Here is a 57,671-nt window from a genome sequence, read left to right as displayed (position 1 = left end):
CTCACGGCCAAAAGCCTGATCAGCCGCCGAGTTAAATTAAATGGCAAGAAACTGCGCTTTAAAGGCGGAGCCGTGCTGCTAGAGGATTTCCCCGTGCGCCAATTCAAGGGCAGTGTCGCGGCATACAGCATCAGCTTTTGGCAATGCCAACAAGGCGGTGTTAGCTCAGAGAAGTAATTGCTTTGATTTTAGAATGTATATCGCAACGGCCGAAATACGATAAGTACGAGAAGATAAGCTGAATACAGAAGGGAGAAAACTGTGTAAATGGAGGCGCGGGTCGGAATCGAACCGGCGTACACGGAGTTGCAGTCCGCTGCATGACCACTCTGCCACCGCGCCTAAAATCGTTTTTTTCTACACTTTTACCGTGTACGCCGGTCGATACCGGCCCTCTTTTTTCGCCGCAAGCGCTGGAGTTACCGTCTCAACAAGACCACTCTGCCACCGCGCCTAAAATCGTTTTTTCTACACTTTTTACCGTGTACGCCGGTCGATACCGGCCCTCTTTTTCGCCGCAAGCGCTGGAGTTACTGTCTCAACAAGACCACTCTGCCACCGCGCCTAAAATCGTTTTTTCTACACTTTTTACCGTGTACGCCGGTCGATACCGGCCCTCTTTTTTCGTCACAAGCGCTGGAGTTACTGTCTTAACAAGACCACTCTGCCACTGAGCTAATTTGCAATGCAAACATGTTGCTTTGCGACAATATATTGGAGCGGGAAAGGAGGCTCGAACTCCCGACCTCAACCTTGGCAAGGTTGCGCTCTACCAACTGAGCTATTCCCGCGTCGCACTATATCTAGATTTTTTGCTTGATCCCTCAAGCCCGATTTACAACATTGAGCTGTGCTTCAGGAAGGCGCCTATTCTAGTCAGAGATAATTTTCTGTCAAGGAAAGTCGCTGATTTAACGTGTTTTTTTTCTAATTGCCGGCCGTATCGCGCAAATCTGGCCAAGCGGCATGAAGATAAATCACCATCGACCACAATGTGAGCACAGCGGCTGTATACAAGGTAATTATATTGGCGTAATACAAATAGCCGTCACTGTCAGGTGAGACCAGAAGCCAACCAAATATTGCCACCATCTGCGCTGAGGTTTTTACCTTGCCCAAATACGATACCGCTACACTGGTGCGCTTACCGAGTTCCGCCATCCACTCCCGCAGCGCCGAAATAACTATCTCCCGACCAATAATAATAACCGCGGGAACGGTAAACCAAGCGGCCTCGTAACGCTCTATGAGCAACGCCAAGGCAACCGCGACCATTAGCTTGTCAGCCACAGGATCAAGAAAGGCGCCTAGCGGTGTGCTTTGACCGAGCTTTCTCGCCAAATAGCCATCTAGCCAATCAGTCACCGCCGCCACCGCAAATACCGCTGCGGTTAAAAAGTAGGTATGTGCTTGGGGCCAATAGAACAACGCCACAAGAACCGGAATTAATACAATCCGGAACAAGGTAAGGGAGTTGGGTATATTCATATTGGTCTCATTAGCTGTCGTCGCGCCTATTCTATTCGTTTTCTATGCGCTGCGCAGGCCTTCATGAATTTGCAGCGCAATTTTCTCGCTAATACCGGACACCCGTCGCAAATCTTCGACGCTCGCCTGCCGCACCCCCTGAAGGCCACCAAAATGGCGCAGCAAGTCGCGACGCCGCTTTGCGCCAACACCGGGAATGGATTCTAGCGTCGATTGCCTGCGGGCTTTATCGCGACGTGCCTTATGCCCGGTAATCGCAAAGCGGTGCGACTCGTCGCGAATATGTTGTATGAGGTGCAGTGCCGGGCTGTTATCTGGCAAATTAATCTCGCGGCCATTGTCACCACGGATAAGGACTTCCAGCCCTGCGCGACGATCTGAACCCTTAGCGACGCCAACCATAAACAGGTCATCTATGCCCAGCTCGGCCATGACCTGTTTTGCCTGCGTTAGCTGCCCCTTACCACCGTCAATAAATAAAATATCTGGCCTTACAATCTCGCCGGCTTTTATCCGTCTATAGCGCCGGCTTAAAGCCTGATGCATTGCCGCGTAATCGTCTCCGGCGGCAATACCGTCAATGTTCATTTTGCGGTAGTCCGATTTAAGCGGACCGTTGCCGTCAAACACGACACAGGACGCCACCGTCGCCTCACCGCTGCTGTGACTGATATCGAAACATTCCATGCGCTCGGGCTTATCATCTAACTCCAACACCGCCTGCAGCGCTTTAAAGCGCTTCAAGGTGCTCGCCGACGAGGCGAGGCGATTAACCAGATTTTGCTCTGCGGCGGTCAAGGCTAAACCCAACCACTTGGCGCGATGGCTGCGTACACTATGGCTGATACTGACCTGCCGCCCCGCCTGCTCGCTTAGGCCACCCGCCAACAGCGCTGCATCATCGAGGGCAATATTGGTAATTATCTCGCGCGGCATATCGGCGCCGCCGGTACCAATTAAATAATGTTGTGCGACAAAGGCCTCTAGCTGCGACACCAAGGGTTCTTCCAACTGGCTTTTTGGAAAATAGCTGCGGCTACCCAATACCCGCCCAGCGCGAACGCAAAGCAATTGTATACACACCGTTCCCGCATCCATCACACCGGCAACAATATCGATATCGCCGGTTTCGCCTTCGATACACTGGGTCGCTTGAACCTGTTGCAAGTAGGCAATCCGGTCCCGCAGATCGGCCGCTTTCTCAAACTCTAAAGCACTGGCATGGCGCTCCATGTCATCTGCTAAGGCTCGACTAACCTCACTACTCTTGCCCTGCAAAAACATTTGCGTGTGATTGACATCGATGGCGTATTCTTCGTCGCTTACGGCGTTAACACAGGGGGCTGAGCATCGGCCGATTTGATACTGCAGACAGGGCCTACTCCGGCCGCGATAATAACTGTCTTCGCACTGCCGAACGCGAAATACTTTCTGCAACCAACTTAGGCTTTCACGCACCGCTGAGGCACTAGGATAGGGACCAAAATACATGCCCTTACCTTTCTTGCTGCCACGATGAATACTTAAACGCGGGTGTTTGTGGTCGGTACTCAAATAAATATAGGGGTAGGACTTATCGTCCCGCAGCAGAATATTGTATGGCGGTTTGTACTGCTTGATGAGGTTTTGCTCAAGCAGCAAGGCCTCGCGCTCACTGGCGGTGACCGTCACCTCAATCTCATGAATTCGCGACACCAAGGCCACAGTTTTAGAGGTGAGGCCGCTGGCCCGAAAATAACTACTCAGGCGATTGCGCAGATTTTTGGCTTTGCCCACATAAAGCACGTCCGCCGCTGCATTAAGCATGACGTAAACACCGGCTTTAACGGTGACGTTTTTCAAGAAGGTTTTGGAATCAAACTCGGCGACGACTGGCGCGGCGGAGTCCACTCCCATGCCTGTCTTACTTTCACTACTCATAATAATTGCAAACTGCCCACTACGCGTCTGGTGAGTCGATTAGACCGTGGCGCATGGCCAATAAGGTCAACTCAACATCACCGCTAATATCGAGTTTCTCGAACACTCGGTAACGGTAGCTATTTACGGTTTTAGCGGAGATATGCAAATTATCAGCGATGTCTTGAACCTTATGACAGCTGGCAATCATTAGACTAATCTGCATTTCTCGCTCAGATAAAGATTCAAAGGGCGAGGCGTCGTCACCGTTCAACTGCTTAAATGCCATAGTCTGGGCAACGCCGGGGCTCAAATAACGCTGCCCCCTGGCAACGTGCCGCACCGCCAAGACCATCTCCTCTTCAGAGGCACCCTTGGTCACATACGCAGACGCGCCCGCCTTGAGGAGCAAGCTGGGCATGGGTTCTTGATCATAGGCACTGAGCGCAATGACCCGGGTGTCAGGGCAAATAAGTTTTAATTTGCGCGTTGCTTCCAAACCACCAATGCCTGGCATGCGCACATCCATTAACACAATATCGGGATTCAGGGCGCGGCAGCTACTGATCACTTCTTCTCCACTGGCCGCCTGTGCGATAACCGAAATACCCTCGGCATCATCTAACATACGGACTATTCCGGTGCGCACCATGGCGTGGTCATCGGCGACTAACACTGTGATCATGTACTTCCCCACATAGAATGAGCAAACGATACCATTCTGAACTAGGCCGAACCAGCCTGCCGTGGCTTATTTTAAAAGCTTTCGAAACGTTAAATTAATGCGGCCGTCGCGAACGCCCTTGCGCACCGGCAACGCGTGCTGCCAATGTTGCTGGGTTGGCGGCAACATAAGCAAAAGAGAGCCGTCGGCCAAGCAAAGCTTTTGTACTTTGCTCTGCCCGACCTTGGGCTTTAAACAAAAGTCGCGCTCTGCACCGAGGCTTATTGACGCGATACACGGCGATTCTCCCAGCTCAACTTCGTCATCGCTGTGATAACCCATACTGTCGTTGCCATCGCGATAGTAATTAAGCAGAGCGCAATTGAATTCAAAACCGGTATCAACGCGCAACTGATCGCGCAATATTTTCAATGATGCCGGCCACGGCGACGTCGCATGACTCAGGCCGCTGTATTGATAGCGTAGTTCGGGGTCTCCCACGAAATACACTAATCGCGGGGTCAGGTGTTCTCGTCCATAGACTTTTACGAGGGGCTGCTGCCACGGAATCTGTTCGCACAACTCAAGAAAAAGCCCCTGCGGGTCAGACAGGTAGTTGGCGTAATAATCCAAACCACCGCCCACTAAAGGAATATGTTGTAGGCCTGTGAACATTCCCGCTGCCCCTCAATAAACCCGAGGTTCAATGTCCAGTGTCACACCGTATTTACGCAACACATCGGCTTGAATCTGGGCGGCAAACGCGAGGATATCGCGGCCACTGCAGGCGTCGTAATTGACGACAACAATCGCCTGTTTAGGGTGAATACCCACGCCGCCCTCGCGCCGCCCCTTCCATCCTGACTGATCTACCAACCATGCGGCAGCAAGCTTGACCTGTCCGTTAGGCATGGGCCAGTGCGCCAAACTTGGGTACTGTCCAAGCAGCTCAGTCGCTTTTTCTGCAGAGATAAGCGGGTTTTTAAAAAAACTTCCCGCATTGGGCTCGCGTCGATAATCCGGCAACTTTGCAGCGCGGATCACGGCCACGTGTTCAGCAATTTGCTGAGGAGACGCTTGCTCAGGATCGCTTAACTCAGCGCGAAGCGCGGGGTAAGACACCTCTGGATGCGCTATTGCGCTCAAGCGCAGACACACCGACGTGATAATAAAACGATCTTTAAGCTCGTGTTTAAAAATACTGTCGCGGTAACTGAGCTGGCATTGCTCGGCGCTCAAGGTGCGCAGCTGCGATTGTTCGCAATCCCAGCCCGTGACCGACTCAAGCACCTTGGACAACTCAACGCCGTAGGCGCCGATGTTCTGGATTGGCGCGGCGCCGACAGAACCCGGAATGGCAATCAGATTTTCTAGGCCGTAGCAGCCCTGCGCAATACAATAGCAAACCAATTCATGCCAGTTTTCGCCCGCCGCGGCCGTCACTAGCCGTTCATCACCATGCTCACTGCACTCGACACCGCGCAATGCCAGACGAATAACCAAGCCATCAATGTCGCCGGTCAACACGACATTGCTACCCCCACCCAACACCACCGGTGCCTGATTGCGCTGACGGGAAAACGCCAAGGCCTCCTGCAGCTCATCAAGCGTTGTGACTTCAACAAAGTAAGCTGCTCTCGCCGGCACCGCCAAGGTATTAAAACCAGCGAGGTCGACGTTCTGCATTATATTCACTGACTAAACTCTCCGGTGGCGCGGATTGTCGCAAGCAAGCCTCGCGCGCCATCTTCAACCAGTTCTAACACGGTTTCAAAACCATCTTGCTCGCCGTAATACGGGTCAGGCACTTCCCGCTGCCAAGAGGATTCCGCAAAATCGAGAAACAGCGATACATGACAGTTGGTTTTATCCCCCGCCATTGCGCGCAGATCTTTTAAATTACTTTTATCCATAGCCAAAACGTAGTCAAAATCGCCAAAGTCCGCACTAGTGACCTGCCGCGCTCGCAAACTCGATAAATCATAGCCCCGTGACTGCGCTGCGCGCTGGGTGCGCTCATCCGGTCCGCGACCAATATGCCAGTCGCCGGTGCCCGCGGAATCTATTTGTATTTGCTCTTGCAGGCCCGCGTCTGCCACTAACTTTTGAAAAACACCATGGGCGGTTGGCGAGCGACATATATTGCCAAGGCATACAAATAAAACCTTTACTGTCATGCGCCCTTACCCATTAAAAATGCACGCACCGCATTTAAATCCGCCTCGGTATCGACGCCGCCGGGAATATCTACGCAGGCGAGTTCGATATGAATGCGTACGCCGTTTTCCATAGCCCGCAATTGCTCCAGCTTTTCAACTCGCTCCAAAACTCCCATTGGCCAGGTCACGAATTGATGCAGAAAGCCTACCCGATAGGCGTAAATGCCAATGTGGCGCAGGAACGGCGCACCCGCTGGCAGCTCGCCCTCTTGAGATGAACCGGCACTGGCCCACTCATCGCGACACCAGGGCATGGGTGCACGACTAAAATACAGCGCGAATCCGGCTAAATCGCTAACTGCTTTCACCGCATTGGGATTAAATACTGTGGCTTTATCGTGAATGGCTTCGGCGAGCGTGGCGATACCCGCCTGTGCATTTAGCGCGAGGTTATTCGCCACTTGCGCAATAGCCTCGCAGGGAATTAACGGCTCATCGCCCTGCACATTGACGACAATTTCATCGTCTGCAAGGCCAAGCTTGGCCACCACTTCCTGCAGTCTATCGGTGCCAGATTCATGGCTCGCCAAGGTCATGACCACGTCCGCACCAAAACCCTGGCAGGCATCAAACACGCGCTGATCTTCCGTGGCTACCACTACCCGTGCAGCGTCGCTCTCTCTCGCTCGCTCCCAAACGTGTTGAATCATCGGTTTACCGGCAATATCCATTAAGGGCTTGCCAGGTAAGCGGCTAGATGCAAAGCGAGCAGGAATAATTACGGTGTAGGACATACAAACTCCGAAGGAATCAGGGTGCTAATTATTAAGGGTACAAGGTATTACAGGCAGAATTATAGAGCATTGGCTTTCATTATGAGCGAGGCAGCCGCTCAAGCAAGCTAGAAAACGCCACGTAAAATGCGTCGTCAATATCCGCATCTACCGGCAGCATCCAGGTATTTTCCAGCGTAAACCGCGAGCATTTTACCGCGTCTTTCTCAGTCATGATCACAGCAAAGTCATCGGCGAATTGCAGGTCCGACTCGCTATAAATATGGTGGTCCGCAAAGGGGTGTTCGATAACATCAAAGCCCTTGCTGCGCAGGGCGTCAAAAAAACGCGAGGGGTTGCCAATACCTGCCACCGCGTGAACTCGGCGCGAGGTCTGTGGCCAATCGGTCAAGCAGCGAGATTCACCGCTGTTTTCACCGCTACTTAATTTAACCGCGGTATCACCCGCCAACAACATAGTGTGGCCGGAGAGCGACGAACTGCCGCCATTTATTACCGTCAGATCAACGCTGCTCACTCTACGTATTGGCTCGCGCAACGGGCCAACGGGGAGACAGTGTCCATTACCAAAACCACGTTGGCCATCTACCAGTAGCACTTCAATATCTCGCGCCAATCGATAATGCTGCAAGCCGTCGTCGCTAATAATCAAATTACAGTTGTGCTGCTCAACTAATAATTTTGCCGCCGCGACCCGATCAGGCGCTACCACCACCGGCAAACCACTGCGGCGCGCAATCAAACACGGCTCGTCGCCGGCAATACCGGGCTCGGTATTTGACTCTAATTTAAAAGGGTAATGCGGCGCGCGACCGCCGTAGCCACGACTAACAATACCAACGCGATAAGCACGATCTCGGCAAAAATTCGCCAAGGCCAACACCACCGGTGTTTTACCACTGCCGCCGACGCTGATATTCCCGACCACTATCACCGGCGCGCCGCAGGATTGTGGCGTAATCAGTTTGCGACGCAGTGCCGCAATAAAGCGAAACAAAAACGTCAGGGGTAATAGCAGTAACAGCCAACCTGGGCGCCCATACCAAGCAGCGTTAATCCGCTGTTCTAGGGTCTGCTGACGCTTCATCATTACCACTGCTGGAGGCCATTTTTTCGTCTGGCGAGGCAGAAGGAGTGCGGTTTGCTTATTCCAAATAAATGACTGAGAGCCTGCCCTGCGAGCGCAACGAGTGCTTTGGGTATAACGACGCCGGGCGGAAAAATAGCCCCAGCGGAGCGCCGCCCGGCCCTTCGGGTTGTGCCTGAGAGTGCGCCACTTGTCGTTGCTCCTCGCTCATTTGGAGTAACCAAACCACACTCGTCGCGCCTAAATTGGCGCACTCTCAGGCACAACAGAGGCGATAATGAAACGTCAACAGACCCTAAGGACATTACTGTTCCTCAAAATTCTTATTGTACAGCTGGGCATAGCGTTTATTGAGGGCGATTAACTCTGCGTGACTGCCCTGCTCCATAACTTGTCCCGCTTCCATCACAACAATTTTATCGGCACTTTCAATTGTCGAAAGGCGATGGGCAATCACTATGGTTGTGCGGCCTTTCATAACCTCTTCCATGGCCTGCTGAATATGATTTTCTGCGCGATTATCCAGCGCCGAGGTTGCCTCATCTAAAATCAATATCGGCGCATCTTTCAGAAAGGCTCTGGCAATCGCCAAACGCTGGCGTTGACCGCCAGACAACATCACGCCGTCTTCGCCTATCATGGTATCTAAACCATTGGGCAACTGGTCAATGAACTCTATCGCATGTGCTGCTTCAGCGGCGGCGCGCACTTTTTCCCGCGACGCTCCCGCCATTTTTCCGTAGGCAATATTATTAAATATGGTGTCGTTAAACAGTGTGACCTGCTGGGTAACCAGGGCCATTTTATCGCGCAAATTTTCCAAGGTGTATTCGCGAACGTCCACGCCATCTAATAAAATCTCGCCTTCGCTGTGGTCGTAGAACCGTGAAATAAGGCTAACCAAAGTCGATTTACCCGAACCGGACAAACCAACCAGCGCCAAAGATTGTCCAGCTCCCACATTAAGACTCACATTGCGCAGCACTTTATCGCTGCCCTCCGCGTAAGCAAAACTCAAATCTTTAATTTCAATATTGCCATTTGTGGTATCGGTCACATACGTGCCGGTATCTTTTTCTTGATCGGCATCGATGAATTCAAAAATATCCTGCGCCGCCGCTAAACCTTTTTGAATGGTGCTGCTGACATCCGCCAACTGACGCATGGGTTTTGGTAAGAAAAGTGCCGCAGATAAATAGGCTACAAATGCCCCCGGCGACATCTCGCCTCCGAGCCCCAAGGCAATCCATACCAATACGCCCGTTGCCAGTACCACAGGAAACTGAATCACCGAAGGGCTAATGGCATTGTAGTACGCCATTTTAATATTTTGCGATCGGTTGCGGGAGCTGGCTTCTTCGAACCGCTGCTGTTCGTATTTCACACCATCATATAAACGTATTTCACGGTAGGCACCAATTGACTCATTGGTTACTTGGTTGACGTCACCCATCGCGTTTTGAATACTTTTACTGATCTTGCGAAAACGTTTTCCCACCCAGTAAACAATCACCGCAATGATTGGCATGGCAAGGAAAAACACCATGGTGAGCTTCCAATTGCTGTACAGCAAAAACATGATAAGACCGATGGCAAAGGTCCCTTCGCGCAACACCACCTTGGTCGCATTCACGGCGGCGCCGGTGACCTGCTCGACGTTAAAGGTGATTTTAGAAATCATCATGCCGGTGGAGTTATGGTCGTAATAGGAACTCGGCATATAAAGCATTTTTTGAAAAAGCTCACAGCGCAAATTGTGGACTAAACTGTGCGAAACAATTGAGATAAAGTAGTTCCCGGCAAAATAGCCTAGTCCGCGAACAACCCCGAGCACGACCATCATCATCACGATCCAGAGTCGCGCATCGGTAAGCACAAAATCTTCACCGCCTAGCATCCACATAAATTTGGCAGATAAACCACCTTCGCCAGGTGTCATATTACCGCCGATATAATCGACAATAAGCTGCATCATATCAGCGAGTAATACCTGCACGCCGGAGAAAAGCGAGAAGCCCAATACACTCAATAAAAACATCGCCCACATTGGCAATATATATTTTATTAGGCGGCTGTAAATGACGAGATCTGATTGATCTTTGCTCATAGTGCTAGGCGTTTCCTGATACTAACGATTACTGATCAACAGAATTTGTTTCTGGATCTTGGGTACTGAGACTAAGTTTAGCAAAGCCGAGTCTACCGGCCGCATCCATTGCTGTAATCACTGACTGGTGTGGGCTTTTAGCATCTGCCGTAATGATGACGGGAATATCGCTATTATCCGCTGCGGCATCGCGCATTGCCGCCATCAATGCCTCTACCGTATGCACTGCCAAGCTGCGCGCATTGACGCGGTATTGCCCAGTCGCATCGACCACGACCTCCAAGACTATGTCCTCTTGAATCGCTGGCTCACCCTTGGCACTTGGCAGCTCGAGGTTGAGACGGCTTTCTTTAGTAAACGTCGTCGACACCATAAAAAATATTAACAACAGGAATACGACGTCAATCAGCGGCGTTAAATTTACGCCGCCATCATCCGTACGCTGACGTTTAAATTTCACGACGACTTTCCTGCCGAGCTATCTTTTATTTGCACTTCACCATGCATGGCATTGATCAGCTTAATGGCATCTTGCTCCATGGTGACCACAATCTCATCTATGCGACGCAGGAAATAGCGATGCATCACTAAGGCGGGAATGGCAACACACAAGCCCGACGCGGTCGTAATAAGAGCCTCAGATATACCGCCGGCAAGTACGCCAGCATTGCCGGTACCCTGAACCATGATTTCGGTAAACACCCGAATCATCCCCAATACTGTGCCTAACAAGCCTAGCAGTGGCGCAACAGCGGCGATGGTGCCTAGCGCATTCAAATAGCGCTCCAGGTCATGAATAATATGCGACGCGGTGTCTTCGATACTTTCCTTCATGATTTCGCGGCCGTGCTTGGCATTCGCCAGCCCCGACGCCAAAATCCGCGCCAATGGGGAACCGCGCCGCAACTCTCGCAATTTATCGGCATCCAGCTGCTTATTCTGCAGCCAAGCCCACACCTGATTTAGCAAGGTACGGGGTGCTACTTTGTCTGGATTCAATTTAAGAAAGCGATCTACACAGATTGCCATCGCAATAATGGAGGACACGATAATGGGCAGCATTAGCCAGCCGCCGGCTTTCACCAATTCCAGCACATTCAATCCCTTCAATTTTTATGTCGAGGCATTATACGTAGTGAAGGCCATCGTAAGAAGTGAATCAGCGCTCGGATTGCAAATTGCTGCACATTTCCGCCATTGAAGCAGTTGAATTCGGCGCCGTTTGCCAATAATAGCGACTGCCACCCCAAATCTGGTCAATGGTCGCAGCACTGTTTGCCAATTTGAATCGCATACTGCCGTGATAGGCAGTAGACCAGCAGCGCGCGCCGAATCGCTGATAACGTTGTGTAACCGCCGCGGTTGGATGTCCGTAGTGATTATTACGCCCCGCGGAAAACACCACCTCGGCTGGCACTACTGAGCGGATAAATTCACTGCTAGAGGAGGTATTGCTACCGTGGTGAGGAGCGATAAGTAAATTCGCCGATAGCGTCTGTCCACTGCTAAGCAATTCAATCTCAAGTTCTTTCTCGATATCGCCGGTAAGCAGCATCGACGCTCCATCCGCATCGATACGAAGTACACAGGAGGCATTATTGCCAGTTCGTGTTTTGCCACCACTGTGCTTAACAAATTCAAAATTCACACCATCCCACTGCCAATCCTGCCACGCCCCACAGCGCAACACTGCCTGGGTAAGGCCGTCAATCGGCTCGCCTAGATATATGTCTTTTACGTCCATTTTATCGAGTAACGCCGGGGCCGCACCGGCATGGTCATTATCTGCATGACTCAATACCAATAGATCTACCTCGTCTACGCCAAAACGGTACAGAGCCGGCAATACCACCGCATCTGCAGTATTAAAGCCACTGCTGAAATCAGGCCCCACGTCATACAACATCGTTTTAGATGCCGTCTGCACAAGCACCGACAAGCCCTGCCCCACATCTAATACCGTGACCCATGCCGAGCCAATTGCGGGGCGCGGCGCCGGCGTTAAAAAACTCATAAACAAAGGGAGTATGGCAAGCCATCGCGCCGGCATACCTCGCGGAAGCAATAGCACGAGAATCGCGATGGCTAAAAGCACTCCACTTAAGGGCGTAATCGCAATGTTCACCTGCGGAATAAGCTCCGCTGCCCAGGCGAGGCCGCGCAATAAAACATCGAGTAAATAATCTGCAAGCTGCCAACTCTTATCCGCAAGTGACGGCGACACACTTAATGAAATTAGCCCTAAAAATAGCAGCGGCATAATCAATAGAGTAAGCAGAGGAATGGCGAAAAGATTGACAGGGAAGCTAACCGGATTTACGCCGTAACCCCACATCATCACCAATGGAATTAAGCCGAGTAAAACCACCCACTGCGAGCGCACAAGACTCAATACAAGGTGATGCTTGCGATGACGTCGCCCCTGAAAGGCAAACAATAACACCCCCACCGCAGCAAACGACAAACCAAAGCCAGCGCGATGCGGGGCGAGCGGATCGAGAATTAGCACCAGTAGCATGGCAGTCAAATAGCCCTGCCATAGCGACATATTGCGTCGCCAACACAGCGCCAACAGGGCAACCACAGACATAATCAAGGCGCGCTGCGTGGGTACCGAAAACCCCGCTAAGGCGGCGTAGCTTGCCGCAAAGCACAGGGCAATACCCGCGCCGAATATGAGTGAGTTGCTGCGCGGCAGAAAAACGCCCAGCCCGCGACCTATGAAAAACCCCCACGCCAACACGAGCCCAATATGCATTCCGGAAATAGCCATAAGGTGGCTAGTGCCGGTGCGGGAGAATATCTGCCACTGCTCACGATCAATATCGCTGCGGTCGGCAAATAACAGGGCTTTCATAATATTGCCATGCCGATACTTATCTATATATGCAGCCACTGCGACGAGGAGCCGCTGCCGCAACGTGCTATAGCTGTACTCCCCTCGCTTCGCTATGAACTCCACCGATTCAGGGTTGCGAATATAGCCCGTTGCCGAATAGCCATTGGCAAACATCCACCGCCCATAATCAAAGGCCCCGGGCGATTGATAGCCGTGGGCTTGCCGTAACAGCACATTGGCTTTGATTAGATCGCCAAGCTGCGGTGGTGACTCTGCATACCAATTTAACTGTACTAAAGGCTTGGCAAACGACCCGGTTGCGACACATTTTTTATGTACCTCCAGATCACTGCAAGTCAGGGTAACTAAACGCGCATCAAACCGGTAATAGGGAGCAAATCCAAGACGGCGCTCAGGCATTGAATCAACTTGAATGACCGCGCCAACCTCGCCACTGGCAGGTATTTGAGCGATTCGCCAATGACCATAGCCACTGGCATAAGCCACCGCTAAAGTGAATGCCAGCAGCGCTAAACTAACACCTGATCGCAGCCGTAAATGAAGACCTACAATAAGCGATACGGTGGTCGCAATCACAGCGTAGCTGGGTAGCTCAGGCGCAAAGGCAATTGCTATAAAGCCGACTATCGCTGCTGTCATCCATGACAACATACTGGAGTACCCCGGTAGAACCGTGCATAATGGCGCCGCCCCTATATTACCGGTCTGCGGCTCGGTAGTTTTTATCTGTCACAATCGTAGATTAGAATTGAGCGGATGGCTCGTAAACTTTTTAAACGCTGGCTTCCTACGCCCGAAAAAATGCGCGAGCACCGCTCGGTTCGTGTTTTTGGCAGTCTGCTGCACGACCCCAATCTCTGGCACCTCAATAGACGCTCGGTCACCGTGGCGTTTTTTCTTGGCCTGTTTATCGCTTTTGTGCCAATTCCAACCCAAATGCTACTCGCGGCTTTAGCGGCCATTGTCTTTCGCGCAAATCTACCCATTTCTGTCATGCTGGTTTGGATTACCAATCCAATTACGATGCCGGCCATATTTTACTTCACCTACAAATTAGGTGCAGTTGCCATGGGGATTCCACCCAATACATTCCATTTTGAATTGTCGTGGGCGTGGTTGGCCGAAGAGTTTACCTACCTGTGGCGCCCATTAGTATTGGGCTGCTTTCTCACCGGACTACTTGCCGGCTTGCTAGGCGCCGCCAGCATTCACATTCTTTGGCGCGTAAACGTTGTAAGGCGCTGGCGAAAACGCCAAGAATCCCGTCTCAAAAAGCAGTAAAGCAATCGTTTAACTACTTCGCAAGGCCTCGGCCGGTGCCATTCTCGACGCCCGCCACGCGGGATAAATTGTTGCCAATAAACTCATCACATATGCCGTCGCGCAGACCATAACAACATCGGGTATTCGCACGTCAGACGGCAAATAGTTTATGGGGTATACGTCGCTCTGTAATAATTTCAGGCCAAACAAATTTTCTATTGCAGCGACTAAATCGCTCACCCCCAACGCCATCAACACCCCGACAATACCGCCGGCGGAGGCGCCCACTGCACCGATAACGGCACCATAGGTTAAGAATATCCGTAATATATCGCCTTGGCTGGCACCCTGGCTTCGCAATATACCGATATCTGCTCGCTTGTCATTGACGACCATAACAAGAGTGGAAACCACGTTGAACACCGCCACTGCAACCACTGCCAACAACATAATGACGACTAGCTTGCGAGACATTTGTATCGCGTGATACATATTGCCAAATTGCTGGCTCCAGTCTCGCATCATATAGTCTCGACCGTGCACGGATGCCAACTCCCAGGCGATTTGCGGCGAAGCAAATACGTCGTCTACCGACACCCTAAGTGATATTGGCGGCGCCTTGGCAAATAAGGAACGCGCGACATCAATATGCATCAACATAAGCTGTTGATCTAACTCCGTACCCGTTGCCACTAATGCCGCCACATTCATCTGCACAAAACGTACATTCTGGCGACCATCGGTTTGCGGTACGCCTAATGTGGCGCGGTCGCCGGCACTAAGACCAAGGCGCTCAGCGAGGGCTTTACCGAGAATCAGGTCTTTTGAATCCGCTCTTAAAATATCCAGATCGACGTATTCGTGAATACGGGAAACCGCTTTTTCTGCACTTGGGTCAATCCCAAAAAACAGACTAGGCTCAACCTCTCCGCCCTTAATTAGCATGGCATTGCCCTGCACAAAAGGTGCAGTCGCCACTACCTCAGGATGGCGCTCGACATCCTGCTGTAATTGCTGCCAATCCATTTCTTCGCTAGACCATGGCTGCAAGGTAATATGTGGAACAAGCGCCAAAATACGATTGCGCATCTCGCGGTCAAATCCATTCATGACCGACAGCACCACGACCAGCAAAGCCACACCGAGAATTAAGCCAAACATCGATAGACGAGATAAAAACGAAACTAGCTGATTTCCCGAGCGATCAGCACTGTAGCGAAAGCCAATATATGTCGCCAAAGAACGCATTAGGCAGTCGCCTCGTGCAGATTGCCGTCGTGTAAATTCAGCACTCTGTCCATACGTCCCGCTAAGCTTAAGTCGTGGGTCACGATGACCAAGCTAATCGCCAGTTCTCTATTTAATTCCAGTAACAGTGCCTGAACCGCTTCGGCGTTGTCGCCATCTAAATTGCCGGTTGGTTCATCGAGCAACACACAGGCTGGCTCGTTAACCAGTGCGCGCGCTATCGCCACGCGCTGACGCTCGCCACCGGAAAGTTGCGCTGGGCGGTGTTTCAAACGGTGGCCCAAGCCCACACGATCTAATAAAGCCGCGGCGCGCTCAAAAGCTTTAAGTTTTTTCTCTCCTGCAATCAGCAGTGGCATCGCCGTATTTTCAAGGGCGGAAAACTCATTGAGCAAATGGTGAAATTGGTAGACAAATCCTAATTCACGATTGCGCAGGCGACTGCGATCGCGATCGTTCATCGCCGCAATATCGCGACCGCGTACAAGCACCTGGCCCTGAGACGGCACGTCCAAACCACCCAGCATATGTAACAGGGTCGTTTTCCCCGCACCGGATGGGCCAACAATCGAAATACGCTCACCACTGCCAATATCCAAATTAACATCGTGTAAAATGGTGAGGGTCTCTGAACCTTGGGTATAAAACTTACGCAAATTCCGGCACGCCAGCACCGAGTTTTCCGGAATAGCATCACTGGCAGACAGCTCAGCTGCCGCATCAGCATTAGACATAAAACCACTCTCTTTATTCATATCGCAAAGCCTCGGCCGGTTGCACGCGGGAAGCCTGCCACGCCGGATACAAGGTTGCCAAAAGACTTAATAACAAGGCAAAACCGCTCACAACAGCCACATCGGACCACTGCAAATACGAGGGTAAATGCGTAATAAAATAAACATCTGGATTAAAAATTTGCATGCCACTGAGTCCTTCCAGCCACGCCACGACATCACCGACGCTCATCGCCAAAGGCACCCCAATAATCAAGCCCAAGCACAAACCAATAATACCCGTCGCCATACCATAGACCACAAATGTTGCCATGATCGTCGCCGGTGTCGCACCCATGGTACGAAGCACCGCGATTGAACCGCGCTTGCCAGACACCGCCATGCTCAGAATAGAAACAATATTAAACGCGGCTATCAGGACTATGAATAACAACAGTAAACGCACCATTTGCTTTTCCATCTTTACCGCATGAAAAAGACTGCCCTGACTATCGCCCCAGCTCACCGCCACACTGCCCTCAGGTAGTTTTGCAGCGAGCTTAGGTAATATGGTCGGCGCGGCAAACATATCAGCCAGCTGAATTCGCAAGCCTTCGACGTCATCCCCCAATTGATACAGTCGCTGTGCATCTGCAATGTGAATAAAAGCACTGCTTGCGTCCAGCTGCGCGCCGACGCTGAAGACGCCGCTTACCCGAAACTGCTTTTCGCGGGGAAATAAACCAAACGGGGTCACCGTCACCTTGGGCAAAATAACCGTCAGATCATCACCGACCGTCACCCCGAGCTGGCGAGCCAAAATATCGCCAAGGATAATGTTGTACTCGCCGCTAGCATCGGCGAGGTACTGCCCCACCACCATATGCTCGGCGACCGCCGATACTGCCCGCTCTTGGCTAGGCTCTATGCCATATAAGGCAACACCGCGCAGTCGATTCGACTCCGACAGCATCGCTTTGCCGCCGACATAAGGAGCGACGCCACTCACGCCCTCGCTAGCGCTAATCTCCTGAATATACTGACGCCAGCCTGTGAGACGTTGCTGGGGACCTTCGATATAGCCGTGGGGAACCACAGACAGCACGCGCTGCTGTAACTCGCGCTCAAAACCATTCATGACCGACATCACCACAATCAATGACACCGTACCGATCAACATCCCCAATAGAGAAAACCACGACACCAACGATAAAAATCGATCACTGCCGGAGGCGCGATGAAAATAGCGAAGACCAATGCGTAAAAATAGCGGAACGGCCATAGTAGTAATTACGAAATTCCAAGTTAGCAATCTGCGCCTATACTATCACTAGGTACTAAGGTATTGCGCAGTGCCCATCACAATTATTAAGCTGCAACTGCGCGCCCGAACAGCATCAATTTTTGAGAGGACGGTGACATGCTTTTGATTCTCCACCCTAATACTAAAGATACTGACCCCGCCTACATTAAAACCCTCGCCCATCTCCAGCAATTGTCTGGTGTGACCATAAAACATCATCAAGTTAGCGGTCAGGAGCAGCAACTCCATGAAATCTATCTAATCGGCAATACGCTTGCACTCAGTAGCGAAGAGATTGAAACCCTCCCCGCGGTCGAAAAAGTCATTAGAATCTCTGAAGAGTACCGTATTCTAGGCCGTCACAAAGATTTGCAACGCAAAACCGGCTTCCAATATAAAGGCCTTAATTTTGACCAAGACTCCCTTCATATTTTTGCGGGACTCTGCGCTGTAGACAATCCCAAGCATGTTGAAGAGATGATGATTGCGCTAAAGGCAAACGGCCTGGACTGCACACGGATGGGCGCCTACAAACCTCGCACCAATCCCTATGCCTTCCAAGGACACGGTAAAAATTGCCTGCCCTGGGTGTTCGATTTAGCAGGAAAATACGGCATCAAAGTGATCGCCATGGAAGTCACTCACGAAAGTCATATGGCGGAGATTGATCAGGCCTTGCAGGATGCGGGCAATCCCTGCGGCGTGATTATGCAAATTGGCACCCGAAACACCCAAAATTTCGAGTTGCTTAAAGCCATTGGCAAACAAAGTGAATACCCTGCCCTGCTCAAGCGCGGCTTTGGCATTAGTCTAAGTGAATCATTAAACGCGGCGGAATACCTCGCCAGCGAAGGAAATAGCCAAGTCATTTTTTGCCTGCGCGGCATGAAAAGCGAGTTCGGCGCCCCCCACCGCAATATGGTCGATTTCGCCCAAGTTCCCACGGTGAAACGCCTCACCAGAATGCCGGTTTGTATAGATCCGTCACACTCGGTGGGCAGTCGAGATGTGGCGCCCGATGGCGTACTCGAACTCTGCCACGCCACTGCCCAAGGCGTCATGGCGGGCGCAAATATGGTATTAGTTGATTTTCATCCCGCGCCGGAAAAAGCATTGGTCGATGGACCACAGGCGCTTACGCTCAATGAGCTGGATGTGTTTTTGAAGGATATGGAGATAGCGAGGAAAGCCTACTTGGCGCGAGTGGCAGTGTGGAAAAACGCGTCGGACGTCTGACGTCCGACGTTTAAATCAACTAGCGTCGTAAAATTCTGTTTTCGTCGCAACCTGCTTAGACTTGTCGTTCTCTTCCACACACTTATTTGGATCATTGCCGCAGAGATCGCAAATATAATCAGGGTCGCTAAGCGCTGCGCCAACACCACCGCAGGAACCGGCAATGGGCTTGCGGCCCATCAATACGCCAATCGACATGGCGCCAACAATTAAGAGCATCACCACAATCGCTGCAAAAATAGTGGCCATATTACTTCTCCTGTTCCAAATACGGTGCAAAAGACGAACTATAGCGACTGCTAAAGCCGTTCTCGGTCTTCTCTATTAGGTAAACGGCAATGTCTAATTGTTCCGCCAATTCCATTGTTTTATCGCCGCCAAGCACGGAAAATGCCGTCGCCATTGCATCGGCAAAGGCGCAGGACGGATCGAGAACTGTTACCGACGCCAAATTATGGGTGATCGGCCTACCTGTGCGAGGGTCTATGGTGTGCGAGTAGCGCACCCCATTCTCTTCAAAGTAATTGCGGTAATCACCCGAGGTGGCGACACCAATATTACCGAGCAAAATTGGCGTGGTTTTATCGGCTTCTAAATCAGGGCTTTCAACCCCTATACGCCATTGATCACCGCGCGGGCTTAAACCTGCGGACCGCATTTCTCCGCCGATCTCAACCAAGTAATCTGTGCTTCCCAGAGACTCTAGCCACAGCGCGACCGCATCAACCCCGTAGCCCTTTGCAACAGCCGAAAGGTCTATACGCAGCTCTGCGTTCTTCTTAAGCTTATGCTCGGCCATATCTAATTCAATACGGTCAAAGCCCACCTCTGCAAGTGCTTTTGTAATCGCGGCATCGTCTGGGGTGCCCTCGTGCTTCTCTGGCCCAAATCCCCAAAGATCGACTAAGGGCCCTACCGTCACATCAAACGCACCGTTACTCAACCAACTAACTTCAATCGACACCACGAAAATATCAAATAGCATTGGCGTCAATGTACGCCACTCGCCCGCAGGCATCGCATTTAGGCGACTAAGTTCAGAATCTGGAATGTAGGTAGAGGCAATTTGATTAAATGCCGCTAGGCGCTCATCCAGTGCTTGCTGTAAAGACTTGGCCGTCCAGTCACCGGGGTTGCGCAGGGTGATATGGTAGCTCGTGCCCATGGTCATGCCGCTGAGGCGCATGTATTCAGGCGGTGCCGGAGAACAGGCGCTCAGAATGAATAAAAGCAGCACGAAGGCTGCTTTTATTAGGCGCGGGGTAAAATTAACCACCGAAATCATCGAGCAGAATATTGTCAGCTTCAACACCCAAATCTTCCAGCATCTTAATCACCGCTGAGTTCATCATTGGCGGCCCGCACATATAGAACTCGCAGTCTTCTGGCGCGTCATGATCCTTCAAGTAATTTTCATAAAGTACCTGATGGATGAAGCCCGTTTTACCAGTCCAGTTATCTTCCGGCTGCGGATCAGACAAAGCTAAATGCCATTCAAAATTGTCGTTTTCAGCGGCCAGCTTGTCGTACTCTTCAACGTAAAACGCTTCGCGCATGGAACGTGCACCGTACCAAAAGCTAATTTTACGCTTGGAGCTAAGACGCTTAAGCTGATCAAAAATGTGTGAACGCATTGGTGCCATACCGGCGCCACCGCCAACAAACACCATTTCCGCATCGGTTTCTTTGGCGAAAAACTCACCGAAAGGACCATATACTTTAACTTTATCGCCGGGCTTAAGACTGAACACCCAAGACGACATTTGCCCAGCCGGTAGCGACAAATTATTTGGTGGCGGCGTCGCCGCGCGAATATTGAATTTAACAATACCGCGCTCTTCTGGATAGTTCGCCATGGAATAGGCACGGATTACCGTCTCTTCCACTTTAGACTCTACGTTCAAGAAGCCAAAACGCTCCCAGTCACCTTTGTACTCCGCCGGAATATCAAAGTCAGAATACTTCACGTGATGTGGAGGACACTCTAACTGAACATAACCACCAGCGCGGAAGTTAACATTCTCTCCCTCCGGCAACTTGAGCGTTAATTCTTTGATAAACGTTGCCACATTGGGATTAGACTCAACCGTACACTCCCACTGTTTAACGCCAAATACGTCTTCAGGCACTTCAATCTTCATGTCCTGCTTAACCGGTGTCTGGCAGGACAAGCGCCAGCCTTCTCGGGCTTCACGGGGACTAAAATGCGCTTCTTCAGTGGCGAGCATGGAGCCGCCACCGTCATTAACAATACACTTACACTGCGCGCAGCTGCCGCCACCACCGCAGGCAGAAGCTAAAAATACGCCCTGACCAGACAGGGTATTAAGCAGCTTATCGCCCGCCGGTACGGTAATTGTTTTCTCGCCATTGATCTCAATAGTGACATTGCCGCTGCTTACCAAACGCGAGCGTGCAAATAAGATGATAAATACCAGCGACAACACGATCGCTGTAAACATCCCCACACCGAGAATAACTACTGTATTCATTACAAGGTCTCCAGTTCGTCTCGGTTAAAGATCAATGCCGCCAAAGGACATAAAGCCTAAGGACATCAAACCCACAGTAATAAAAGTAATACCCAGGCCACGCAAGCCTTCAGGTACATCACTGTATTTTAACTTTTCGCGAATACCTGCCAGCGCCATAATCGCCAGCGCCCAGCCAGTACCCGCGCCGGCGCCATACACCACCGACTCAGAGAAATTGTAATCGCGCTCTACCATGAAGAGAGAACCACCCATGATCGCGCAGTTAACGGTAATCAGCGGTAAGAATACGCCCAGCGCGTTGTACAGAGCAGGCACGTATTTATCTAACACCATCTCCATGATCTGAACGATAGCCGCGATAACACCGATATAGCTCAACAAGCCCAGGAAGCTTAAATCCACATCCGGAAAACCTGCCCAAGCCAAGGCACCTTCGCGCAACAAGTGGTTATAAATAAGGCTGTTTACAGGCACAGTCAGCGCCATGACCACAATTACCGCAATACCCAAACCAATAGCGGCTTGGATTTTTTTAGAAATTGCGAGGAATGTACACATGCCTAAAAAGAACGCTAAGGCCATGTTCTCGATAAAAACCGAGCGCACAAACAGGCTGATATAATGTTCCATTAAAAAGCCTCCTTAACGCTGCGAGTATTTTTAGTAATTTTAAATTCTTCTTTTTCAATCTGTTCTTTGTTTACAGACCTAAGTATCCAAATAAAAATACCAATCAAGAAGAATGCACTAGGTGGCAACAACAACAAACCATTCGGCACATACCAGCCACCCTCAGTGATGACCGGAAGAATTTGGTAGCCCAATAATGAACCTGAACCAAATAACTCGCGCACCACGGCAACGGCGATAAGTACGACACTGTAGCCAAGACCATTACCAATGCCGTCAACAAAACTGGCCATCGGCGGGTTCTTCATCGCGAAGCCTTCGGCGCGCCCCATTACGATACAGTTAGTTATAATCAAACCAACAAATACCGACAGTTGCTTACTGATCGCAAAGGCATACGCCTTTAGGAACTGATCAACCACAATAACCAGCGATGCAATAATGACCATTTGTACGATAATACGAATACTGCCGGGAATGTGATTGCGAATACTCGATACCGCCAAACTTGAGAAGGCGGTAACCAAAGTCACAGATATACACATAACCAAGGTAACTTTTAAACTCGAAGTCACAGCCAAAGCACTACAAATCCCGAGGATCTGCAGAGCAATCGGGTTATTTTTAAAGACTGGCGATGTCAATGCCTCTTTCATAGTAGACATGGCTTATGCCTCCCCTGAACGTAGATTTTCAAGAAACTTCTGATAACCCAACTCGCCCATCCAAAATTGCAACAGGTTAGCAATACCGCGACTGGTCAAGGTTGCACCTGAAAGTGCATCGACCTTGTGGCTTGCATTTGGTGTGCTTTCATCGACATTACCTTTAACGAGGTCAATGGCGACATTACCGTCTTGATAAATTTCTTTGCCTGGCCAGAGCGCCTTCCAGCGCGGATTATCTACCTCACCACCAAGACCAGGGGTTTCACCGTGCTCATAAAAGCCAAGTCCGGCAACGGTTGTAAAATCACTTTCTAATGCCAAAAATCCGTATAGCGTTGACCACAGACCGTAACCGCGGATAGGCAGAATGATCTTCTGAAGCTCATCGCCATCTTTTATCAAGTACACCATGGCAAAATTTTCACGGCGCTTGATTTTTGCCTGATCATCTTCACCCAAAGCAATAGAGGTGGCAGGGTTTTTAGCTACCCGCATTTGCTCAAAACCTTCAATCGGCATTTCGTCGCTATACTCGCCCGTACGCAGATCAACAATACGGGTGGTGACCTGTTCGAACTGTGACTCCACACTTTCGCCCGGCACAAGCAAACCTGCTGCGGCCAAAATATTGGCTTTGCGGTCTAGCGCTTTATTGGCGACCTGAGCGGGTTTTAACAGTACTGCGGCACCTGAAACTACCAGTGCACACACAATACACAGTGTCACTGCGACCAATAAGGTCTTCTTAATACTATCGTTACTAGCCACGTGCCAACCTCCGCTTGATATTCGCTTGCACAACAAAATGGTCAATCAAAGGTGCAAACAGGTTGGCAAACAGTATTGCTAGCATCATACCTTCGGGGAAGGCGGGATTGACGACACGAATTAACACCACCATGCAACCAATAAGGGCACCGTAAACCCATTTACCGGTATTGGTCATCGAAGCCGAAACGGGATCAGTTGCCATGAACATCATGCCAAAAGCAAAGCCGCCCAAGACTAAATGCCAATGCCAAGGCATGGCCATCATCAAGTTACTGCCACTGTCCATTGAATTAAACAGCGTCGTCAGTGCAAACATACCAATTAATACGCCTGCCACAATGCGCCATGAAGCGATACGCGTCCAAAGTAAGACTGCGCCACCAATCAAGATCGCTAAGGTAGACACCTCACCCATGGAGCCGTGCATATTACCTATGAAAGCGTCCATCCAAGACATTTGCTGTTCCAGCACAGCTAAGCCATCGCTGGCAACAACCGACAATGGCGTCGCGCCAGTAAAGCCGTCAACCGCAGTCCAAACCGCATCGCCAGACATACTTGCAGGGTAGGCAAAGAATAAGAATGCGCGGCCAGCCAGTGCGGGGTTCAAGAAGTTTTTACCCGTCCCGCCAAATACTTCTTTGCCGATAACGACACCAAAGCTAATACCCAGTGCGACTTGCCACAGTGGAATGCTAGGCGGACATATCAGCGCGAACAATATAGAAGTAACAAAGAAACCTTCGTTGACTTCGTGTCCACGCTTCATTGCAAATAAGACTTCCCAGAAGCCACCAACAACAAATGTTACTGCGTAAACAGGGATGAAATACCAGAAGCCATGCCAGAAGTTGTCCCAAATATTGGTCGGATCGTAACCCGCCATCATAGAGATCATTACATGGCGCCAGCCTTCCCCTGCTGCAAGCCCCATGTCGAGCATGATTTGGTTAGCTTGAAAGCCGATATTCCACATACCGTAGAACATAGCCGGAAATGCGCAAAACCAAACGGTGATCATAACGCGCTTAAGATCAACGCCGTCACGCACATGAGCGTTTGTTTTAGTTACCGACGACGGCGAATAAAAAATAGTGTCCGCTGCTTCGTACAGCGCATACCATTTTTCGAAACGACCGCCTTTCTCAAAATTCGGCTCGATATCATCGAGAAATTTTCTCAGCCCCATGATTTAACCCTCTTTCTCTATGCGGCTTAAATTGTCGCGAAGGATCGGCCCGAACTCATATTTGCCGGGGCAAACATAGGTGCATAGCGCGAGGTCTTCCTCGTCCAATTCCAAACAACCCAAGGTTTGCGACGCTTGGGTGTCACCAACAATTAGTGATCGCAGCAACTGCGTTGGCAATATATCCAACGGCATTACACTCTCGTACACCCCGATCGGCACCATGGCTCGCTCACTACCATTGGTATTGGTCGTATAAGGGATACGTTTTTTGAAAAACTGAGACAAGTAAATCCGCAAAGATGAATGCTTATTCGCGCCAGGTGACAACCAGCCCATGAATTCGCGTTGGTTGCCCTCTGCCAATACCGTTACTTGGTTGTGGTAGCGCCCTAAAAACGCTGTTGCGCCGCGCGCTGTTCGACCACCAAGTACCGAGCCAGAGATAACACGATTATTGCCAGGCGCAATTTGGCCAGCACAAAGCTCATCGAGACTGACGCCCAAACGAGTTGCAATCAAACGCGGCTTTTCAACTTGTGGGCCCGCCAGTGACACCACGCGATCCGTGTTTAAGTTGCCAGTAGTAAATAATTTGCCAATAGCAATAACGTCTTGATAGCCAATAGACCAAACAATCTTAGTCGCGCTAGCACCCTCTAAGAAATGAATGTGGGTGCCAGCCAAACCTGCCGGGTGAACGCCACCAAATTCCGCAACATGTAACTGATCGTTATCTAAACTTGGAATACTGCTGCTTGGCGCTACACACAAATGGACTTTGCCACTAGTTAGGCGGCACAAAAGCTCAAGACCATTGGTAAAGGCGCCTTCAGACTGCGCGATAATAAGCGCAGGATCTGCCGCTAGGGGATGAGTATCGATAGCCGTGACAAAAATAGCTGCTGGACTGCTACCAATGGCCGGAATTCGACTAAACGGACGTGTGCGGAACGCGGTCCAAAGACCAGATTCAACAAGATTCTCGGTAACCTGCTCAGCAGTTAGCGTGGGCAGTGCTGACGCGTCGTACTTGGCGAAACTCTCGTACTCGTCGTCCTCCACATCAATCACAACAGACTGCAACACCCTTTTTTCGCCGCGATTAATTGCAGAAACAAGTCCTGTTGCCGGCGAAGTGTATCGCACGCCCTCGTTTTTCTTGTCAGTAAATAAAACCTGACCGGTTTTAACTCGATCGCCGGTTTTAACCGCCATCGTTGGTTTCATACCAACGTAATCGAAGCCAACCACCGCGACAGAACGCACTTTTGAGCCAGGCTCAATACGCTGATCGGGTAGTCCCGATATGGGCAAATCAAGACCCCTGGTAATTTTGATCATAAGGTTGCCTAACACTCTTATGGTTAAACGCGAAATTGCAAATTTGCGTAAACGGAGCGCGAAAGCGCTCTGGAAAATATGCGGATACTATTTTTAGCAGCGCATTAAAAAACTGTCGCAAGTATAAAGACTCGCTGATCTGCTTGCTACAGGGAGACCTACGATAAAGGCCAACTTAGCAAACATTTGCAGCCATGCCAGCTTGAGCTTTCGCTTAAACTGGCATGGTAACGGTTAATCCTGAGGATATACCGCGTATTCCACACCGGCCATCTGCTCTAGAATTCGATGAACTTGACAGCTGTAACCAAACTCATTGTCATACCAGCAGTACAACACTGCGCTTTTGCCGTTTACGATCGTCGCCTCACTGTCAAATACGCAGGCATGGCGAGAACCGACAAAATCACTTGATACAACTTCTGGAGAATTAGAGTAGTCAATTTGCTTACGCAGCGGCGAATGCAGTGCCACACGACGCATAAACTCGTTCAACTCTTCAGTTGTGGTCTCAGTTTTCAAGTTCAGCTTTAAAATAGCTAATGAAACATTGGGGGTCGGTACGCGAATGGCATTGCCGCTGAGCTTGCCCAATAATTGCGGAAGCACTTTACCCACCGCCTTCGCTGCACCGGTTTCAGAGATAACCATATTCAATGGTGCACTTCGACCACGACGATCACCTTTGTGGTAATTGTCGATCAAGTTTTGGTCGTTGGTATACGAGTGCACGGTCTCTACATGACCACCCTCAACACCGAATTTATCATCCAACACTTTGAGCGGCGGCGCGATCGCGTTAGTTGTGCAGCTCGCGGCAGAAATAATGGTGTCTGTCGGAAGTATCTCGTGGCTATTTACGCCGTGAACGATATTTTTCATATCGCCTTTACCAGGCGCAGTCAAAATAACTTTTGAAATACCAGGACAGGCCAAGTGTACTGACAAACCCTCTGAGTCACGCCACTTACCCGTATTATCAACGAGAATGGCGTCGTTAATGCCATATTGGGTGTAATCCACCTCAGACGGGGAGTTAGAGTAAATAACCTTAACCTCAACACCGTTAGCAACAAACGACTGACGATCTTCGTCAACACGAATAGTGCCGTTAAATGGGCCGTGCACCGAATCGCGGCGCAGCAAGCTAACGCGCTTAACTAGATCGTTTTCAGCACCACCGTGACGAACAACAACCGCCTTAAGGCGCAGGTTTTCACCGCCGCCCGCTTTCTCTATTAAGAGGCGCGCCACTAGGCGACCAATACGACCGAAGCCATACAGGACAACATCGCGAGCCGGGCGAACAGGCTCCTTAGCGCCGCCAATCAAACCTGCGACTTGGCTGCGAACAAACTCTTCTACAGATTGACCTGCAGGCTTACCGGTTTCTTCGTAAGCAGCAGCGATACGGCCAGCGTCGATATGCGCTGTACCCAAGTCCAAGGTAGCCAATGCCTGAATGACAGGAAAGGTTTCAAATTCAGATAGTTCGTTTTGCTCTACCTGACGCACAAAGCGGTGCGCTTGCATAATATCCAGAACCGAAAGGTTAACCAGATTCTTTCCATAGATGTAGGTCTTAACGTTATTGGCGCGGTACAACTTACCAATCAGGGGAATCATCCCCTCTGCTAATGCTTCACGTTCTTTCCAGTCGGCGAAGTAATCATCAGGACGCTCACGTCTTCTTTCAGTCACGGCAGATACCCTTTGCTTACGGGGGGAGAAATTGAGCGCGTATTATCTTTATTACTGCCCCTGAGTTCAACTGCCGAAGCGCCGCGAAGCAATGTAATAACTACCATTTGCAGGTTACAATGCCCTGCTGACCCGCTGAAGAAGTCGAATTTTGCCTGTGATCGCATTACCATCCATCGTAAAACCGCCCAAAGGTGGCGCCCTTCACTGGGGCCAAATTCCCATTGCCAGCCACGGCTTACTGGCCGCAGAGCTAGCAAGCTCGCTCGATGCGCCGGTTTTACTACTCACAGCAGATACCGCCTCGGCTTACCAGCTAGAACAAAACATGCAGTTTTTCGCAGAGGGGCTGCCAGTAAAATTGCTGCCCGACTGGGAAACGCTGCCCTACGATAATTTTTCTCCCCATGAAGACATTGTTTCGGAACGCCTGCGGACTCTAAGCGAACTTACCACCATGCGACGCGGCATTTTGGTGGCGCCGATCAGCACATTAATGCAACGCATTGCTCCACCGGACTACGTCAGCAAGCACAGCTTGATTCTCAATGTCGGTCAAACCCTCGACATTGACAGCTTCCGCCAACAATTAGAAAAAAGCGGCTACCGCCACGTCGACACCGTCTACCAACACGGGGAGTACGCCAGTCGCGGTGCGATTATCGATATTTTCCCGATGGGTAGCGAATCACCTTACCGCATAGACTTGCTCGACGAAGAAATCGACAGTCTGCGCAGCTTCGACCCTGAAACACAGCGCGGCATTGAGTCGGTCAAGCACATCAACTTGCTGCCAGGCAAAGAATTACCCCTGGATGAAGACGGCATCACCCTCTTCCGCCGCAATTGGCACGAGCGTTTTAATGTTGACCACCGCAAATGCCCTATCTACCAAGATGTCAGCGACGGCATTGCCCCAGCCGGCATCGAGTACTACCTGCCCTTGTTTTTCAAGCAAACCGGCACCCTCTTCGACTATCTCCCCGCCAATAGCTGGCTGCTTAGCAGCGCGGGCATAGAAGGCGCTGCCGAACATTATTGGCAAGACATCCAGCAGCGCTACGAGCAGCGCATAGGCGATATACGACGGCCGGTACTGCCACCCGCCACCGTATTCCAAACTGTGCCTGAAATTTTTTCAAGACTAAAAGACTATCCACGCGTGACCATTAGCGAGGCAACACTGCCGGATTCCGCAGGCAGCTATAATTTTGCCATCGACTCCTCGCCACCACTCAACATCGACAGCAAACAAGACGACCCAATCGCCGCGCTAAGAGAATACTGCCGCGACCGCCGCGTTCTATTTTGCGCAGAATCAGCTGGCCGGCGCGAAGCACTTATCGATTTATTGACCAGGCATAAGCTCAAACCTAAGCCGGTCAGCGGTTGGCGCGAATTTACGACGGGTAGCGACAGCATTAATATCACTATCGCACCGCTCGACGAAGGCATTTCGGGCAGCGCCACCAAACCCTTTGCACTGATTGCCGAATCCCAGCTATTCGGCAAGCGGGTATCGCAAAGTCGGCGACGCAAAAAGGCCAGTAACACCGCAGAAAATGTGGTTAAAAATCTGGCGGAATTGCGCGTTGGTGCTCCAGTTGTTCACGCCGACCACGGTGTCGGTCGCTATTTGGGCCTGCAAACTTTAATTATCGACAATCAAGCCAATGAGTTTTTAAGCCTTGAATACGCCGATGGCGCCAAATTATATGTGCCGGTGACATCACTACAGCTGATTAGTCGCTATAGCGGCGCTGATGACGAGCTCGCCCCGCTCCATCGCTTAGGCACCGACCAGTGGAGCAAAGCAAAACGCAAAGCGGCCGAGAAAATTAGAGACGTGGCCGCCGAACTGCTCGATATTTACGCGCGCCGAGAGGCCCGCCAAGGGCGCTCGTTCGAGCTGAGCGATGAGGACTACTACGAATTTGCCAACGCCTTCCCCTTTGAAGAAACGCCGGATCAGCAAACCGCCATCGAAGCCGTTATCGCTGATTTAAAATCGATCAAACCAATGGACAGATTGGTCTGCGGCGATGTGGGCTTCGGTAAAACCGAAGTCGCCGTGCGGGCCGCCTTTGTCGCCGTGCAAAATAATACCCAGGTTGCCATTCTGGTCCCTACCACCCTCTTGGCCCAGCAGCACTTTGAATCTTTCCGCGATCGCTTCGCCGAACTGCCCGTAAATATCGAAGTGCTATCGCGGTTTCGCAGTGCAGCAGAACAGAAAGCGGTTATCGCCGACCTTGCGGCAGGCAAAGTCGATATATTGATTGGCACCCACAAGTTGCTCGGCAACGATATTGTCTACAAAAATCTCGGCTTAGTGATCATTGATGAAGAGCATCGCTTTGGTGTTCGCCAGAAAGAAGCGCTAAAAAACATTCGCGCAGAAGTCGATGTGCTTACCCTCACAGCGACCCCCATTCCCCGCACCCTGAACATGTCGATGGCGGGCATTCGCGACTTATCGATTATTGCCACACCACCGGCACGCCGGCTGTCGGTAAAAACCTTTGTGCGAGAATCAGATCCGGCACTTATCAAGGAATCTATCCTGCGGGAAATATTGCGCGGTGGTCAGGTGTATTACCTGCACAATGAAGTCAAAACCATTGAGAAAGTCGCACGAGATTTACAAGAAATGATTCCCGAGTTGCGCATTGGCATTGGTCACGGCCAAATGCGCGAGCGCGAACTCGAACAAGTCATGAGCGACTTTTACCACAAACGCCACAACGTATTGGTGTGCTCGACTATTATAGAAACCGGTATCGACGTACCCAATGCCAATACCATTATTATTGATCGCGCTGACAAATTTGGCTTAGCACAGCTGCATCAATTGCGCGGGCGAGTCGGTCGCTCTCACCACCAAGCCTATGCCTACTTATTAACCCCGCCCGCCAAACAATTAACCGGCGATGCCGAAAAGCGCTTAACGGCAATTAGCGAAGCCGATGATCTTGGTGCGGGCTTTACACTTGCCACCCAAGACATGGAAATCCGCGGTGCCGGCGAGCTACTGGGTGAAGGCCAAAGCGGGCAGATACACACCATTGGTTTTACCTTGTACATGGACATGCTCGACCGCGCAGTGCGAGCCATTAAAGTCGGCAAGAAAATTAACTTAGAAAATAGCGACGAAGACCATATAGAAGTTAACTTGCGACTACCCGCACTGATACCCGACGACTACCTGCCAGATGTGCAAAGCCGACTCATGCTGTATAAACGTATTGCCGGCGCGACCAGCAGTAACGCCCTTAGAGAGCTGCAAGTAGAAATGATAGACCGTTTTGGCCTGCTGCCCAATCAGGTGAAAAACTTATTCCGCTGCGGCGAACTGCGGCTGCAGGCCGTTGAGTTAGGTCTAAGTAAAATAGAAGCATCCGCCGGTGGCGGTCGTATAGAGTTTGCAGAAAACACCCGTGTAGAACCGCTAAGTTTGGTTAAAATGGTACAGTCAGCACCAGCGACGTATCAGCTCGACGGCGCAACCGCCCTTAAATTTAAACACGCTATGGAAGAGCCCCAGCAACGTTTCGATTTTATCGAAGCCTTATTGGCAAAACTGGCACCAAGTCGCTAGAACTGAGATAGTCTTCCCTGAAAAAGTAGATCGTCACCGAGTGACAAGAAAACAGAGACATTGCGATTATGACCACACCTTCTCGACGCCACATTGACTGCCGCCCTTTGCGCGCATTACTGGCCGTTTTTGTGCTCACCTTCAGTGGCGTCGCACTAAGTCAAAATGACAATCGCTTCCACATCGACCTCGTCGTATTTGCCAATAACGAACAAGCTAGCCTTTATGAAGAGGACTGGCCAGACAATCTCCACCTGCGCTACCCGCGCAACTGGACTCGTATCTCTAGCAGCGCAAGCTCTCCGCAAAAAGTCGACTATATGGATCCGGAGTTTGCCCAAACTCTGCGATCGCTGCGTCTCTCTTCCCGCTACAAGCTGCTACTTCAAACAAGCTGGCAGCAAGATTTGACCGCACGTAAAAAATCACCCGCGATACTCATTCAAGGCGGCAAACAAAGCGGCAATCACTACGAGCTTGAGGGTTATATTCGCGTCGCAGTTGAACGCTATCTGCACCTGGATACCAACTTGTGGCTGAGCAGTTTTGGCAATCGCGGAGGAAACTATTACCTACCCCGCCAGCCCTTGAGCTTTGATGAACCTGAAGAAGAGTCCGGATTTGTCGATGAAAGTTTTGAATCGAGCCCTGAGTACGCGGAATTTTTAAAACAGAATCCCGGTTACTCGCCACAAAGGAGTCAAACGCAAGCCCAGAGTGGCGACTCGCCAATCGATCGCATTGTGGTGATGAAGCAAGAGAGGCGGATGCGTAGCAACGAGCTACATTTTATCGATCACCCGCGCTTTGGCGTCATTATTAAAGTCTCTAAGATAAGTGCTGAGCAAGCTAGCGGTGAGGAAAACGCGGCTCAATAGGCCGCGATACAATGCGCTAGAATTGATTTTACCTGCAGCATGCCGGTATCAATAACAGTCTGAATATCTTCCATGGTAATGATGTTATCGCTCAAGCCAGCGCCTGGATTTACCACCAGCGCCACAGAGGCGTACTCGATGCCCGCCTCACGCGCCAAACTTGCCTCAGGCATCGCCGTCATACCCACAATGTCGTTACCATCGCGCGCCAAACGAATGATCTCGGCAGCGGTCTCTAAACGCGGCCCTTGGGTCACGGCGTACACACCATAATCTTCAAATGCGATATCCGCATCCACTGCGGCGTTGGCCAATCGCGAGCGCAAATCCTGGCTATAGGGATAACTGAAATCGATGTGCTCTACCTTGCCATTACTACCGTCGAAAAAGGTATGCTCACGCCCCCATGTGTAATCATTGATTTGATTGGGAATGGCAATAACTCCCGTTACGAATCTCTCGCTAATACCACCCACTGCATTCACTGACACCAAGGCGTCAACTCCTGCTTGCTTCAAGGCCGCTATATTTGCACGATAATTAATCGCGTGCGGTGGAATTTGGTGGCCCTTGCCGTGGCGAGCCAAAAACAAAAACTCCGCCCCCTCGTAACGAATACGCTGCAGCAAAGCGCTGGGGGCGCCGTACTCTGTCTCCACCGCTGTTTCATCGAGCACTTCGGCACCCGGCCAGTCACACAAACCCGTGCCTCCGATTACCGCAATTGTTTTACTCATTAACTTGCTCCGTGTTGCGCTCTTGCGCGCGTTCAATGGAAATAGGATCGAGCTTCACGGTGGTCGTTGGGAATGCCACATCAGCACCCACACCGTGGATGATATCGAGAATCTTCAGCAAGACATCTTGCTTGATCTCGTGATATTCAACCCATTTTGTCGTTTTGGTAAAGGTGTAAATAAAGAAATCCAAAGACGAGGCATTGTATTGGTTAAAATTAACAATCAGCGTCCGGCCTAAATCGATGTCCGCGTGATCCTCAAGCATGGCTCGCACTTGGGTAATAATTTCAGGTAGCACTGCCGCATCTTGATAGCGCACGCCGATCGTTTCATGAATTCGACGATTCAACATTCGCGAGGGGTTTTCTACTGAAATTTGCGAAAAGGTAGCATTTGGCACATAGAGCGGACGCTGATCAAAGGTCCGAATACGCGTTTGCCGCCAGCCGATATTCTCAACCGTGCCCTCTATATTCTTATCTGGTGAACGCACCCAGTCTCCCACAGAAAAAGGGCGATCTAAATACACCATCAATCCGCCAAAAAAATTCGCCAGCAAATCTTTTGCAGCAAAACCAACCGCGATGCCGCCTATCCCACCAAACGCCAGCACACCGGAAATACTATATCCGAGGTTTTGTAACACCATTAGTGACGCCACAATAATAACCGCAGATCGCACCAGCTTACCCAGCGCCATTACCGTCGTTTGATCGATCGGCTCGTCCTGTGTAGTGTACTCATCAGACAGCAATCGTCTCTCAACCTGTCTAACCAAGGACACTAGGAACCACGCCAGAATCACTACAACCCCCACCGCACGCAGGGAATCTAAGGCCGAAAACACCTCGGCGTCAGTGGATTCGCCAATTACCTCCAGCACGTGGCTGCCGCCCACAGCCCAGATCATAAGAAGTGCCGGACGCCTAGAGGCCTCTAGCAAAGCGTCATCCCAAAGATTATGAGTTTTTTCAAACTTCTTAGTGAGATGCGCAACTAATCGCCCCAAAATCAAGTTCAGGGCCAATAAAATAAGTACCAGCACAAACACTTCGCCCAGCCAGGGGTATTCTTCTGGCTGAAAATTTGTCCACCACTGCTCCAGCATTGGGGCATCCTCATTACACTGCTATACAATTTCATTTCTAAACGACACGCGCTTAGACAAATGAACCATAAAAATCAAATAAGAAACTGCAAAATTGCATCAGAAAATTCAGCTATGCGCCTGAATCTAAAGCTAATTATATTGAAGACTGAGAAAGAACCCCAGCGCGACACCAAACTAGCCGTGAAAAATACCTACTAGACAGCGATTTGTTAAGTGTTAGTTTGGGAATCGTATATCAACGGAGGCAAAAATCATGGCGACTATAAGACCCCAAGTTGGTTATTGGTACAAGGATATTGAGTCCGGCCAATTATTTGAAGTCGTCGCTGTCGACGACGATAGCGACTCAGTGGAAGCCCAGCTAATCGATGGTGAACTATGCCAATACGATTTGGACAGCTGGGATCAACTCAATTTAGATATCGTCGAAGAACCGGAAGATTGGCGAAACGCCTTTGAACTAAGCGACGATGATTACCGTTTTCTAGATGACACCATGGTACCGGAAAGTTGGAACCCCTTGTCTGAGATTGAATCAGATATCGTTAACGGCATTACCGACGAATACTAGTACCGCCGCGATCGTCGCAGACCAAGCCTCCAGCTTACACCCTCCTTTTTTTAACCTGCTACTGCAGGTTTTTTTCTTATATCTACCCTCCTATTTGCTAAATCCACAAATGCTATTGCCATCCAAATAATACTGTATATAATGACAGTTACTGTATAAGTAACCAGATGCCAAATTTATGGAAAAGCTGACCGCCAGACAAAGTGAAGTTCTGCAATTGATTAAAGATCATATCGGCGAAACTGGCTACCCGCCGACTCGGGCAGACATCGCCAGAGAACTTGGTTTCAAGTCACCCAATGCCGCAGAAGAACATCTCAAAGCCCTTGCACGCAAAGGCGCAATAGAGATCATCGCCGGTGCTTCACGCGGTATTCGCCTCCCTGAAAGCTTGGGTCTACCCATCATTGGCCGAGTTGCAGCCGGCAACCCCATTCTCGCCGAAGCGCATATCGAAGATTACTGCGATATGCCCGGCTCTATTTTCTCGCCCAGCGCGGACTACTTTCTCCGAGTCAAAGGCGACAGCATGATCAATGCTGGCATCTTTGACGACGACCTACTCGCGGTCCATCGCACGACGAATGTCCGCAATGGTCAAATCGTGGTTGCGCGGATTGGGGATGAAGTCACGGTAAAACGCTTTCAACAGCAAAAAAGTAAATTTCATATATCGCTGATTGCTGAAAATCCAGATTACGCACCGATTGACGTAGATTTACGAGAGCAAGAGTTTGCGATCGAAGGCCTAAGTGTCGGTGTTTTGCGCCGCGGGAGTTAATACTATGTCTTGTCTAGAACAAATGCCCCTACATTACACCCCCGCTACTGAAGCGAGCGGCAGCCAAGTTACCGAGATCACTATGCGCAGCGACGCACACTTATCTCGCCCCATGCTTGCGGCCATGATGATTGAATTAAGCAGTAATGCTGATCAACGCTGGTTGTGCTGGGTTGCAGACCGACCTTTAAAGCCACTGCTAAGTGCGGACAGCCATCTACAGGGTCAAAAAATTCTGCAGGTGGTGTCTAATAGTAAGCGCGACTTGAGCGAAATTGGGATTAGAGCACTGGAGCGCGGTAAAAGTCACACCGTCGCCATTATGCTTGATAGACCGCTGAGAGATGATGAAAGACAGGCCTTAGAAGCGGCTGCCCTCGCTGGATCTGCGGAGTGCCTTGTTATCTTTATGCAGTCTTAAAGTCCGAGACCTTTACTGAAGCCGTTAATGGACGATCTTAGTATCTGACTGTAGATCGTCTTCATCATCAATATCATCCTCGTCCACAAAGCCGTCGTCACCCGCTGACATCGCGGCAGCTTCGATGCCTGCTTGTACCATAGCGCGCGCAACATCTAGCACCGACCCCACAATGTGCTCGCGGGTCTCTTTTGAGAATTTGATCGTCACCAAGGGGTTTTCATCGCCTTCTGATCGCTGTAAGACAATATCTCCATTGGCAAGCTCGACGAGTTCTAAATATGACAGCACTAAAATATCCTTGATATTACCAACGCCAACGCGGCGCTTTTGTTCACTCTATTGTAGCAAATCCGCCCAGCCTGACGCCAACCGCATCAATACTCCATTAAGGTCGCACGGTGTCTAGCGATCACCGATTTCAATTCTGCAAGGCAATCTGCAAAATCTAATTCAATGCGCTCCATGCGGACTGCATCAGTGGCAATAAGACCCGACGGCGATGAGGCTGTGGTTTGCAAAAACGGATAATCGACTAAGGACTTAAGCCACGTAGAATGCACTTCGCGATCGGCCAACTCCAAAATCTCTGGGGGAAGCTCCGCTGAAGTAAATGAACTGGCGTTAAAATGCCCTGCTGGCACACGCAAGCCAAACTTAGGCTGTTGCTCAAGGAGGTCCGCCAAGTGACACTGGTAGGCCAGTAAAAGCTGCCAAATCAGTGATTCAGCAGTGGCGCGATGAAAATGCCCGCCCCACTCAGACTTGTCTGTCGTCTCTAGTTGCGCGAGGTATTGTTCGGCAAAATAAATGTGTAGATTACTCTGCCCGCGAAAACTTTCTTTCATTGTTACCCCAGCCCGTTGAGCCCAAGCATCGCCGCTAACATCTTATTTAGCGGCCTTGGCTTTTTTAGCTGCTTTTTCACGCACAACCCACTTACCATTTTCATAGAAAGCAGCCCAACCAGATGGCTTGCCATCCACTTCGGTCTGCACATACTGCTCTTTAGTTTTGCGGCTGTAGCGAATAACCGTGTCGTTCCCTTGTTTGTCTTTCACCGGCGCATCGAAAAGAAATGCGTATTTCTCATCAACAAGATCACGAACCGGTAAAATCTCTTTTACCAACGGCGCACGGGTTTCACGATTGCGCGGGAAACCACTGGCGGCAAGAAATAGACCGGACGCGCCATCGCGCAAAATATAGTGGTCGTCAACCTTCTCACACTTCAGATCCGGCATCGGTACAGGGTCCATTTTCGGTGGCGCTGCTTCGCCACTGCGCAGCAATTTACGCGTGTTTTTGCACTCCTCGCCGGTACAGCCAAAATATTTCCCAAAGCGCCCGGTTTTTAATTGCATATCGGCACCGCACTTATCGCACTCGATAAGCGGCCCCTCATAGCCCTTAACTTTAAAGCTTCCCTCTTCAATTTCGTGGCCTGAACAATCGGGGTTATTACCGCAAATATGCAGCTTGCGCGAGGCATCAATGACATAGCTATCCATCGCGGTATTACACAATTTACAGCGTTTTTTACTGCGCAGTAATTTAGATTCCGCTTCGTCGTCATCGTTGTCGATACTGACAAAATCATCGCCAGACACTAAGTTTATAGTCTGTTTGCATCGCTCTTTCGGGGGCAGTGCATAGCCTGAACAACCTAAGAATACACCGGTACTCGCGGTGCGAATTTGCATATCGCGACCGCAATTTGGGCACGGAATATCAGTGCCAGTCGGCGTGTTTTGACGCATTCCCGCGTCACTGGCCTCAGCGGCTTCAAGCGTCTTGCGAAAATCGACGTAGAATTCATTGAGCAGCAATTTCCAGTTCTTATCGCCAGAAGCTACCGCATCCAGCAACTCTTCCATACGCGCAGTGAAGCTGTAATCGAGAAGATTACTAAAGCTTTCAACTAAGCGGTCGGTGACGATATCGCCCATTTTTTCCGCATAGAAACGCCGATTCTCAACTTTTACGTAACCGCGATCTTGGATAGTCGAAATGATCGACGCATAGGTGGATGGGCGACCGATGCCGCGTTTTTCTAATTCTTTTACCAGGGCAGCCTCAGAGTAGCGCGGCGATGGCTTGGTGAAGTGTTGCGTCGGATCGACCTTCAGAAGCTCGAGCTTTTCACCCACTTTCACATCGGGCAACTCTTGATCATCTTCTTTTTTAGCAACGCCCGGCGGCTGCACCTTCATAAAACCGTCAAAACGCACTACTCGGCCGCGGGTGCGAAGCTCAAAATCGCCAGCAGCCACGGTGATCGACGTGCTCGTAAAGTCGGCTGAGGCCATTTGGCACGCCACAAACTGCCGCCAAATTAGGGTGTATAGGCGTTCAGCATCACGCTCCATCCCCGCCAATTGGGTCGGTTCAACGTTAACGTCCGACGGACGAATCGCCTCATGCGCTTCCTGCGCACCTTCTTTACTAGAATACGAACGCGGCGCGTCAGGTAAATACGCTTTAGCAAAATTGGACGAAATATAATCGCGACACGCCGTTACGGCATCCGCACTTAAATTGGTCGAGTCGGTACGCATATAGGTGATGTAACCCGCCTCATAGAGACGCTGTGCCATCATCATGGTCTTCTTAACCCCGAAGCCTAGGCGGGTACTTGCAGCCTGTTGTAGCGTCGACGTTATGTATGGGGCGCCGGGGTGGCTCTTGGTTGGTTTGTCCTCGCGGGCGCTAACCTTGTACTCAACATTTTTTAGCGCCGCCGCTGCCGCCATGGCATCGGTTTCATTGTCTGGTCTAAACGCTTCACCAGCCTGTTTTTTAACTTCCAGACGCAATTTACCCGCTGGCGCGGCATTGTCAGTGTGAATTTGCCAAAACTCATCCGGAATAAACGCGCGGATTTCCTTTTCACGATCCACAATTAAGCGCACCGCAACTGACTGCACACGCCCAGCAGATAGGCCGCGTGCAATTTTCGCCCACAGCAATGGCGACACCATATAGCCAACAACGCGGTCTAGGAAGCGCCTAGCCTGCTGCGCATTAACACGATCAATATCGAGTTCGGTTGGTTTTTCAAACGCGGCCTGAATCGCCTTCTTGGTAATCTCGTTAAAGACCACCCGTTTGTAGCGACTATCATCACCACCAATTGACTCGCGTAAATGCCACGCAATTGCCTCTCCCTCGCGATCCAAATCCGTTGCGAGATAGATAGTGTCGGCATTCTCGGCCAATTTTTTCAGTTCATTAACGACCTTTTCCTTGCCCGGTAATATTTCGTAGCGCGCCTTCCAATCGTTATCAGGGTCAATGCCCATACGTCCAACCAATTGCTCACGCGCCTTGGTCTTTTTATGAATCTCTTTCTCTTCTGGTGACATTTTGCGCGTCAATGCTGCCGCTTTGGCGCGCTGCTTGGCATCGACCGGGCTCGCCTTACTGCTGCCGCTAGTTGGTAAATCGCGGATATGGCCAATACTGGACTTCACGATGTAATCGTTGCCCAAATACTTGTTAATGGTCTTCGCTTTTGCCGGCGACTCCACAATAACTAAAGATTTGCCCATATTATCCTTCTGCAATTTACGTAAACGTGTGACGCCTTAACGGCGAGAGGCGACATATATAAGTGTTCATTTCGTCAGGGTCAAGGGCGGCGTAACATCATCAGCCCTGCCATCAAGCTATAAAATCGATCCATCAGCGGGGCTAATAAACTCAAATCTACGCTGCAGTTTTCCTTCAAATTCAATAACTTCAGTGAACATAGCTAGGGGTCTAACCCAAAGTGCAGCCTCGCCATATAAAGGTCGATAAACGACAACTAATTCTTCCGTCTCACTGTGGGTAGCCACCTCGTAGACATAATATTCACCGCCTTTATAGTGTCGGTAGCGGCCTGGCGAGACACTTTGTTGATCTGGCCTAGTCATTCTGAACTCACTCCGGTTTCGAGATGCGCCTCTTCGACTATGGCGTTGAGCGCCTGCGCTATATTTTTCACTACATTTAAATCTGCATGGTTTTCACGCCAATAAATATTGAGACCAAGTGGCGTTAATTCAAGCATACTGGCATCTCTTGGCAGCAAGGGACGATTTTTTTCAATCAACGCTAGTATTGCGCGGTCTAGAGAAACCGGATCGTCGTCGCCCTCAGGCACGTCGATTAACCAGTACTTCCAAGGTGCTAGCGGCTTTTTAGTGTGTAAAAACCGGGTGTAACAAACGCCAAACACATCCTCTTCACGCCGAACCTTAGCGCGCCGCGTCTTTGGCATTGCCACCACTTTCACTGACAAGCCCAAGGTGCGAGCACTCGCGCGTATTTCGGCCTGCTGGGTCTGGCGTCGAGACGGCAGAATCCACATGATAGGCGCCAGCATGAACCCGATAACCACAACTGCTATTAACCACGCCATAAGCGGCTCCCGAGACTTCACTGGACAGATGGCAGGCTTTATACCTTAATAGCGAGGTACATTGCGACCACAAAAGGAGAATGCTATGCCAAATTATCAGCGCATCCTTGCAGCGATTGATTTGTCAGATGAAACCAACGCGGTGTTGACGCGCGCTGAAGCCATGGCGGCTAGCTACGGCGCTGAATTGCACCTAGTTCATGTGGTAGAACCACTGAGCCTCGCCTACGGCGGCGATATTCCCATGGATTTTTCCAGCGTACAGGAGCAACTGCAAACCCAAGCTGAAGAATCACTTCACCAATACGCCACGCGCGCCAACATCCCCACTGATCGATGTCACCTCTTAAGTGGCCGACCAGATTCACAAGTCCATGAACTTTGCGATAGTTTAAACGCCGATCTCATTATCGTTGGCAGTCACGGCCGCAAAGGCCTAGCGCTATTACTTGGCTCAACCGCCAACGGCGTATTACACGGCGCCAAATGCGATGTGCTGGCGGTGCGAGTTGGCTAATTACTCTGCCAACTCCATCCACCGCTCCATACACTCATCGAGCTCTAGCTGAACACGGCTTAATTGATCGAGGACTTGGGTGACTTTGTCAGCATCCTGCTGATAAAAAGCAGGATCACCTGTTATTTCACCCAAGTCAGCAATTTTTGCCTCTAAGGTTTCAATCTTGGCGGGCAGCCCATCTAACTCCCGTTGATCCTTATAGCTGAGCTTTTTCACTTTGGCGGCGGGCTTTGATTCGGTCACCGCTGCTGCCGCTGCCGTATTTTTACTTGCTGCCGCCGCTTTCTGTTGAGCTGCGCTGCGCGCCACGTAATTCGAGACCTCGGTATAGCCACCCACGTGCTCACTGATTTGACCGTTACCTTCAAACAGCAAACAACTACTGGCAACACTATCTACAAAGGATCGATCGTGACTGACCAGCAATACCGTGCCACTGAACTCAACTAATAAACTCTCTAGTAATTCAAGGGTTTCCATGTCGAGGTCGTTGGTTGGCTCATCCATCACCAATACGTTCGCGGGCTGACTAAACAGACACGCCAGTTGCACCCGCGCACGCTCTCCCCCTGACAAAACCCCGAAATGACTGCGAGCGCGCTCGGGAGTGAACAAGAAATCACCGAGGTAACTCATGATATGGCGATCTTTGCCGTTAATAGTGACCGCATCGCGGCCCTGGCCAACAATATCCACCACCCGTTTATCTTCGTCCAAGCGATCGCGCAGCTGATCAAAGTAAGCGACTTGCAGCTTGGTTCCTGCTTTCACCGTGCCGCTCTGGGGGGCAAGCTCACCAAGAATCAAACGTAGCAAGGTTGTTTTACCAGCACCGTTTGGGCCGATAAGTGCTAATTTGTCACCGCGACAAATCAATAGTGAAAGATTGTCGACCAGTAATTTACCCGGTACTTCAAAGCGAACATCAGTGAGCTCGGCGACAACCTTGCCGGTTTTATCACCCTGATTCACGCTCAGACTAGCCGAACCGGTGAGGTTACGGCGCTGTGATCTTTCATTGCGCATCTTTTCGAGCGCGCGAACACGGCCCTCATTGCGGGTGCGACGCGCTTTAATTCCCTGCCGAATCCATACTTCTTCCTGCGCCAAACGCTTGTCGAACAGCGCATTTTGCTCGGCCTCAACCTCTAATGCGTGCTCTCTCAGCTCCAGGTAACGGACGTAATTGGTATCGTAATTAGTCAGAATGCCGCGATCTAATTCAATAATGCGGGTCGCCAGTTTTTCAATCAGCGCCCGGTCGTGAGTCACAAACAACACACAGCCCTGAAACGACATAACGCACTGTTCCAGCCACAAAATGCCGTCTAAATCCAAATGGTTGGTAGGCTCGTCCAATAGCAATATATCGGGCTCACAAACCAGCGCCCGCGCCAGTGCAACGCGGCGACGCCAGCCACCCGACAGACTGCATACCGTCGCGTCGGCATCTAACTCAAGTCGAGAGAGGATATTTTCGATACGCTGTTGAAATAGCCAGCCGTCGTTTACCTCAATCTCACGCTGTAATTTTTCAAGTTCAATTAATTCTTCGTCGCCCATTTCGCCGATAATCAGCTCATGATAGCGACGCAGTGTTTTACCTAAACCTGCTAAACCATCCGCCACGACGTCATAAATCGTTTCTTCCGGCGACGCAAAATCCAAGGTTTGCTCCATCCTTGCAATTTTCACCCCCGGCTGGCGCCAAATGTCACCAGAGTCTACCGTGGTGTTACCATCGACAATGCGCAACAAAGTCGACTTTCCGCAGCCATTACGTCCCAATAAGCAAACACGATCGCCAGCTTCTAATTGCAATTCTGCATTATCCAAGACAATCTGTTGTCCAATACTGTGCTGTAATTGTGTGGCGCGTAACAAAGGCATATATTTGATCCAATGTGTAACCAGCTTTAAGCTGGTTAATCTCGATGTTGGCTAACTTATTAGGAAATTCACGATGTTTTACAAGGCTGTAGGGAAATGAATCGCCTCTTATTACTGGTTTTACTATTAACAACGTCAGCAGTTCAGGCGTTTGCCGAGCCGAGCCTAGACGAAAGCCGGCGATTATACCGCGAAGCCCTCAACGAAATCAGCCGCGGGAGGCTTATCAATGCGGAAAAGCTTGCTCCAAAGCTAAATAACTATCCGCTGCTGCCTTATCTTGAGCTGGAATTGATCAAAGCACAGATCAATGGCGTGTCGCCGCAAACGATCGACGTCTATCTCCAACAATACGGCGATACCATTGTCGGGCAGCGAATTCGTATCTCGTGGCTCAATAAATTACTGCGCAGCCGCGATTGGGCACAGTTTGTTCACTACTACCAACGGAACTCATCGGTCGCCACGAACTGCCATTACGCCTACGCCTTACGCCAAATTGGCGATCACGACAAAGCCGATAAGGCCATTGCAGAGTTATGGTTAACTCCCTCGTCGCTGCCCAAGGAATGTGATATTCCCATTAAGCAGTGGATGGCCCGCCTCAATGCCACCGAAACAGAAGATCAGTATTGGCTGCGCACTGAACTCGCGCTCAGAAAAGGCCAAACCGATATGGCCCGCTATTTACTGGGCAAAATTGCCAACTCCGAAGCCTATGTCGACTTACTTCAACGCCCTGAACGCCTCTACCAGTTGGGCAGCAAACTTCCGGTTAACGAACATAGCCGCGAAGTGGCTGTTCACGCATTAAAGCAACTTGCACGTGGCGACTTTGAGCGCACCAATACCCTGTGGCATCAACTTGATCGCCGCCTCAACTTTAGCGCAGCCCAGAATTACGCACTGCGCGATAGTATGGCGCGGCAAATTATTGCCAGTGATGCAGACTATACCCGCGACTGGGTAACGGCCAACGACCCCAACTACGAAGACCCGTATCTAACAGAGTGGCGTATTCGCCTCGCTTTAAAAGATCTGGACTGGCCCGAAGTACAAAGAACCATTCAATTTTTACCGGCAGAATTACGGGAGAAAGCCGACTGGCGCTATTGGTGGGCAAGAGCTGATATCGAGTTAAAAGGTGAGCTGAGTGTTAGCACCCAGCTTATTCTTCAACAAATTGCGGCAGAGCGCGGCTATTACAGCTTTTTAGCGGCAGACATTCTCAACGAAGAATACCAATTAGCAGCGGTACGAACCTTGGATCCAGCGCTCATAACCGAAATTGAGCAGCACGAGGCGATCAATCGCGCTCGCGAACTCTATTTACTAGGAGAGAATTTTACTGCCAGTTTAGAGTGGAATTACGGCATGCGCAGTCTCAACAAACCTGAGCAAGTAGCTGCCGCACAACTCGCCCTAAACTGGGGCTGGTCACACCAATCCATTATGACGGCGATACGCGCGGGTGAATGGAATGACCTAACCCTGCGCTTTCCCACGCCTTATAAATCCACCTTCAAGACAATCGCCAAACGCGAGAATATTGAACTGAAATGGATTTACGCAATTGCCCGCCAGGAAAGCGCCTTTGCACCCAGCGCCAATTCACCGGTTGGCGCGCGGGGTATTATGCAATTAATGCCCGGCACCGCGCGCCTTGTTGCCCGTCAAATGGGCATGGCGCAGCCGCGGACTGAAGATTTAGTCACACCTGAAAAGAACATTGCGATGGGCGGGTTTTATCTAGGCCAGCTGTTAGAGCAATTTGGCGGCAACCGAATACTCGCAACTGCAGCCTATAATGCTGGCCCTACGCGTGTAGAGCGGGTGTTGCTGCGCCAAACTGAGGAGCTGCCCGCCGATATATGGATTGAAAATCTTCCCTATGGCGAAACCCGCGAATACATAAAGAACGTGCTGGCATTTAGCGTTATTTATGCTGAGAAGCTCAAACTAGATCGCCCTTTGCTGGCCAGTCACGAGCGCAAAATTAGCGCCGCCAACGCGGTGACTGCGCAGAAAAACTAAAGTGAATGGCTCGGGGGCAACACGCCCCTGAGCCATCACCCAACAAAGACCAATACCTTGAGACCTTAAAATTCTAAAAGCTCTACCGTCTGCCCAAGACCTATCTCGCCCTCGCCGTGATGTATGAGGTTCTGACCAAAATACACCTCACCATTTTTACTGCGCTCAGCCCGCAACATTTTAAAAACATCAGCTTCCCGCGCTGCACTTGCCAGATTAATCGTTGGAATGGCACAGCGCGCACAGGGCTTCACTAACTCAAACTCAAGCGCGCCAATACGAATACGCCGCCAAGCGTCCTCAGCGAATGCCTCAGCGCCAGATACAACAATATTGGGCCTGAAGCGCCGCATATCCAAGCTGCGGCCCAGTGCCGTACTCAGCGCCGCCAAAGAGGATTCACTGCACAGCAAGAAAGGGAATCCATCGGCAAAGCTCACCCGAGTACCTGTGGCTGCAAACTGGCGATCCACTTGGCGATGAGTGTTTTCGCTCATAAAACACAAACGCACCGATTGGCCGAGAATCTCGCTCAAAAACGCCGCGGCCTGATCACCCGCATCCATCGCCTCACACACATCAGACCACACCGAAACAGGGTAAGTGGCTTCTGCGACAGGTTCAGCGACCTCAATCGATATCGCTTTGTCGTTCAAAGACTGGATACGCACACCGTTTGCGGTATGTGATGCGGCAAGCAGACACATGCTCGGCAACTGCCGCTGAGTGAGAAAGCGTTTATTACTATCGACCACCATCCAGCGTCGATCTAAATCTGGTCCCCAGCTATTTACCCTCATCTGTGACAGCGAAACACCGGTCATGGATTTAACGGGATACTGCCAAAGCGATGAGACGTAAAGCGACATTTTATTGGCCCTCTTCAACAAATCGGCGAATACGTAATTTATCAAAGGGCCAAGATAACTCCCGGCCATCAACTACGCATTTCAATAAAGGAATTTTTAAAGCATAGCGCTCGAGGGTATCGTCGTTATCCGCAATATCAATTAACTCAATCTGCCAATCAGTCTCGTCCACCAATATCTCTGCCAGCATCGCCTCGGCCAATTCGCAGAGATGGCAAGCCGAGGTGCCATATAATTCTAGTTCTTGCATATGCTCTCCGACATCAGTGCACAGGCGCATAAAAATGTCGGTTTAGCGCGATCATTGCAAGAATAATTTTGAAAACAATGACGCTGATGCCACGACGAATAGCAAGCTGCGTAGATTGGGCGTCAACATTCGCGTAGATAAACACACCACTAACACTTACCTGAACTAATCTGCGGTGATCGATAAAGTCCTATCCACCGCCAGAGACTTAGAAACCAAGCTGGGTATCATCTCGAGCATAAACACCCTGAAAATTGCTCAGCTTAGCCATCTCAAACCCCATATCTCCGAAGTCAGCATATCAGCGGCATAAAAAGCATGAAGCAACACAACCGCTGCGCACTATCACTAGCGATAATCACCTCTCTTTACCACAGAAAAAAAATAACAATGTACTTTTTGTTCGCAATATTAAGCGACTTGGAAGTTGCATACTGAGCTGTTACCCTCGGCATTTTTGTCGCAACTCCGCAGGAGAAGATCATGAAAAAACTATTAATAACATTATTTTTTAATCTAACCGTCGCTTCATCTGCCAGCTGGGCGGCCGACTGTAATCCACCGACACAGCCAAACATGCCCGACGGTGACAAAGCCAGCATGGAAGAGATGCTAAAGGGAAAAACAGCCATTACGGACTATCAAAAAGAAAATGCCACATACCGCGATTGCGTGAGCGAGAAAATCGCCCAAGCGGTAGATGCAGTAAAATCTGCTAGCGACGAGAAAAGTGTAAACGAAGCCAAGGCCAACCATCAGCGCTGGACAGAATCTTACAACCAAGCTGTCAGCAACGAAGAACAAGTAGCAAAGAAATTCAACAACGCTCTGCACGCCTATAAAGCCGCCAACCCCAGCTAACTATATTTTCCTGCCAAAAGCCTAGACCTCCTACTTTTGGCAGGAAATATTATTTTTTTACGAAATTTTTAGCAGAAGTCATCACGGTCTATTTTATATCGTGATCAGCTAATATTATTTCTCACAACATTAGCTGTAAGGCTTTATTTGCTATGCTCTTCCGGCATAAGGCATTTTTGGCCTCGTTCTTATCGATGTTGCCAGGTATTTTACGACCAATTCCCTCGCTACCCCTCCTCTCACGCCATTATTAAGCTAGCCCGCGTCCTGGGCATTTAGCACAAATACGCCATGGTGCTATCTAGTACTCCCTCAAATTTCAACATTGACATTCTCACCACTTAATATACTGTATATGCATACAGCAGCATTCTGCTTAGCTATTTTAACGCCGACATGAAAAACCACTCTCTTAGCCAATTACTCGATGAGCGCAAGCTCTGGCGAGGCCAGCAACTCCGCCCCAGAATGGCGGTGAATGATCGCTGCTGTACGGGTTTTAAGGCTCTGGATGCGGCGCTGCACAGCGGCGGCTGGCCGCAGAGTGGTTCAACTGAATTACTGGGTGAACACGGTATTGGCGAGCTGTGGCTGCTGATACCGGCTTTACGTGAACACAGTGTGACGCGGCCAATCTGCTGGCTAAATCCACCCTGCTTACCCTATATACCCGCCTTAGCGCAGCAGGGTATCGCGGTAGACAGACAGCTTTTAGTTCGCCCCAACAGCTTGAACGATCAGCTCTGGGCCGCCGAGGAGCTACTGCGCAGCGGAGCTTATGCCGCTGTATTAACTTGGTTTACCCAGGCTAATCTCAATGACCGACAACTGCGGCGTCTGCATATTGCCGCGCTGGAGGGACAGTGCTGGCATCTTCATTTTCGGCCCGCGGCACTGGCTCGGCAAATATCGCCTGCGCCACTGCGTATCCAGCTCCATGCTGACCAACAGGCCCTGCACATTCAGATTATGAAGCAGCAAGGCGGGCATGCCGGTCAGCAATTGCAATTAGCACGCCCCGCAGCACTGTATTTACAGCAGAGTGCCGCGAGTAGCTGGCCGGTGTATACCAACGCTCCCGCCCCCAAATTACCGATTCAGCGCCAGCTTAAGGGCAAAATTAGTTTGCTCAACAAGCCCATACTTAATACCCCAGCTCGGCCAGCCAACGCCAAGCATCTTGATAGCGGCAGCAAAGAGCAGGCGCACTAATGCTGTGGTTATGTTTAAGGCTGCCGGAGCTGCCATTAAATGCTATCGGCGAAAACCAGACGGCGGGGCCGCTGGCGCTGACTCATAACAATCGCATTGTCATGGCAAATACCGCAGCTCGAGACGCAGGACTTGCCACCGGCATGTCGGTCGCTACCGCGATGGGTTTGTGCAGCACGCTAGAACTGCGCTGCCGCGATATGGAGTGTGAGCAGCGTCATTTAGAGAATGTCGCACTCTGGGCTTATCGCTTCAGCGGCGATGTCTGTCTTTGCCCGCCCAATGCGGTATTGCTAGAGCTTGGCGCGTCGCTGCGTTTGTTTAAAAATCTGGCGCGACTGTATCGCCGATTTATAAGCGCTTTTCGCCGCCGTGGGTTCAATGTGCAACTGGGTATTGCCCACACCCCCTTAGCCGCAGAGTTGCTCAGCCACCAAAATCTAAACCCCGCTAAATTAGTCAATGGCACTGGCCAGCTACAGCAAGACGCATTGCAACAGGCACTGCACAGCTTGCCCACCCAGCTATTACCCCTAGCTGCAAAAACCCTGAGCACATTACAGGAAATGGGCTTGCACACCCTCGGCAGTATTAAAGCCCTTCCCCGCGCCGGTCTTGAGCGCAGATTTGGCAAAGACATTAGCTGCGTGCTCGCTAAGTTAGAGGGTGAGCAGACCGACATTCGGCCCAAGTTTATTCCTCCCGAAACCTTTCATGCCCAGCGCCACTTTGACGGCGGCCTACACAGTAAACAACAGCTGCGTTTTCCGATCTCTGCCCTACTCAGCGAGCTAGAACACTATTTACGTTTACGGCAGTGTTTGAATCGAGACCTGGGGTGGGAGTTTCATTATTTAGACGGCAGTAGAGAACCCTGGTCTTTAGCGCTGAGCCATCGCCACTTTGATCGCCGCAGTCTTATAGACCTCGTTATGCTGCGACTTGAACGCCTTAGCCTACAAGGCGCAGTAGAAACCCTGAGCCTCTGCTGCGAGCAATTTATAGCCAATGAACAGGCAAACGAGCAATTATTCGACACCGCCAGCAACAGTAAACAACAAGAAAAAGCTGCCCATGTCCTGGATAAACTTAGGCTTAGATTAGGCCCCCATCGCTGCCACCAATTTAGCTTGCAAGACGCCCACCTTCCCGAATTAAGCTGGGTACTCCGCGACGCCCACGCGCCCAAGCAAAAAGGACCAAGTTCAAGTGCAACGAAAGCAGGTGAGGAAAACACCGACAGCAAATTACTTCGACCCAACTGGCTATGCCATCCACCAGAAGTGATTAAGGAAACCAGTGCGGGATTATATTGGCAGGGCGAATTGCAGTTACTACAAGGCCCAGAGCGCTTTGATGGTCAATGGTGGCAGCAACGCCAAACCCGCGACTACTATATTGCTCGCCATCAACACGGCGCACTGTGCTGGATATTTAAAGACTGCCTAAACCGGCGCTGGTATTTACACGGCTTTTTTGGCTAGCGCTATGATACCTAAAGAATCCACAGCGGCGTCGTATGCCGAGCTTCACTGCCTGAGTAATTTTAGTTTTTTACGCGGCGCATCTCACCCTCAAGAACTGGTTCAAAAGGCAGCCGAATTAGCTTATCACGCTATTGCCATCACCGATGAGTGCTCGCTATCTGGCATTGTGCGCGCCCATCGCGCCAGCAAAGAATACGGTATTAAATTAATTTGCGGCGCAGAATTTTTCCTCGACGAAGGGATTCATCTAGTCTTACTCGCGCCTAGCAGGCAAGCCTATACCGAACTTTGCTCACTCATCAGTCGAGCCCGCCTGCACAGCGAAAAGGGAAGTTATCAATTAAACCTGGATGATGTACGGCGCTACAGTCAGTACTGCTTAGCTATTTGGATTAACCCCAGCGAAACCGAGCAGCATGCCAGCAAACTCAAACACTATTTTACTGATCGACTTTGGCTGGCCATTAGCTTACACAAACAACAGCAAGCCGAGCCCTACTATTTTAAACAGTATCAATTAGCCAATCACCATCAAATCAGTATGGTTGCCTGCGGCAATATCCATATGCATTGCCGGCAGCGCAAACCACTACAAGATGTGCTCAGCGCTATTCGTCTTAACACGCCCCTGCAAGATCTCGGCAGCCAAGTAGACGTTAACAGCGAGCGCTACCTTAAACCGCTTTCGCTATTGCAGCGGGACTACCCCGCAGACTTACTCAAAGAAAGCGTCGCCATTGCCGAGCGCTGTACCTTTAGCTTAGACGAGCTGCGCTACCAGTACCCCAATGAAGTTGTCCCCAAGCATAAAAGCGCCAGCGACTTCCTGCGGGAAATTACCCTGCACGGCGCCCAGCGGCGCTGGCCCAGCGGTGTACCCGAACTGGTTAAAAGCTTGCTCGAAAAAGAGCTCACCCTCATTGCCGAGTTGGGCTACGAGCATTATTTTTTAACGGTTTACGATATTGTTCAGTTCGCCCGCAATCGCGGCATTCTCTGCCAAGGCCGAGGCTCGGCAGCCAATTCCGCCGTCTGCTACTGCCTGTCTATTACCGAAGTAGACCCTTCGCGTGGGCAGTTATTATTCGAGCGTTTTATCTCTAGGGAGCGGGACGAGCCACCGGATATTGATGTCGACTTTGAACACGAGCGCCGCGAAGAAGTTATCCAATATATTTATAAAAAATACGGCCGCCAGCACGCCGCCCTCGCCGCCACCATTATTAGCTATCGCCGACGCAGCGCGGTACGCGATGTTGGCAAAGCACTGGGTATCGACGATTACTTGCTGCAAAAGCTCTCTCGCAATATGGCTTGGTGGGACGACAGCAGCAGCTTCACTCAGCGCTTGGAAGAAACCCAATTCGACACTAGCAGCATTGCCATCCAACAATTTATGAGCCTGCTGAATGACATTCTGGGTTTTCCCCGCCACCTGTCCCAGCACGTTGGCGGCTTTGTCATTACCCGCGACCCCATAGCCAGTTTGGTACCCTTAGAAAATGCCGCCATGCCCGAGCGCACTATTATTCAATGGGATAAAGAAGACTTAGAAGCCATGGGCTTAATGAAAATTGATGTGCTGGCACTAGGTATGCTCAGCGCCTTGCGAAAAAGCCTTGGCTATCTCTGTGCGGCGGGATCACCAATTAAGCAACTCAGCGATATTCCCGCCGAAGACGCCGCCACCTATCAAATGCTGTGCACCGCCGACAGCGTAGGTGTATTTCAAATTGAATCCCGCGCCCAGATGACAATGTTGCCGCGTTTACAGCCCCGCACCTTTTACGATCTAGTGATACAAATTGCCATCGTCAGACCCGGTCCAATCCAGGGCGGCATGGTGCACCCCTTTTTACAGCGGCGGCAAGGTTTAGAAAGCATCGAATACGAAAACGACGCGATAGCAAGAGTATTAAAACGCACCCTCGGCGTACCGGTATTTCAAGAGCAGGTGATTCAGTTAGCCATGGTCGCCGCCGATTTTAGCGGCGGTGAAGCCGATCAACTGCGACGCGCTATGGCAAGCTGGGGCAAGAATGGCGACTTAATAAAATTTCGCGATAAATTAGTCAACGGTATGCGTAAACGAGGTTATAGCGAAGACTTTGCCGAGCGCCTATTCAGCCAAATGAAGGGCTTTGGTGCCTATGGTTTTCCAGAGTCCCACTCCGCCAGCTTTGCCTTACTTGCCTACGCCTCGGCCTGGCTTAAATGCCATCACCCCGCCGCCTTTTACTGTGGCTTATTAAACAGCCAGCCCATGGGTTTTTATGCCCCCTCGCAACTCATACAAGATGCCCGCCGTCACAATATAGATGTGCGCCCTATCTGCATTAACCACAGCAAGTGGGATCACACACTTGAGGGCGAGCCCGCTAGCCCAGCCCTACGTCTTGGTTTGCGCCTAGTTAAAGGCTTTAGCCAACACAGCGCCGATCAACTCTGCCAAGCCCGACAAAAAGCCTTATTTCATAGCATCGACGACTTCTGCAGCCGCCTCAATATGGCAAAGCAATACTGGCAACAATTAGTGCAGGCCGATGCATTTCACTGCTTTGATTTACATCGCCACCAAAGTCTTTGGGAAATCAGTGCATGGCAAGCGACTACACCCCTGGGCGATTTACAACCGGCACACAGTGACAATATTCAACTCCCAGCGCCGCTCGAAACCGAAGAAGTCCTCAGCGATTATCGCCATACCGGTCTCAGCCTGCGACGCCATCCCGCCGCGCTACTGCGCACCCACAAAGCCTTTAAAAATTGCGTTCCCGCAGACCAACTAAAACATATCGATGACGGCAGATTTATTCGGCTTTATGGTTTAGTGAGTTGCCGGCAGCGACCCGGCACAGCCTCAGGTGTAATGTTTCTTACCCTTGAAGATGAAAGCGGCAACAGCAATATTATTGTGTGGCCGGCAGTGCAAGAGCGCTGTAAAAAAGCGCTGCTGCAAGGCCGTATTATTATGGTTAAAGGCTGCGTTCAAAAAGCACTAGCGGGCAATGCCAGTCCGGTGATTCATATCGTGGCGTTTAGCATTGAAAGCTACGACCACCTTATGAGTATCAACAGTACATCTCATGATTTTCATTAAGACGGTTTAAGGCAAACTGGGTTCGATCTGCACTTGGCACACTTAAACCGCCAGCCTGAAATACAAAATTCCCTACAACACCGACATGCCTAGTTCACTCGATCGTGGCGGAAACTGCGACGCGTTTTATCGACTGGCTCACCCTGCACTTCTTCAAATGCTGCAATTTCGGTCTCAGCAACAGTATTGCGCTCTAAATAAGGGCGATATTTATCAAGACGACGCTCCCCAACATTCTGGCTGATCGGAGTTGGTCCCAAAACAGATTCCTTTTCATAGGACAGCTCGGTCAGAAATGGGGGTCTGGCTTGAACCGAGACGGCGAATAACGCGCTCGCGGTGAGTACGCCAAAAGTTTTAATAGCTTTCATCATTACAGCTCCTTTTTGTTTGGTAACAGCTGGCATTATAGGTGCTTAGCCCTTGATTCGCTTATAAATTGTGCGGTAATTGGTGATAGGTTTTTGTGATCACGTACCGACACTATCGCAAGCATTTTTTGTGGCCTTACCGACTCTGACTAATAGCGGGCCACAAGTTCCCAATTACCGCTTTTGTTGTTTGGCCCCATAATTGCACCTCCACTGCTTAAGTGATCGCTGATCGCCGGAAATGCAGAGTTGGTGGATTTATGAGTAAAATAGATAGCAATAATGAAGGGCTTAGCCCAGCGAATCGCACCAGGACGGCGCTACTTTTGCTTTCGGCGCTCTTTTTTAGTGCAAACACTCATTCGGAGGAGGCGTCCTTTGCCATGGTTTCGCCCTCAACCGCATCCGCTACAGAAATTCAATTAGTCGAAAAAGACACCGATGTGTTTTACCTTCAAGCCAAACTGGGCAGTAACGCTACATCAGAATTCCTTTTTGACACCGGCTCGGGATACCTGGCCATCAATGAAAAAGTTCTTAACCGCTTGAAGTCAGAGGGTGATGCCCAATACCGACGCTCTATACGCGCTCGGCTAGCCAGCGGCGCAATCAATTCGGTCGCGGTGTATTCCATTGCAAGTTTGGATTTGGGCGGCGGATGCGTTCTGCACGATGTGGAAGCGGCCATACTGCCAGGCTCCACCCGCAATATTTTGGGAATGAATGTGCTCAAAATGGTGGATAGTTTTAGCGTCTCCTTTGAACCCGCCAAACTGGTATTGAGCGGTTGCAGTCAGTCTGCTCCTGACATCGTTGCAACGCGGTGAAACATTCTGTTGTTTGAACGAAATTCAGGCCTGACGATAAAACAACGAATCTAGCGTTTAAGCGTACGTAAAAACCAAAACGGCAAGTAGCAAACAACGTCGCTTAATCGGTTCAGCGCACATTTAAAATTAGATGGACAGCCTTGCTCAGGGAAATCTGCGCCTTAAAGCCACCCGCCACAGTGTTTTGATAAAACATATCCGGCTAAATGAATATTCGGCCTAGAAACGAAAGCTAATTTTGAAGAGTTGTGCCAAATAGGGACTCTTTTTCTAATAAGTGCCTGTCCAATTATTCGGATAAAAATCCGCAATAGCCAATTTATCGTTTAGCGGTTTTTAATCTACACAAGGAAAGGCAGCTGCCGGTAAAAAGTAGATGGTTAAAACACCGGCCTAGATTCGAGCTTATACGTTTTCCTACCGCCTCAACGCCTCAATCAGCTGATGCGCTAGCGGTCGCTTGTATTGCATTGTTAAATTCTTTCCGGGCAACAACTGAGTAGATGTGCCAGTGGTGGTGACTGCCGCCTGGTGCTGCACCCGACCTCCGGTGCTCAATGAATGAAACAACCTCAAAGGGCTTTAACCACTCCTTCACTTTATATTCACTGGCGACCAACACGTTCGGCCAAAAGGCCTCCCGGTCGAACCCCGTCCCTGCCATAGTATCTTCCGGCCCTAGGAACGAACCAACAAAAACACCGCCCGGAAGCAGCGCTTCGTTGATTTTATTCCAAACGTCACTGAACTCATCTTCTGGACAGAAGAATAGACTCGCGTCAGCCACGATTAAAGACGCGCGCGGGTAATCGTACGAGCTGAAACTATCCTGTGATAGCCTTACGTTGTCATCTCCACTGAAGCGTCGCCCGCATCTCGTGATCGCTTCGAGCTCAACATCAAAGGCATGCACGAAGAAACCATTAGCCCGTAGGAAGGCTATATCGCTTCCCGCTCCGCAGCCGCAATCGATCGCAATCCGGGGGCCTTCTACAAGCTCAACTCCATGCTTAAGGTCATCACGAGTATCTCTGGACTCTGTGGCATCAAAGTACTCTGAAATCTCTCGCGATGACATCGGGCGGCCCCTGAATTGAACGAGGCTGTAGGAAAACGTATTTGCAGCTCGCGCAATCTTCCAGCCAGATATTTTTAGTTAATTTAATTTTCATACGAATTCTTCATCGTAAGGTCGCTGATTTTTCATATTCCAGCAGGGATTCGCTTAATCTACTTCACCTTACTACGATATTGCCGTAATTCATCAGCTTTTCAATGTTATGTACCCTACAGAGCATATTATTGGACAGGCACTTCCAAATTGAAAATAAATAGCACTTATTTCCGTTTACTTCACCCATTCGCAAAAGGATTTACGATGACCTTGCCCAGAAAAACCTTAGTCTGCATCGTCGGCACGCCCTTCTCTCACGTTACCTCTGACTGTGTTCGGTTAAAGCAACAAAAGCACAGACTTTTGTCCACGGCAATAAGCCTTAAAAAATCAGTGGGTTGCAATACTAGACCTAAGTATGAGAAGTACTTCTTTTTTCATTGCGCTTGGTTGTGAGAGGACGATATTTTGCTAAGCTGTAGTTATTAGAAATAACTAAATATAACTCTGCAGAGCCGACAAACTCGTGAACAGGCGCTTACAATGGAGATGATCCGACTTTTCGACATTCGCACCATATTTTTAATGTTGCCGATCACCGCCATTCTTTTTGGACTCGTACTCTGGCTCGGACCTAAACGTGATCGAAACGAAGGCTTGCAGCGCTGGATTATTGGCCTAGTCTGCGTGGGAGTATCTTGGTCGCTGATGGCAACGCGTGGGCACCTCCACCCTGCGATATCAGTCGCCTTTGCCGATGGACTGATGGTGGCCGCGCTGTCCGCACAGGCCGGCGCATTTTATGAGTTTAAATATCAACGGCCACCCTCTCGCAAAACATTAATACCTGCCGTCGTTCTATTTCTAATATTCCTCACTATCCCTCTGAGCTACCGCACGTACACCCTTCTCGGCTCCTTCACGATCTCTGTACCGCTGCTGATAATGGGGTATCTTTCTTGGGGGTTAGGCAATACCGCAGCAAGAATTCCGATGGCAGTATTTTACACATTAGGAGGATTTCTACTTCAAGCGCGGGCATTACATATCTGGTTTTCAACAGAAACTAACTTGAATTTTTTTACGGCGCACCCTCTGCACGTTTTCACCTTTTTGAATTCATTTGCAATGACGATCAGCGGCAGTATCGGCTTCCTAGAATTACAACGCTGGCGAGCCGAAAAAAGAATTCGGCACTATGCCATGCATGACGACCTTACCGGGCTTTTAAACCGACGTGCGTTCTTCAAACTCGCGCAACGCGAATTGGGCCGCGCCAAACAAAAACATTCAGCAATGGCTGTTATGATGCTCGACATAGACCATTTCAAACGGATCAACGACACTTACGGTCATTTTACCGGCGACATAGTACTGGTCGAAATAGCCAATGCATTTCACCAGTGTTTACGAGAAGTTGACCTACTTTGCCGGTCGGGCGGAGAGGAGTTTATGATCCTTCTCGTGGGGGTATCACAAGAGTCAGTTTTAGAAATTGCTGAACGTATTTGTGACATCGTAAGTAAGCTGCAAATAAAGGGGGTCGAACACCCCATCACACTGAGCATCGGCCTCACTATGTGCGATGCTTCTAGTGATGAATCAATTGACAAAGGATTACAAAAAGCAGACGAAGCATTATACAAAGCAAAACGTGGAGGCCGTAACCGAGTTGTTGTGGCAGAGGCTGCGAAGCAGCATTCGCCAGCCTAAACAGATCCGAACCATATTATTGGACAGGCACTTCCAAATTCTGGAACTCTAGTTCCTGCCTGCAATGATGCGCTCCGGTGATTTCTCCCACCCTCAAAAAGGGCCAGTCCGTTCAGATTGACCTTTACCAGTAACTGAAAGCAGCTAATCTAACTATTAGGTGGATTAAGACTCGTAAACTATCATTTAATAACGAAAAATACTTCCAGCTTATAAATTCAAAGACGAGTAGCAACGATTATGAGATTTTTAGCTCTTCTACCTAGATTACTACTCTTAAGCCTGCTCACCAGCTGCGCTTCTATGATGGAGTTCGATGGCGATGTGAATAGCCGAATTTTTTCAGACTATGTTATGGGTGAAATTTTCAATCGTCCCGTTAGCGAGTTGTTTCAGGAAGCGCAGCCCAGCTCAAACGGCAAAGATATTTATGTTATTAAAAAAATGCCCAGTTCAGTTCGTTTTTATACCTCTCCTTACAGCAAAAGTCTTTACCCTCCACAATGTAGGAAAGTACGAAAAGATTTAGTCACCGTTAAACTTACTAAGCGATCTAATAGCTTTGATAAAAACTCGGAAATTATCGATGTCGAATTTGGGCTGGAGAAGTGGGACTATCAAGGTGGCCGTTGTGTTTCATCTGAACAGCTTATGCCTTTAGTGCATTATTTTGGGGGGCGGCCTCCCATGCATTATGTCCATTTTGGACATAACAGTATTTTTCTAAGCCAACTAATAGCCAAAGGTTTTCCTGTAAAATCTTATAGCGAGCAATGCACAGCGAGTACGTTTAAAAGTAATCGTAATATTTCTAACGAGGAAGCTCTACGTTGCTTTTTTGATGGGCCAAGTCCAAGCATGACCGTGCAAGAGCAAAGGCTTGTCTTGGAAGATTTACGATTTGAGGGTTTAGTAGTTGAAAAACGAGAGCAGAGTAAAACTCTTAGCCAAATCTATAATGAGCGTTTAAGCGATAGAGAATATCGTAGTAAAGTGAATGGTTATAAGAACAAAATAATATCTATCGTTGAGGAGTATCATAAGCGTAAGCGAGTTGAAGATAACAAACTCGCCGCACAAGATCGGAAAAATGAAAGGCAGGATTCTAACTTTTTTAGCAAAGCTTTAACCATTGCCGCCATTGCTGGGCTTGCTTCAAACTCAGGCTTAAGCTCGGTCGAAGCCTTTGATGCGGTGTCTCCTGTACTAAAAAGCGTTATCACTGGAGAGTCTGTAAACCCTGTTCTGGTTGAATGAACCGGACACTTTAATAAGAGACAATACCCGTCAATTATT

Annotated in this window: 53 protein-coding genes and 2 tRNA genes (1 of these 55 running past the window's edge); 17 read left to right on the top strand and 38 right to left on the bottom strand. The window is 50.1% G+C overall.

The annotated features are described in order from the left end of the window. On the top strand, window positions 1-177 hold the 3' portion of the coding sequence (locus AAC007_RS08375) for a glycoside hydrolase (RefSeq protein WP_339675930.1). 1,137 nt of this gene lie to the left of the window's left edge; 177 of the gene's 1,314 nt are visible here — the last part of the coding sequence; its start codon lies off the left edge, out of view; the stop codon is at window positions 175-177. Window positions 178-268: 91 nt separating this feature from the next. Here AAC007_RS08375 and AAC007_RS08370 read toward each other — a convergent pair. The 14 genes from AAC007_RS08370 to AAC007_RS08305 form a co-directional block, all read right to left on the bottom strand. Then, window positions 269-342: transfer RNA gene (locus AAC007_RS08370), tRNA-Cys, on the bottom strand. A gap of 373 nt (window positions 343-715) precedes the next feature. Continuing rightward, window positions 716-791, bottom strand: a tRNA-Gly gene (locus tag AAC007_RS08365). A gap of 136 nt (window positions 792-927) precedes the next feature. Beyond that, window positions 928-1,488, bottom strand: coding sequence for a CDP-diacylglycerol--glycerol-3-phosphate 3-phosphatidyltransferase (gene pgsA / locus AAC007_RS08360; RefSeq protein ID WP_295872946.1), 561 nt, complete (start codon window positions 1,486-1,488; stop codon window positions 928-930). 42 nt (window positions 1,489-1,530) lie between these two features. Beyond that, window positions 1,531-3,408 carry an excinuclease ABC subunit UvrC gene (gene uvrC / locus AAC007_RS08355; protein ID WP_339675927.1) on the bottom strand — a complete coding sequence of 626 codons (1,878 nt, stop codon included), beginning with the start codon at window positions 3,406-3,408 and terminating at the stop codon, window positions 1,531-1,533. Window positions 3,409-3,427: 19 nt separating this feature from the next. Continuing rightward, window positions 3,428-4,072: a UvrY/SirA/GacA family response regulator transcription factor gene (gene uvrY, locus AAC007_RS08350; protein ID WP_296434205.1), complete on the bottom strand. Its 645-nt coding sequence runs from the start codon at window positions 4,070-4,072 to the stop codon at window positions 3,428-3,430. A 66-nt stretch (window positions 4,073-4,138) separates the two neighbouring features. Next, window positions 4,139-4,726 (bottom strand): alpha-ketoglutarate-dependent dioxygenase AlkB, encoded by a 588-nt coding sequence (locus tag AAC007_RS08345; RefSeq protein ID WP_295872951.1) that lies wholly within the window; start codon window positions 4,724-4,726, stop codon window positions 4,139-4,141. Between the two features lie 12 nt (window positions 4,727-4,738). Beyond that, complete coding sequence (gene murB, locus AAC007_RS08340; RefSeq protein WP_339676066.1) at window positions 4,739-5,737, bottom strand: UDP-N-acetylmuramate dehydrogenase; 999 nt, start codon at window positions 5,735-5,737, stop codon at window positions 4,739-4,741. A gap of 5 nt (window positions 5,738-5,742) precedes the next feature. Next, window positions 5,743-6,228 carry a low molecular weight protein-tyrosine-phosphatase gene (locus tag AAC007_RS08335; RefSeq protein ID WP_339675922.1) on the bottom strand — a complete coding sequence of 162 codons (486 nt, stop codon included), beginning with the start codon at window positions 6,226-6,228 and terminating at the stop codon, window positions 5,743-5,745. Continuing rightward, entirely contained in the window at window positions 6,225-7,004 is a 780-nt protein-coding gene (gene kdsB / locus AAC007_RS08330; RefSeq protein WP_339675919.1) for a 3-deoxy-manno-octulosonate cytidylyltransferase, read from the bottom strand. Before kdsB ends, AAC007_RS08335 begins: the two co-directional genes overlap by 4 nt. A 79-nt stretch (window positions 7,005-7,083) precedes the next feature. Beyond that, on the bottom strand, window positions 7,084-8,094 hold the full coding sequence (gene lpxK, locus AAC007_RS08325) for a tetraacyldisaccharide 4'-kinase (protein ID WP_339675918.1): 1,011 nt from the start codon (window positions 8,092-8,094) through the stop codon (window positions 7,084-7,086). Window positions 8,095-8,395: 301 nt separating this feature from the next. After that, window positions 8,396-10,198 carry a lipid A export permease/ATP-binding protein MsbA gene (gene msbA, locus AAC007_RS08320; RefSeq protein WP_339675916.1) on the bottom strand — a complete coding sequence of 601 codons (1,803 nt, stop codon included), beginning with the start codon at window positions 10,196-10,198 and terminating at the stop codon, window positions 8,396-8,398. 28 nt (window positions 10,199-10,226) lie between these two features. Continuing rightward, window positions 10,227-10,658 (bottom strand): biopolymer transporter ExbD, encoded by a 432-nt coding sequence (locus AAC007_RS08315; RefSeq protein ID WP_339675914.1) that lies wholly within the window; start codon window positions 10,656-10,658, stop codon window positions 10,227-10,229. Further along, entirely contained in the window at window positions 10,655-11,293 is a 639-nt protein-coding gene (locus AAC007_RS08310; RefSeq protein WP_219044167.1) for a MotA/TolQ/ExbB proton channel family protein, read from the bottom strand. The genes AAC007_RS08315 and AAC007_RS08310 overlap by 4 nt, the downstream gene beginning before the upstream one ends. Before the next feature lie 64 nt (window positions 11,294-11,357). Further along, complete coding sequence (locus AAC007_RS08305; RefSeq protein ID WP_339675910.1) at window positions 11,358-13,709, bottom strand: DNA internalization-related competence protein ComEC/Rec2; 2,352 nt, start codon at window positions 13,707-13,709, stop codon at window positions 11,358-11,360. 105 nt (window positions 13,710-13,814) lie between these two features. Between AAC007_RS08305 and AAC007_RS08300 the strand changes: the two genes are divergently transcribed. Beyond that, the gene (locus AAC007_RS08300; RefSeq protein ID WP_219044169.1) at window positions 13,815-14,339 is read left to right on the top strand and encodes a DUF2062 domain-containing protein; all 525 of its coding nucleotides are present in this window, start codon (window positions 13,815-13,817) and stop codon (window positions 14,337-14,339) included. Between the two features lie 9 nt (window positions 14,340-14,348). Here AAC007_RS08300 and AAC007_RS08295 read toward each other — a convergent pair whose 3' ends face one another. From AAC007_RS08295 to AAC007_RS08285, 3 genes are read right to left on the bottom strand one after another with little or no spacing between them, the layout of a single operon-like run. After that, window positions 14,349-15,569, bottom strand: a complete 1,221-nt coding sequence (locus tag AAC007_RS08295) for a lipoprotein-releasing ABC transporter permease subunit (RefSeq protein WP_339675905.1) — start codon at window positions 15,567-15,569, stop codon at window positions 14,349-14,351. Next, window positions 15,569-16,303, bottom strand: coding sequence for a lipoprotein-releasing ABC transporter ATP-binding protein LolD (gene lolD / locus AAC007_RS08290; protein ID WP_295873101.1), 735 nt, complete (start codon window positions 16,301-16,303; stop codon window positions 15,569-15,571). Before lolD ends, AAC007_RS08295 begins: the two co-directional genes overlap by 1 nt. A 13-nt stretch (window positions 16,304-16,316) precedes the next feature. Continuing rightward, the gene (locus tag AAC007_RS08285; RefSeq protein ID WP_339675902.1) at window positions 16,317-17,564 is read right to left on the bottom strand and encodes a lipoprotein-releasing ABC transporter permease subunit; all 1,248 of its coding nucleotides are present in this window, start codon (window positions 17,562-17,564) and stop codon (window positions 16,317-16,319) included. Window positions 17,565-17,702: 138 nt separating this feature from the next. Between AAC007_RS08285 and AAC007_RS08280 the strand changes: the two genes are divergently transcribed. Next, window positions 17,703-18,821, top strand: a complete 1,119-nt coding sequence (locus tag AAC007_RS08280; protein WP_339675900.1) for a 3-deoxy-7-phosphoheptulonate synthase — start codon at window positions 17,703-17,705, stop codon at window positions 18,819-18,821. A 15-nt stretch (window positions 18,822-18,836) separates the two neighbouring features. Here the strand turns inward: AAC007_RS08280 and nqrM are convergent, their stop codons facing one another. The 9 genes from nqrM to AAC007_RS08235 all read right to left on the bottom strand — a co-directional run bounded on the left by nqrM (window position 18,837) and on the right by AAC007_RS08235 (window position 27,619). Next, a complete protein-coding gene (nqrM, locus tag AAC007_RS08275; protein WP_295872977.1) occupies window positions 18,837-19,070 on the bottom strand; it encodes a (Na+)-NQR maturation NqrM in 234 nt (77 codons plus the stop codon). A gap of 1 nt (window position 19,071) precedes the next feature. Then, window positions 19,072-20,058 carry an FAD:protein FMN transferase gene (locus tag AAC007_RS08270; RefSeq protein WP_339675897.1) on the bottom strand — a complete coding sequence of 329 codons (987 nt, stop codon included), beginning with the start codon at window positions 20,056-20,058 and terminating at the stop codon, window positions 19,072-19,074. A 31-nt stretch (window positions 20,059-20,089) separates the two neighbouring features. Then, complete coding sequence (gene nqrF, locus AAC007_RS08265) at window positions 20,090-21,313, bottom strand: NADH:ubiquinone reductase (Na(+)-transporting) subunit F (protein ID WP_339675895.1); 1,224 nt, start codon at window positions 21,311-21,313, stop codon at window positions 20,090-20,092. A 24-nt stretch (window positions 21,314-21,337) separates the two neighbouring features. Continuing rightward, window positions 21,338-21,946, bottom strand: coding sequence for an NADH:ubiquinone reductase (Na(+)-transporting) subunit E (gene nqrE, locus AAC007_RS08260; RefSeq protein WP_295872984.1), 609 nt, complete (start codon window positions 21,944-21,946; stop codon window positions 21,338-21,340). Next, complete coding sequence (locus tag AAC007_RS08255; protein WP_295872986.1) at window positions 21,946-22,611, bottom strand: NADH:ubiquinone reductase (Na(+)-transporting) subunit D; 666 nt, start codon at window positions 22,609-22,611, stop codon at window positions 21,946-21,948. The genes nqrE and AAC007_RS08255 overlap by 1 nt, the downstream gene beginning before the upstream one ends. Window positions 22,612-22,614: 3 nt before the next feature. Continuing rightward, window positions 22,615-23,382 (bottom strand): Na(+)-translocating NADH-quinone reductase subunit C, encoded by a 768-nt coding sequence (locus tag AAC007_RS08250; protein WP_295872988.1) that lies wholly within the window; start codon window positions 23,380-23,382, stop codon window positions 22,615-22,617. After that, window positions 23,375-24,574, bottom strand: a complete 1,200-nt coding sequence (locus AAC007_RS08245; protein ID WP_295872990.1) for an NADH:ubiquinone reductase (Na(+)-transporting) subunit B — start codon at window positions 24,572-24,574, stop codon at window positions 23,375-23,377. Before AAC007_RS08245 ends, AAC007_RS08250 begins: the two co-directional genes overlap by 8 nt. Before the next feature lie 3 nt (window positions 24,575-24,577). Then, a complete protein-coding gene (locus tag AAC007_RS08240) occupies window positions 24,578-25,918 on the bottom strand; it encodes a Na(+)-translocating NADH-quinone reductase subunit A (protein ID WP_339675892.1) in 1,341 nt (446 codons plus the stop codon). Between the two features lie 234 nt (window positions 25,919-26,152). Then, window positions 26,153-27,619, bottom strand: a complete 1,467-nt coding sequence (locus AAC007_RS08235; RefSeq protein WP_339675890.1) for a glyceraldehyde-3-phosphate dehydrogenase — start codon at window positions 27,617-27,619, stop codon at window positions 26,153-26,155. 157 nt (window positions 27,620-27,776) lie between these two features. Between AAC007_RS08235 and mfd the strand changes: the two genes are divergently transcribed. Together mfd and AAC007_RS08225 are read left to right on the top strand one after the other, a co-directional pair. Further along, the gene (gene mfd, locus AAC007_RS08230; protein ID WP_339675887.1) at window positions 27,777-31,217 is read left to right on the top strand and encodes a transcription-repair coupling factor; all 3,441 of its coding nucleotides are present in this window, start codon (window positions 27,777-27,779) and stop codon (window positions 31,215-31,217) included. Window positions 31,218-31,285: 68 nt separating this feature from the next. Beyond that, on the top strand, window positions 31,286-32,095 hold the full coding sequence (locus tag AAC007_RS08225; RefSeq protein WP_295872998.1) for a CsiV family protein: 810 nt from the start codon (window positions 31,286-31,288) through the stop codon (window positions 32,093-32,095). On the opposite strand, the gene AAC007_RS08220 is transcribed toward AAC007_RS08225, so the two are convergent. Then, the gene (locus AAC007_RS08220; RefSeq protein WP_339675883.1) at window positions 32,089-32,832 is read right to left on the bottom strand and encodes an S-methyl-5'-thioinosine phosphorylase; all 744 of its coding nucleotides are present in this window, start codon (window positions 32,830-32,832) and stop codon (window positions 32,089-32,091) included. The genes AAC007_RS08225 and AAC007_RS08220 overlap by 7 nt on opposite strands. Beyond that, window positions 32,825-33,943, bottom strand: a complete 1,119-nt coding sequence (locus AAC007_RS08215; RefSeq protein ID WP_296434219.1) for a mechanosensitive ion channel family protein — start codon at window positions 33,941-33,943, stop codon at window positions 32,825-32,827. Before AAC007_RS08215 ends, AAC007_RS08220 begins: the two co-directional genes overlap by 8 nt. Before the next feature lie 256 nt (window positions 33,944-34,199). Here AAC007_RS08215 and AAC007_RS08210 point away from each other — a divergent pair, with 256 nt between their 5' ends. The 3 genes from AAC007_RS08210 to AAC007_RS08200 all read left to right on the top strand — a co-directional run bounded on the left by AAC007_RS08210 (window position 34,200) and on the right by AAC007_RS08200 (window position 35,719). After that, a complete protein-coding gene (locus AAC007_RS08210) occupies window positions 34,200-34,517 on the top strand; it encodes a DUF6763 family protein (protein WP_255558468.1) in 318 nt (105 codons plus the stop codon). 178 nt (window positions 34,518-34,695) lie between these two features. After that, window positions 34,696-35,298, top strand: a complete 603-nt coding sequence (lexA, locus tag AAC007_RS08205; protein WP_219044185.1) for a transcriptional repressor LexA — start codon at window positions 34,696-34,698, stop codon at window positions 35,296-35,298. 4 nt (window positions 35,299-35,302) lie between these two features. Beyond that, on the top strand, window positions 35,303-35,719 hold the full coding sequence (locus tag AAC007_RS08200; RefSeq protein WP_339675879.1) for a hypothetical protein: 417 nt from the start codon (window positions 35,303-35,305) through the stop codon (window positions 35,717-35,719). Window positions 35,720-35,743: 24 nt separating this feature from the next. Here the strand turns inward: AAC007_RS08200 and AAC007_RS08195 are convergent, their stop codons facing one another. The 5 genes from AAC007_RS08195 to AAC007_RS08175 all read right to left on the bottom strand — a co-directional run bounded on the left by AAC007_RS08195 (window position 35,744) and on the right by AAC007_RS08175 (window position 40,124). After that, on the bottom strand, window positions 35,744-36,010 hold the full coding sequence (locus tag AAC007_RS08195) for a hypothetical protein (RefSeq protein ID WP_219044187.1): 267 nt from the start codon (window positions 36,008-36,010) through the stop codon (window positions 35,744-35,746). An 86-nt stretch (window positions 36,011-36,096) separates the two neighbouring features. Beyond that, window positions 36,097-36,567 carry a hypothetical protein gene (locus tag AAC007_RS08190; RefSeq protein WP_339675876.1) on the bottom strand — a complete coding sequence of 157 codons (471 nt, stop codon included), beginning with the start codon at window positions 36,565-36,567 and terminating at the stop codon, window positions 36,097-36,099. 42 nt (window positions 36,568-36,609) lie between these two features. Continuing rightward, the gene (gene topA, locus AAC007_RS08185) at window positions 36,610-39,270 is read right to left on the bottom strand and encodes a type I DNA topoisomerase (RefSeq protein ID WP_219044189.1); all 2,661 of its coding nucleotides are present in this window, start codon (window positions 39,268-39,270) and stop codon (window positions 36,610-36,612) included. 117 nt (window positions 39,271-39,387) lie between these two features. Continuing rightward, window positions 39,388-39,636, bottom strand: coding sequence for a DUF1653 domain-containing protein (locus AAC007_RS08180; protein WP_296434221.1), 249 nt, complete (start codon window positions 39,634-39,636; stop codon window positions 39,388-39,390). Then, a complete protein-coding gene (locus AAC007_RS08175; protein ID WP_296434222.1) occupies window positions 39,633-40,124 on the bottom strand; it encodes a hypothetical protein in 492 nt (163 codons plus the stop codon). Before AAC007_RS08175 ends, AAC007_RS08180 begins: the two co-directional genes overlap by 4 nt. Window positions 40,125-40,209: 85 nt before the next feature. On the opposite strand from AAC007_RS08175, the gene AAC007_RS08170 reads away from it, so the two are divergent. Beyond that, window positions 40,210-40,641, top strand: coding sequence for a universal stress protein (locus AAC007_RS08170; protein WP_296434223.1), 432 nt, complete (start codon window positions 40,210-40,212; stop codon window positions 40,639-40,641). Here the strand turns inward: AAC007_RS08170 and AAC007_RS08165 are convergent, their stop codons facing one another. Further along, on the bottom strand, window positions 40,642-42,534 hold the full coding sequence (locus AAC007_RS08165; RefSeq protein ID WP_295873019.1) for an ATP-binding cassette domain-containing protein: 1,893 nt from the start codon (window positions 42,532-42,534) through the stop codon (window positions 40,642-40,644). A gap of 96 nt (window positions 42,535-42,630) precedes the next feature. Between AAC007_RS08165 and AAC007_RS08160 the strand changes: the two genes are divergently transcribed. Beyond that, window positions 42,631-44,568 carry a transglycosylase SLT domain-containing protein gene (locus tag AAC007_RS08160; RefSeq protein WP_339675869.1) on the top strand — a complete coding sequence of 646 codons (1,938 nt, stop codon included), beginning with the start codon at window positions 42,631-42,633 and terminating at the stop codon, window positions 44,566-44,568. Between the two features lie 65 nt (window positions 44,569-44,633). Here the strand turns inward: AAC007_RS08160 and AAC007_RS08155 are convergent, their stop codons facing one another. Continuing rightward, window positions 44,634-45,437: an MOSC N-terminal beta barrel domain-containing protein gene (locus AAC007_RS08155; RefSeq protein ID WP_339675867.1), complete on the bottom strand. Its 804-nt coding sequence runs from the start codon at window positions 45,435-45,437 to the stop codon at window positions 44,634-44,636. A gap of 1 nt (window position 45,438) precedes the next feature. Continuing rightward, window positions 45,439-45,687, bottom strand: a complete 249-nt coding sequence (locus AAC007_RS08150; protein ID WP_339675866.1) for a glutaredoxin family protein — start codon at window positions 45,685-45,687, stop codon at window positions 45,439-45,441. A 483-nt stretch (window positions 45,688-46,170) separates the two neighbouring features. Here AAC007_RS08150 and AAC007_RS08145 point away from each other — a divergent pair, with 483 nt between their 5' ends. The 4 genes from AAC007_RS08145 to AAC007_RS08130 all read left to right on the top strand — a co-directional run bounded on the left by AAC007_RS08145 (window position 46,171) and on the right by AAC007_RS08130 (window position 52,347). Continuing rightward, window positions 46,171-46,548, top strand: coding sequence for a hypothetical protein (locus AAC007_RS08145; protein WP_339675865.1), 378 nt, complete (start codon window positions 46,171-46,173; stop codon window positions 46,546-46,548). A 396-nt stretch (window positions 46,549-46,944) separates the two neighbouring features. Beyond that, window positions 46,945-47,760 carry a translesion DNA synthesis-associated protein ImuA gene (imuA, locus tag AAC007_RS08140; protein WP_339675864.1) on the top strand — a complete coding sequence of 272 codons (816 nt, stop codon included), beginning with the start codon at window positions 46,945-46,947 and terminating at the stop codon, window positions 47,758-47,760. After that, window positions 47,760-49,244, top strand: coding sequence for a DNA polymerase Y family protein (locus AAC007_RS08135; RefSeq protein WP_339675863.1), 1,485 nt, complete (start codon window positions 47,760-47,762; stop codon window positions 49,242-49,244). Before imuA ends, AAC007_RS08135 begins: the two co-directional genes overlap by 1 nt. A gap of 4 nt (window positions 49,245-49,248) precedes the next feature. After that, window positions 49,249-52,347 (top strand): error-prone DNA polymerase, encoded by a 3,099-nt coding sequence (locus tag AAC007_RS08130; protein ID WP_339675862.1) that lies wholly within the window; start codon window positions 49,249-49,251, stop codon window positions 52,345-52,347. 89 nt (window positions 52,348-52,436) lie between these two features. On the opposite strand, the gene AAC007_RS08125 is transcribed toward AAC007_RS08130, so the two are convergent. Next, window positions 52,437-52,721 carry a hypothetical protein gene (locus AAC007_RS08125; protein ID WP_295873038.1) on the bottom strand — a complete coding sequence of 95 codons (285 nt, stop codon included), beginning with the start codon at window positions 52,719-52,721 and terminating at the stop codon, window positions 52,437-52,439. 257 nt (window positions 52,722-52,978) lie between these two features. Between AAC007_RS08125 and AAC007_RS08120 the strand changes: the two genes are divergently transcribed. Then, window positions 52,979-53,545, top strand: coding sequence for a retropepsin-like aspartic protease (locus tag AAC007_RS08120; protein WP_295873040.1), 567 nt, complete (start codon window positions 52,979-52,981; stop codon window positions 53,543-53,545). Window positions 53,546-53,981: 436 nt separating this feature from the next. On the opposite strand, the gene AAC007_RS08115 is transcribed toward AAC007_RS08120, so the two are convergent. Further along, window positions 53,982-54,626, bottom strand: a complete 645-nt coding sequence (locus AAC007_RS08115; RefSeq protein ID WP_339675860.1) for a class I SAM-dependent methyltransferase — start codon at window positions 54,624-54,626, stop codon at window positions 53,982-53,984. Between the two features lie 579 nt (window positions 54,627-55,205). Here AAC007_RS08115 and AAC007_RS08110 point away from each other — a divergent pair. Then, window positions 55,206-56,375, top strand: coding sequence for a GGDEF domain-containing protein (locus AAC007_RS08110; RefSeq protein WP_339675857.1), 1,170 nt, complete (start codon window positions 55,206-55,208; stop codon window positions 56,373-56,375). Window positions 56,376-56,678: 303 nt separating this feature from the next. Continuing rightward, on the top strand, window positions 56,679-57,632 hold the full coding sequence (locus AAC007_RS08105; protein WP_339675856.1) for a hypothetical protein: 954 nt from the start codon (window positions 56,679-56,681) through the stop codon (window positions 57,630-57,632). The last annotated feature ends 39 nt before the right edge of the window (window positions 57,633-57,671 follow it).

This window comes from uncultured Zhongshania sp., assembly GCF_963975605.1.
Classification (GTDB): Bacteria; Pseudomonadota; Gammaproteobacteria; order Pseudomonadales; family Spongiibacteraceae; genus Spongiibacter; species Spongiibacter aquimaris.
The sequence above is the reverse complement of the archived record's forward strand: the minus strand, read 5'-3'. Positions and strand labels throughout refer to the sequence as shown.

Coding starts and splice junctions, on each gene's coding strand:
- pgsA (WP_295872946.1), bottom strand. CDS start 1,488: ATGAATATACCCAACTCCCTTACCTTGTTCCGGATTGTATTAATTCCG.
- uvrC (WP_339675927.1), bottom strand. CDS start 3,408: ATGAGTAGTGAAAGTAAGACAGGCATGGGAGTGGACTCCGCCGCGCCA.
- uvrY (WP_296434205.1), bottom strand. CDS start 4,072: ATGATCACAGTGTTAGTCGCCGATGACCACGCCATGGTGCGCACCGGA.
- AAC007_RS08345 (WP_295872951.1), bottom strand. CDS start 4,726: ATGTTCACAGGCCTACAACATATTCCTTTAGTGGGCGGTGGTTTGGAT.
- murB (WP_339676066.1), bottom strand. CDS start 5,737: ATGCAGAACGTCGACCTCGCTGGTTTTAATACCTTGGCGGTGCCGGCG.
- AAC007_RS08335 (WP_339675922.1), bottom strand. CDS start 6,228: ATGACAGTAAAGGTTTTATTTGTATGCCTTGGCAATATATGTCGCTCG.
- kdsB (WP_339675919.1), bottom strand. CDS start 7,004: ATGTCCTACACCGTAATTATTCCTGCTCGCTTTGCATCTAGCCGCTTA.
- lpxK (WP_339675918.1), bottom strand. CDS start 8,094: ATGATGAAGCGTCAGCAGACCCTAGAACAGCGGATTAACGCTGCTTGG.
- msbA (WP_339675916.1), bottom strand. CDS start 10,198: ATGAGCAAAGATCAATCAGATCTCGTCATTTACAGCCGCCTAATAAAA.
- AAC007_RS08305 (WP_339675910.1), bottom strand. CDS start 13,709: ATGTTGTCATGGATGACAGCAGCGATAGTCGGCTTTATAGCAATTGCC.
- AAC007_RS08300 (WP_219044169.1), top strand. CDS start 13,815: ATGGCTCGTAAACTTTTTAAACGCTGGCTTCCTACGCCCGAAAAAATG.
- AAC007_RS08295 (WP_339675905.1), bottom strand. CDS start 15,569: ATGCGTTCTTTGGCGACATATATTGGCTTTCGCTACAGTGCTGATCGC.
- lolD (WP_295873101.1), bottom strand. CDS start 16,303: ATGTCTAATGCTGATGCGGCAGCTGAGCTGTCTGCCAGTGATGCTATT.
- AAC007_RS08285 (WP_339675902.1), bottom strand. CDS start 17,564: ATGGCCGTTCCGCTATTTTTACGCATTGGTCTTCGCTATTTTCATCGC.
- AAC007_RS08280 (WP_339675900.1), top strand. CDS start 17,703: ATGCTTTTGATTCTCCACCCTAATACTAAAGATACTGACCCCGCCTAC.
- nqrM (WP_295872977.1), bottom strand. CDS start 19,070: ATGGCCACTATTTTTGCAGCGATTGTGGTGATGCTCTTAATTGTTGGC.
- nqrF (WP_339675895.1), bottom strand. CDS start 21,313: ATGAATACAGTAGTTATTCTCGGTGTGGGGATGTTTACAGCGATCGTG.
- nqrE (WP_295872984.1), bottom strand. CDS start 21,946: ATGGAACATTATATCAGCCTGTTTGTGCGCTCGGTTTTTATCGAGAAC.
- AAC007_RS08255 (WP_295872986.1), bottom strand. CDS start 22,611: ATGTCTACTATGAAAGAGGCATTGACATCGCCAGTCTTTAAAAATAAC.
- AAC007_RS08245 (WP_295872990.1), bottom strand. CDS start 24,574: ATGGGGCTGAGAAAATTTCTCGATGATATCGAGCCGAATTTTGAGAAA.
- AAC007_RS08240 (WP_339675892.1), bottom strand. CDS start 25,918: ATGATCAAAATTACCAGGGGTCTTGATTTGCCCATATCGGGACTACCC.
- AAC007_RS08225 (WP_295872998.1), top strand. CDS start 31,286: ATGACCACACCTTCTCGACGCCACATTGACTGCCGCCCTTTGCGCGCA.
- AAC007_RS08220 (WP_339675883.1), bottom strand. CDS start 32,832: ATGAGTAAAACAATTGCGGTAATCGGAGGCACGGGTTTGTGTGACTGG.
- AAC007_RS08215 (WP_296434219.1), bottom strand. CDS start 33,943: ATGCTGGAGCAGTGGTGGACAAATTTTCAGCCAGAAGAATACCCCTGG.
- AAC007_RS08210 (WP_255558468.1), top strand. CDS start 34,200: ATGGCGACTATAAGACCCCAAGTTGGTTATTGGTACAAGGATATTGAG.
- lexA (WP_219044185.1), top strand. CDS start 34,696: ATGGAAAAGCTGACCGCCAGACAAAGTGAAGTTCTGCAATTGATTAAA.
- AAC007_RS08200 (WP_339675879.1), top strand. CDS start 35,303: ATGTCTTGTCTAGAACAAATGCCCCTACATTACACCCCCGCTACTGAA.
- AAC007_RS08190 (WP_339675876.1), bottom strand. CDS start 36,567: ATGAAAGAAAGTTTTCGCGGGCAGAGTAATCTACACATTTATTTTGCC.
- topA (WP_219044189.1), bottom strand. CDS start 39,270: ATGGGCAAATCTTTAGTTATTGTGGAGTCGCCGGCAAAAGCGAAGACC.
- AAC007_RS08180 (WP_296434221.1), bottom strand. CDS start 39,636: ATGACTAGGCCAGATCAACAAAGTGTCTCGCCAGGCCGCTACCGACAC.
- AAC007_RS08175 (WP_296434222.1), bottom strand. CDS start 40,124: ATGGCGTGGTTAATAGCAGTTGTGGTTATCGGGTTCATGCTGGCGCCT.
- AAC007_RS08170 (WP_296434223.1), top strand. CDS start 40,210: ATGCCAAATTATCAGCGCATCCTTGCAGCGATTGATTTGTCAGATGAA.
- AAC007_RS08165 (WP_295873019.1), bottom strand. CDS start 42,534: ATGCCTTTGTTACGCGCCACACAATTACAGCACAGTATTGGACAACAG.
- AAC007_RS08160 (WP_339675869.1), top strand. CDS start 42,631: ATGAATCGCCTCTTATTACTGGTTTTACTATTAACAACGTCAGCAGTT.
- AAC007_RS08155 (WP_339675867.1), bottom strand. CDS start 45,437: ATGTCGCTTTACGTCTCATCGCTTTGGCAGTATCCCGTTAAATCCATG.
- AAC007_RS08150 (WP_339675866.1), bottom strand. CDS start 45,687: ATGCAAGAACTAGAATTATATGGCACCTCGGCTTGCCATCTCTGCGAA.
- AAC007_RS08145 (WP_339675865.1), top strand. CDS start 46,171: ATGAAAAAACTATTAATAACATTATTTTTTAATCTAACCGTCGCTTCA.
- imuA (WP_339675864.1), top strand. CDS start 46,945: ATGAAAAACCACTCTCTTAGCCAATTACTCGATGAGCGCAAGCTCTGG.
- AAC007_RS08135 (WP_339675863.1), top strand. CDS start 47,760: ATGCTGTGGTTATGTTTAAGGCTGCCGGAGCTGCCATTAAATGCTATC.
- AAC007_RS08130 (WP_339675862.1), top strand. CDS start 49,249: ATGATACCTAAAGAATCCACAGCGGCGTCGTATGCCGAGCTTCACTGC.
- AAC007_RS08125 (WP_295873038.1), bottom strand. CDS start 52,721: ATGATGAAAGCTATTAAAACTTTTGGCGTACTCACCGCGAGCGCGTTA.
- AAC007_RS08120 (WP_295873040.1), top strand. CDS start 52,979: ATGAGTAAAATAGATAGCAATAATGAAGGGCTTAGCCCAGCGAATCGC.
- AAC007_RS08115 (WP_339675860.1), bottom strand. CDS start 54,626: ATGTCATCGCGAGAGATTTCAGAGTACTTTGATGCCACAGAGTCCAGA.
- AAC007_RS08110 (WP_339675857.1), top strand. CDS start 55,206: ATGGAGATGATCCGACTTTTCGACATTCGCACCATATTTTTAATGTTG.
- AAC007_RS08105 (WP_339675856.1), top strand. CDS start 56,679: ATGATGGAGTTCGATGGCGATGTGAATAGCCGAATTTTTTCAGACTAT.